General features: G+C 68.5%; 52 protein-coding genes and 1 pseudogene. 23 read left to right on the forward strand and 30 right to left on the reverse strand.

What is annotated here, in order from left to right:
* Positions 1 to 266: 266 nt before the first annotated feature.
* Positions 267 to 1,547: a DUF5666 domain-containing protein gene (locus tag DFR50_RS27710; protein WP_113892946.1), complete on the reverse strand. Its 1,281-nt coding sequence runs from the start codon at positions 1,545 to 1,547 to the stop codon at positions 267 to 269.
* Positions 1,544 to 2,428 carry a DUF6502 family protein gene (locus DFR50_RS27715; RefSeq protein ID WP_113892948.1) on the reverse strand — a complete coding sequence of 295 codons (885 nt, stop codon included), beginning with the start codon at positions 2,426 to 2,428 and terminating at the stop codon, positions 1,544 to 1,546. Before DFR50_RS27715 ends, DFR50_RS27710 begins: the two co-directional genes overlap by 4 nt.
* 117 nt (positions 2,429 to 2,545) lie before the next feature.
* Here DFR50_RS27715 and DFR50_RS27720 point away from each other — a divergent pair, with 117 nt between their 5' ends.
* A complete protein-coding gene (locus tag DFR50_RS27720) occupies positions 2,546 to 2,809 on the forward strand; it encodes a hypothetical protein (protein ID WP_113892950.1) in 264 nt (87 codons plus the stop codon).
* 8 nt (positions 2,810 to 2,817) lie between these two features.
* Positions 2,818 to 4,335, forward strand: coding sequence for a hypothetical protein (locus tag DFR50_RS27725; RefSeq protein ID WP_113892952.1), 1,518 nt, complete (start codon positions 2,818 to 2,820; stop codon positions 4,333 to 4,335).
* Between the two features lie 191 nt (positions 4,336 to 4,526).
* Here DFR50_RS27725 and argC read toward each other — a convergent pair whose 3' ends face one another.
* Positions 4,527 to 5,441, reverse strand: coding sequence for an N-acetyl-gamma-glutamyl-phosphate reductase (gene argC / locus DFR50_RS27730; protein ID WP_113892955.1), 915 nt, complete (start codon positions 5,439 to 5,441; stop codon positions 4,527 to 4,529).
* Positions 5,442 to 5,543: 102 nt separating this feature from the next.
* Complete coding sequence (locus DFR50_RS27735) at positions 5,544 to 6,014, reverse strand: hypothetical protein (RefSeq protein ID WP_147262953.1); 471 nt, start codon at positions 6,012 to 6,014, stop codon at positions 5,544 to 5,546.
* A 103-nt stretch (positions 6,015 to 6,117) separates the two neighbouring features.
* Between DFR50_RS27735 and DFR50_RS27740 the strand changes: the two genes are divergently transcribed.
* From DFR50_RS27740 to DFR50_RS27750, 3 genes and pseudogenes are all read left to right on the forward strand, one after another.
* Positions 6,118 to 6,345: a ribbon-helix-helix protein, CopG family gene (locus DFR50_RS27740; protein ID WP_113892959.1), complete on the forward strand. Its 228-nt coding sequence runs from the start codon at positions 6,118 to 6,120 to the stop codon at positions 6,343 to 6,345.
* A 15-nt stretch (positions 6,346 to 6,360) separates the two neighbouring features.
* Positions 6,361 to 6,780 (forward strand): annotated as a pseudogene (locus tag DFR50_RS27745) (type II toxin-antitoxin system VapC family toxin); the annotation flags it as partial.
* Between the two features lie 108 nt (positions 6,781 to 6,888).
* Positions 6,889 to 7,734: a bile acid:sodium symporter family protein gene (locus DFR50_RS27750; protein ID WP_113892963.1), complete on the forward strand. Its 846-nt coding sequence runs from the start codon at positions 6,889 to 6,891 to the stop codon at positions 7,732 to 7,734.
* A gap of 289 nt (positions 7,735 to 8,023) precedes the next feature.
* Here the strand turns inward: DFR50_RS27750 and DFR50_RS27755 are convergent, their stop codons facing one another.
* The 4 genes from DFR50_RS27755 to DFR50_RS27770 form a co-directional block, all read right to left on the reverse strand.
* A complete protein-coding gene (locus DFR50_RS27755) occupies positions 8,024 to 8,260 on the reverse strand; it encodes a hypothetical protein (RefSeq protein ID WP_113892965.1) in 237 nt (78 codons plus the stop codon).
* A gap of 171 nt (positions 8,261 to 8,431) precedes the next feature.
* The gene (rpsI, locus tag DFR50_RS27760) at positions 8,432 to 8,914 is read right to left on the reverse strand and encodes a 30S ribosomal protein S9 (RefSeq protein WP_113892967.1); all 483 of its coding nucleotides are present in this window, start codon (positions 8,912 to 8,914) and stop codon (positions 8,432 to 8,434) included.
* Positions 8,915 to 8,917: 3 nt separating this feature from the next.
* Positions 8,918 to 9,391, reverse strand: coding sequence for a 50S ribosomal protein L13 (gene rplM, locus DFR50_RS27765; RefSeq protein WP_113892969.1), 474 nt, complete (start codon positions 9,389 to 9,391; stop codon positions 8,918 to 8,920).
* Positions 9,392 to 9,742: 351 nt separating this feature from the next.
* Positions 9,743 to 10,195 (reverse strand): PaaI family thioesterase, encoded by a 453-nt coding sequence (locus DFR50_RS27770; RefSeq protein ID WP_113892972.1) that lies wholly within the window; start codon positions 10,193 to 10,195, stop codon positions 9,743 to 9,745.
* A 424-nt stretch (positions 10,196 to 10,619) separates the two neighbouring features.
* Here DFR50_RS27770 and DFR50_RS27775 point away from each other — a divergent pair, with 424 nt between their 5' ends.
* Together DFR50_RS27775 and DFR50_RS27780 are read left to right on the forward strand one after the other, a co-directional pair.
* Positions 10,620 to 11,579, forward strand: a complete 960-nt coding sequence (locus tag DFR50_RS27775; protein ID WP_113892974.1) for a TAXI family TRAP transporter solute-binding subunit — start codon at positions 10,620 to 10,622, stop codon at positions 11,577 to 11,579.
* The gene (locus DFR50_RS27780) at positions 11,576 to 12,076 is read left to right on the forward strand and encodes a CinA family protein (protein ID WP_113892976.1); all 501 of its coding nucleotides are present in this window, start codon (positions 11,576 to 11,578) and stop codon (positions 12,074 to 12,076) included. Before DFR50_RS27775 ends, DFR50_RS27780 begins: the two co-directional genes overlap by 4 nt.
* 13 nt (positions 12,077 to 12,089) lie before the next feature.
* On the opposite strand, the gene DFR50_RS27785 is transcribed toward DFR50_RS27780, so the two are convergent.
* The 3 genes from DFR50_RS27785 to tpiA form a co-directional block, all read right to left on the reverse strand.
* A complete protein-coding gene (locus tag DFR50_RS27785) occupies positions 12,090 to 12,545 on the reverse strand; it encodes a type II toxin-antitoxin system RatA family toxin (protein WP_113892978.1) in 456 nt (151 codons plus the stop codon).
* A gap of 33 nt (positions 12,546 to 12,578) precedes the next feature.
* Positions 12,579 to 12,965, reverse strand: a complete 387-nt coding sequence (gene secG, locus DFR50_RS27790) for a preprotein translocase subunit SecG (RefSeq protein ID WP_113892980.1) — start codon at positions 12,963 to 12,965, stop codon at positions 12,579 to 12,581.
* Between the two features lie 115 nt (positions 12,966 to 13,080).
* A complete protein-coding gene (tpiA, locus tag DFR50_RS27795) occupies positions 13,081 to 13,839 on the reverse strand; it encodes a triose-phosphate isomerase (RefSeq protein WP_113892982.1) in 759 nt (252 codons plus the stop codon).
* A gap of 122 nt (positions 13,840 to 13,961) precedes the next feature.
* On the opposite strand from tpiA, the gene DFR50_RS27800 reads away from it, so the two are divergent.
* From DFR50_RS27800 to DFR50_RS27825, 6 genes are all read left to right on the forward strand, one after another.
* Positions 13,962 to 15,857 (forward strand): peptidylprolyl isomerase, encoded by a 1,896-nt coding sequence (locus DFR50_RS27800; protein ID WP_113892984.1) that lies wholly within the window; start codon positions 13,962 to 13,964, stop codon positions 15,855 to 15,857.
* A gap of 3 nt (positions 15,858 to 15,860) precedes the next feature.
* The gene (gene trpE, locus DFR50_RS27805) at positions 15,861 to 17,384 is read left to right on the forward strand and encodes an anthranilate synthase component I (protein ID WP_113892986.1); all 1,524 of its coding nucleotides are present in this window, start codon (positions 15,861 to 15,863) and stop codon (positions 17,382 to 17,384) included.
* Positions 17,385 to 17,558: 174 nt separating this feature from the next.
* On the forward strand, positions 17,559 to 18,068 hold the full coding sequence (locus tag DFR50_RS27810) for a MarR family winged helix-turn-helix transcriptional regulator (protein ID WP_113892988.1): 510 nt from the start codon (positions 17,559 to 17,561) through the stop codon (positions 18,066 to 18,068).
* A 66-nt stretch (positions 18,069 to 18,134) separates the two neighbouring features.
* Positions 18,135 to 19,169: a LysM peptidoglycan-binding domain-containing protein gene (locus tag DFR50_RS27815; RefSeq protein WP_113892990.1), complete on the forward strand. Its 1,035-nt coding sequence runs from the start codon at positions 18,135 to 18,137 to the stop codon at positions 19,167 to 19,169.
* Between the two features lie 210 nt (positions 19,170 to 19,379).
* Positions 19,380 to 20,699, forward strand: a complete 1,320-nt coding sequence (locus DFR50_RS27820; protein WP_245428186.1) for an adenylate/guanylate cyclase domain-containing protein — start codon at positions 19,380 to 19,382, stop codon at positions 20,697 to 20,699.
* Between the two features lie 120 nt (positions 20,700 to 20,819).
* Positions 20,820 to 21,611, forward strand: coding sequence for a thioesterase family protein (locus DFR50_RS27825; RefSeq protein ID WP_210209058.1), 792 nt, complete (start codon positions 20,820 to 20,822; stop codon positions 21,609 to 21,611).
* A 9-nt stretch (positions 21,612 to 21,620) separates the two neighbouring features.
* Here the strand turns inward: DFR50_RS27825 and DFR50_RS27830 are convergent, their stop codons facing one another.
* The 6 genes from DFR50_RS27830 to tkt form a co-directional block, all read right to left on the reverse strand.
* Entirely contained in the window at positions 21,621 to 22,025 is a 405-nt protein-coding gene (locus DFR50_RS27830; RefSeq protein WP_170153423.1) for a type II toxin-antitoxin system VapC family toxin, read from the reverse strand.
* Complete coding sequence (locus DFR50_RS27835) at positions 22,022 to 22,249, reverse strand: FitA-like ribbon-helix-helix domain-containing protein (RefSeq protein WP_113893042.1); 228 nt, start codon at positions 22,247 to 22,249, stop codon at positions 22,022 to 22,024. The genes DFR50_RS27830 and DFR50_RS27835 overlap by 4 nt, the downstream gene beginning before the upstream one ends.
* A 173-nt stretch (positions 22,250 to 22,422) precedes the next feature.
* Positions 22,423 to 23,490, reverse strand: coding sequence for a class II fructose-bisphosphate aldolase (gene fba / locus DFR50_RS27840; RefSeq protein WP_113892999.1), 1,068 nt, complete (start codon positions 23,488 to 23,490; stop codon positions 22,423 to 22,425).
* A gap of 41 nt (positions 23,491 to 23,531) precedes the next feature.
* Positions 23,532 to 24,731 carry a phosphoglycerate kinase gene (locus tag DFR50_RS27845; RefSeq protein WP_113893001.1) on the reverse strand — a complete coding sequence of 400 codons (1,200 nt, stop codon included), beginning with the start codon at positions 24,729 to 24,731 and terminating at the stop codon, positions 23,532 to 23,534.
* A 105-nt stretch (positions 24,732 to 24,836) separates the two neighbouring features.
* On the reverse strand, positions 24,837 to 25,847 hold the full coding sequence (gap, locus tag DFR50_RS27850; protein ID WP_113893003.1) for a type I glyceraldehyde-3-phosphate dehydrogenase: 1,011 nt from the start codon (positions 25,845 to 25,847) through the stop codon (positions 24,837 to 24,839).
* A 179-nt stretch (positions 25,848 to 26,026) separates the two neighbouring features.
* Positions 26,027 to 28,021, reverse strand: coding sequence for a transketolase (gene tkt, locus DFR50_RS27855; RefSeq protein WP_113893005.1), 1,995 nt, complete (start codon positions 28,019 to 28,021; stop codon positions 26,027 to 26,029).
* Positions 28,022 to 28,190: 169 nt separating this feature from the next.
* Here tkt and DFR50_RS27860 point away from each other — a divergent pair, with 169 nt between their 5' ends.
* Together DFR50_RS27860 and DFR50_RS27865 are read left to right on the forward strand one after the other, a co-directional pair.
* Positions 28,191 to 28,493, forward strand: a complete 303-nt coding sequence (locus tag DFR50_RS27860; protein WP_113893007.1) for a DUF4164 family protein — start codon at positions 28,191 to 28,193, stop codon at positions 28,491 to 28,493.
* A gap of 33 nt (positions 28,494 to 28,526) precedes the next feature.
* Positions 28,527 to 28,862 (forward strand): cell division protein ZapA, encoded by a 336-nt coding sequence (locus DFR50_RS27865; RefSeq protein WP_113893009.1) that lies wholly within the window; start codon positions 28,527 to 28,529, stop codon positions 28,860 to 28,862.
* Between the two features lie 14 nt (positions 28,863 to 28,876).
* Here the strand turns inward: DFR50_RS27865 and DFR50_RS27870 are convergent, their stop codons facing one another.
* A complete protein-coding gene (locus DFR50_RS27870; RefSeq protein ID WP_113893011.1) occupies positions 28,877 to 29,329 on the reverse strand; it encodes a response regulator in 453 nt (150 codons plus the stop codon).
* Between the two features lie 86 nt (positions 29,330 to 29,415).
* On the opposite strand from DFR50_RS27870, the gene DFR50_RS27875 reads away from it, so the two are divergent.
* On the forward strand, positions 29,416 to 30,528 hold the full coding sequence (locus DFR50_RS27875) for a sensor histidine kinase (RefSeq protein ID WP_113893013.1): 1,113 nt from the start codon (positions 29,416 to 29,418) through the stop codon (positions 30,526 to 30,528).
* Positions 30,529 to 30,577: 49 nt separating this feature from the next.
* On the opposite strand, the gene DFR50_RS27880 is transcribed toward DFR50_RS27875, so the two are convergent.
* Entirely contained in the window at positions 30,578 to 32,278 is a 1,701-nt protein-coding gene (locus tag DFR50_RS27880; protein ID WP_170153424.1) for a cache domain-containing sensor histidine kinase, read from the reverse strand.
* Between the two features lie 136 nt (positions 32,279 to 32,414).
* Positions 32,415 to 33,266, reverse strand: a complete 852-nt coding sequence (locus DFR50_RS27885; RefSeq protein ID WP_113893017.1) for an SDR family NAD(P)-dependent oxidoreductase — start codon at positions 33,264 to 33,266, stop codon at positions 32,415 to 32,417.
* Between the two features lie 156 nt (positions 33,267 to 33,422).
* Here DFR50_RS27885 and DFR50_RS27890 point away from each other — a divergent pair, with 156 nt between their 5' ends.
* A complete protein-coding gene (locus DFR50_RS27890; RefSeq protein ID WP_113893019.1) occupies positions 33,423 to 34,091 on the forward strand; it encodes a L,D-transpeptidase in 669 nt (222 codons plus the stop codon).
* A gap of 62 nt (positions 34,092 to 34,153) precedes the next feature.
* Here the strand turns inward: DFR50_RS27890 and DFR50_RS27895 are convergent, their stop codons facing one another.
* Both DFR50_RS27895 and leuA read right to left on the reverse strand, forming a co-directional pair.
* On the reverse strand, positions 34,154 to 34,342 hold the full coding sequence (locus DFR50_RS27895; RefSeq protein ID WP_113893021.1) for a hypothetical protein: 189 nt from the start codon (positions 34,340 to 34,342) through the stop codon (positions 34,154 to 34,156).
* 423 nt (positions 34,343 to 34,765) lie between these two features.
* Positions 34,766 to 36,448: a 2-isopropylmalate synthase gene (gene leuA / locus DFR50_RS27900; protein ID WP_210209059.1), complete on the reverse strand. Its 1,683-nt coding sequence runs from the start codon at positions 36,446 to 36,448 to the stop codon at positions 34,766 to 34,768.
* 569 nt (positions 36,449 to 37,017) lie between these two features.
* Between leuA and DFR50_RS27905 the strand changes: the two genes are divergently transcribed.
* Positions 37,018 to 37,581: a PEP-CTERM sorting domain-containing protein gene (locus DFR50_RS27905; protein ID WP_147262956.1), complete on the forward strand. Its 564-nt coding sequence runs from the start codon at positions 37,018 to 37,020 to the stop codon at positions 37,579 to 37,581.
* A 226-nt stretch (positions 37,582 to 37,807) separates the two neighbouring features.
* Here DFR50_RS27905 and DFR50_RS31740 read toward each other — a convergent pair whose 3' ends face one another.
* A complete protein-coding gene (locus tag DFR50_RS31740) occupies positions 37,808 to 38,125 on the reverse strand; it encodes a hypothetical protein (protein ID WP_147262957.1) in 318 nt (105 codons plus the stop codon).
* 529 nt (positions 38,126 to 38,654) lie between these two features.
* Between DFR50_RS31740 and DFR50_RS27910 the strand changes: the two genes are divergently transcribed.
* The 5 genes from DFR50_RS27910 (at position 38,655) to DFR50_RS31750 (ending at position 42,916) form a co-directional block, all read left to right on the forward strand.
* On the forward strand, positions 38,655 to 40,280 hold the full coding sequence (locus DFR50_RS27910) for a fucose isomerase (protein WP_113893025.1): 1,626 nt from the start codon (positions 38,655 to 38,657) through the stop codon (positions 40,278 to 40,280).
* Between the two features lie 703 nt (positions 40,281 to 40,983).
* The gene (locus tag DFR50_RS31745) at positions 40,984 to 41,211 is read left to right on the forward strand and encodes a hypothetical protein (protein WP_147262958.1); all 228 of its coding nucleotides are present in this window, start codon (positions 40,984 to 40,986) and stop codon (positions 41,209 to 41,211) included.
* Between the two features lie 336 nt (positions 41,212 to 41,547).
* Entirely contained in the window at positions 41,548 to 41,868 is a 321-nt protein-coding gene (locus tag DFR50_RS33680; RefSeq protein ID WP_113893027.1) for a mannose-binding lectin, read from the forward strand.
* Complete coding sequence (locus tag DFR50_RS27920) at positions 41,843 to 42,382, forward strand: hypothetical protein (RefSeq protein WP_210209060.1); 540 nt, start codon at positions 41,843 to 41,845, stop codon at positions 42,380 to 42,382. The genes DFR50_RS33680 and DFR50_RS27920 overlap by 26 nt, the downstream gene beginning before the upstream one ends.
* A gap of 39 nt (positions 42,383 to 42,421) precedes the next feature.
* Positions 42,422 to 42,916 (forward strand): hypothetical protein, encoded by a 495-nt coding sequence (locus DFR50_RS31750; RefSeq protein WP_147262959.1) that lies wholly within the window; start codon positions 42,422 to 42,424, stop codon positions 42,914 to 42,916.
* A 250-nt stretch (positions 42,917 to 43,166) separates the two neighbouring features.
* On the opposite strand, the gene DFR50_RS27925 is transcribed toward DFR50_RS31750, so the two are convergent.
* From DFR50_RS27925 to relB, 7 genes are all read right to left on the reverse strand, one after another.
* A complete protein-coding gene (locus DFR50_RS27925; RefSeq protein ID WP_113893031.1) occupies positions 43,167 to 45,164 on the reverse strand; it encodes an oxidoreductase in 1,998 nt (665 codons plus the stop codon).
* A 196-nt stretch (positions 45,165 to 45,360) separates the two neighbouring features.
* Positions 45,361 to 45,891: a DUF1697 domain-containing protein gene (locus DFR50_RS27930; protein ID WP_113893033.1), complete on the reverse strand. Its 531-nt coding sequence runs from the start codon at positions 45,889 to 45,891 to the stop codon at positions 45,361 to 45,363.
* Positions 45,892 to 45,895: 4 nt separating this feature from the next.
* Complete coding sequence (gene mazG, locus DFR50_RS27935) at positions 45,896 to 46,732, reverse strand: nucleoside triphosphate pyrophosphohydrolase (protein WP_113893045.1); 837 nt, start codon at positions 46,730 to 46,732, stop codon at positions 45,896 to 45,898.
* A gap of 75 nt (positions 46,733 to 46,807) precedes the next feature.
* A complete protein-coding gene (locus DFR50_RS27940) occupies positions 46,808 to 47,485 on the reverse strand; it encodes a cold-shock protein (RefSeq protein ID WP_113893035.1) in 678 nt (225 codons plus the stop codon).
* Positions 47,486 to 47,894: 409 nt separating this feature from the next.
* Positions 47,895 to 49,925, reverse strand: a complete 2,031-nt coding sequence (parE, locus tag DFR50_RS27945) for a DNA topoisomerase IV subunit B (RefSeq protein ID WP_113893037.1) — start codon at positions 49,923 to 49,925, stop codon at positions 47,895 to 47,897.
* 97 nt (positions 49,926 to 50,022) lie between these two features.
* Entirely contained in the window at positions 50,023 to 50,427 is a 405-nt protein-coding gene (locus DFR50_RS27950) for a PIN domain-containing protein (protein WP_113893039.1), read from the reverse strand.
* Between the two features lie 15 nt (positions 50,428 to 50,442).
* Positions 50,443 to 51,153, reverse strand: a complete 711-nt coding sequence (relB, locus tag DFR50_RS33685; RefSeq protein WP_113893040.1) for a type II toxin-antitoxin system RelB family antitoxin — start codon at positions 51,151 to 51,153, stop codon at positions 50,443 to 50,445.
* Positions 51,154 to 51,414: the final 261 nt, after the last annotated feature.

Below are 51,414 nucleotides of genomic sequence, written 5' to 3' on the forward strand. Positions count from 1 at the left end.
GGGCGACCTCTCTGAATAGGGTCAAGTCGTTCTCGCAAAACAACTTTTGCCTGATTCGGACGCCCGATGCACCCATCCTGTGTGAGAAATCCGGGTTAGCGCCGTACTCCAATATGCTACCGCATATACAACCTGCGGCGCAAGCCGATCCGCGGCCAGACGTCGCCGGCGGCGGCTTCCCGCGTCGGAAACGGCGCAGTTCGGGCGTCCGGGCGGCGACGCCTCCCGCCCGTTCCGCGAAGTCCGGTGAGGTCAGCTCAATCCGCTCAGCGCACCGGCCCGCCGAATCCGCCGGGACCGAACCCGCCGCCGCCGAACCCGCCCGGCCCGAACCCGCCGGGACCGCCGGGACCGCCGAACCCGCCCGGCGCGCTCAAACCGCCTGGCGCGCCAATGCCGCCGACGCCCCCGCCCAAGCCCGGAACGGGGCCGCTTCCCGGGGCGAACGGCCGGGCGGCGCCCGGCGCCATGGACCCGGCGGGACTCATCGGACCGGCGCGGCCCAACGGGCCTCCGCCGCCGATGGCGCCCTGCCTTGGAGCGCCTCCCGATCCGCCCGGATGGACGCCGCCGCCGGGCCCCTGCCCGCCGCCCGGGCCGCCGCCGCCCCCTCCCCGCCAGCCGCCGGACGGCCGGAAGCCGCCGCGGCCGTCGGGAACGCTGACCCCGCGCGCGACCAGCGCGCCGTTCGCCGCGAGTTCGCCGCGAATCACCACCGGATGATTGGCGGGGCGGAGGCCGGCCGCGTCCTCGACCGGCACGCCGCCGGCGGTGACCAGGGTCCCGTCGCGCTCCGCGACGAAGGTCTCGACCGACACGGCCGTCACGGGCCCGAGCGCGCCGACCGCGTCGAGGGTCATCGTGCGGACGGCGAACACGCCGTTCTCGATCGCGCCGCGCGCCAGGACGCGCTTGCCCACCGCGCCGGGATCGGCGCCGATCAGCGTCGCGTCGCCGATCCGGAACGCGCCCGAGGCGTCGCGGCCGAGCAGGCCGGCGATCTGGTCGGGCCCGGACGCGCGCTTCTCCACCCAGCTCGCGACGATGGTCTGGTCCGGCCGTCGCAGGCCGCTGACGGCCACCCGGTCGCCGACCGCCAGCCCGCGCCCCATCTTCGCATCGGCGAGGTCGACGCTCTGGCCGAGAATTGTGAGGCGCCGCCCGTCGATCCGGGCGATGGTCCCGACGACCTCGCTGGTGATGACGATCGCGTTGGTCGTCCAGTGTCCGTCCTTCGGCTCGGCGACGCAGCGCGCCACCTCGCCGATCCGCATCCGGCTCGCAGGCGCGGCCTCGCCGTCGATCCGGATCAGCACGCCGGACGGGTAAGCGATCCGCTCGCCGTTGACCCAGACGCTGCCGAACTTGCGGATCGTGCCGATGAAGCCGGTGCCGCCGATGCCGTTGTCGCCGGGCTTGAACCCCGTGCCGCCGATGCCATTGTCGCCCAGGGTCTTCGGCTTCTCGCCGGCGAGCGCCGGCCCGGCCGCGAGCAGGGCGACGAGGCGCAGGACCTGACGGCGGCTGAAAAGGCTGTTGGCGCTCACGCGGCCGCCCCCCCATTCGGGTCCGGGGGCGGCGGATCTTGTCCAGCGTCGGGCGGCCGGCTCGACCCCTCCTCCTCCTCCCGATAGAGGTACAGACCAAAGTTCCAGCGCCACGTCCCGCCCGGGTCGCGGGCGTAGGCCGCCTGCGCCTCGCGATTGACGGTCTGGAGCGCCTCCCGGGCGACGCGGCGCGACAGCGCCAGCATCGCCTCCGCCATCTCGCGCGAGACGCCCTCGTAATGCACGGCGCGCTCGAAGAACGGCGGCTCGGCGGCGAGGATGTTCGCAACCGCGGCCGCGACATGGTCGTGCAGGTTGCGGCCGAAATAATAGAGCTGGCGGTCGTCGCCGGAGCGCGGGGCGAAGGCCGCCTCCTCGAGGCGAATGCGCCCGTCGCCGTCGACGGCGACCATGCCGCGATCGAGCCATTCGTCCAGCACGGCGCGTGGGCGCACGTCGCGCGTCACCGATTCGACCAGGTCCTCGTAGGTCGGGCCGTCGCCGGGATCGCCGGCGCGCCTGAGCGCGCGCGGCGCGCCGGCGGCGTCGGTGAATTCGGGCGCCGCGATCCAGCGCGCGAGGATCATGCTGGAGCGCGACACGCTGGCCGGCGCGAGCCGCACCGGCGCCCCCGCCCCGCGCAGCCGGCGAACCTCCTTGCGGTGAATGCCGGTCAGAAGGCTGACCCGGCTGTCCGTCTGCTCCTTGGCGGCGAGGGCGAAGTCGTACTCGGCCACGTTGACATAGAGCTCGCGCAACAGGTCGCACAGCGCCGGAAACGTCAGGCCGCTGCGAATGAACAGCCGCACCAGCGGCCTCAGCAGACGCGCGATCGGCGACTGAAGGCGCGCGGCGTCGGGCGGAGAAGCGGCGTCGGTCATCGCCCGTCCTATAGCGCGGTTCGTCGTGGGATTAAATCCCACACTTTGCGCCGAACCGTTGACGTGGGAAATTTTCCCACGTAATAGGGAAACACGCAACGCTCCTGGAGTCGCGCCATGCCCCTGATCGCCGTACTCGCCTCGACGTCCCCGTTCTCCGCCCGCGCCCACCTTCAGGCGCTCGGCCGCTCCGCCGCGGTAGCGGTCGTGGGCGTGTCCGTGTGGATCGCCCTGGTCTGCTCGGCGTCGTCTCACGCCGGCGCCGACGGGAGGGATCCAGTCAATGCGCCCGCCTGGACTCTCGGCGCGTCGACCAGCTTCGACGCGGGGCCCGCCTTCCGCTCGGGCGCGATGTCGTCTTGCGCCGCGACTTACGAATAGGCCCGCGAATGCTCAGGACATTCAGTCCGGACAGCGCGGCCTTCAGGCTGGCGCTGGCGGCGTCGCTGTTTCTCATCCTCGTGGGAACGCGCGCCGCGCTGATCGGCTTCGCCGGCGGCGCTACCCCCTATATGGACGAATGGGACGGAGACTGGGGCGGCCTGATCAAGCCCTGGCTCGACGGGCGCCTGACGGTCGACGCGCTCGTCGCGCCGTTCAACGAGCATCGCATCCTGTTCACGAGGCTGCTGGTCCTCGCCCTCTTCAATCTGTCGGGCGCCTGGGACGTCGTGCTGCAAATGATCGTCAACGCGATCGTGGGCTCGGCCGTCGTCGTCGTCGTCGCCCTCGCGCTCGCGCGCGTGCTCGATGGCGCGTGGGCGGCGTCGGCGATCGTCGCGATCGCGCTCGTCAACGTCGTCCCGATGGCGTTCGACAACATCCTGCTCGGCTTCAACAGCCATTTCTATCTGCTTCCTCTCCTGTCGCTGTTCGGCCTCCGGCTCGCCGTCTCCGCCCCGGCCTGGTCGGGACGATGGGCGGCCGGCGCGCTGATCGGCGCGGCCTCGTACTTCTGCATGGCGTCGGGGGCGCTGACGCTCGCCGCGCTCGCGGCGACGCACGCGATCCAAATGGCGTGCGGACGACGCCGGGGAGCGGCCGAAGCGCTCGGAATCGTCGCGCTCGGCGGCGCGACCCTCGTCATGATCGCCTTCGTGCCGCACGTTCCGGAGTCCGACGCGTTCCGCGCCCGGTCGCCGGGCGAATTCCTGTCGGCGGCCCTCGCGCTCGTGGAATGGCCGGGCGGCTGGGTCTTCGGCTTGCTCCTGCCGCTGCCCTCGCTGCTGTTCTGCCTTCGCGTCTCGGCTGATCGGCCCGACCGCCGCGATCCGCGCTGGTTCAACGTCGCCGCGCTCGCGTGGGTAGCCGGACAGATCACGGCGATCGCCGTCGGGCGCGCGCAGGGGGTCTTGATGAGCCGCTACTTCGACACGCTCGCGCTGGGGCTCGCAATCCACTTCGTGTCGGCGTTGTGGCTCCTGCAGACGCAAGCCGACGGGCAAAGGCGGCGAAAGGCGGCGCGCCTCGCGTTCGCCGCATGGGTCGCGGTCTTCGGCGTCGGCCTCATCCACGCCGAGCGGCATCTGCCGCGCAAGATCGAGGCGTGGCGGGAGGACGTCGAGACGGGGGGTGAAAACATCCGCTTCTATCTCGCCACCGGCGACGCGTCCTTCATCTCCGGACGCCCTGGGTCGTCGATCCCCTTTCCGTCGCCGGATCGCTTGCGCGCCTATCTCGATGCCCCCGAGGCGCGCGTCGGCCTGCCGCCTGAACTCCTGTCGAGGCAGCCGCATCCGACCCGCGTCGGAGCGATCAAGCGGGACTTCGTGCGCTTCGCCCCGGCCTCGGTCGGACTCGGCGCCGTCGCGCTCGTCGCGCTCCTCTGGCGATGGTCCAGCGGTTCGCGCGCCCGTGCGGGCGCCAACGGCGCGATCGACCGGGCGTTCCGGGAGGCGTCCGCCTGACCAACTACGCCGTGGCCTTTTTCCGGATCGGCGGCGCGCGCCGGATTCCGCCGAGGCGCGAGAGCGGGATCAGGGGGCGCGGACACCCTTTGCGCCGACGACGCCGCGTCGGCTCAGGCTTCTGCGATCGCATCTGGCCGGGCGACGGCTCGGCAGCCGTCTCCCTTCCGGCCGGCGCCGCCGGCCTTCCCTTAGCGCCCGAGCATCAGCATCAGATTCTGCACCGCCGCGCCCGACGCGCCCTTGCCGAGGTTGTCGAACTTCGCGACCACGACCGCGTGCCGGCGGCTTTCGTTGGCGAACACGTGGATCTCGATATCGTTGGTGCCGTTGAGCGATTCCGGCTCTATCCGGGCGTTCCCCGCGTCAGCGAACGCCTTGAAATGCGCCTGCCCGCGGTAGTGGCCGTCGTACGCCGCCTTGATGTCGGCGAGGGTGGGCTTGCCCGGCAGCGCCTCGAGATGCAACGGAATGCTGACCAGCATCCCCTGGCGGAAATTGCCGACCGAGGGGACGAAGATCGGCCGCTCGCTCAGGCCCGAATAGAGCTCGATTTCGGGCAGATGCTTGTGTTCGAGGCCGAGGGCGTAGAGCTCGAACGCCGGCGCCTTGCCGCTCTCATAGGCCTCGATCATCGACTTGCCGCCGCCGGAATAGCCGCTGACCGAGCCGATCGACACCCGCGCGTTCGCCGGCAGCAGGCCCGCTTGCGTGAGCGGCCGCAGGAGCGCGATCGCGCCGGTGGCGTGGCAGCCCGGATTGGTGACCTTGCGCGCCTTCGCGACGGCCTCGCCCTGCCCGGCTGCGAGCTCGGGGAAGCCGTAAGTCCAGCCCGGGGCGACCCGGTGGGCGGAGGAGGCGTCGATGACGCGCGGGGCGCGGTCGCCGAGCGCATCGACCAGTTTCGCCGCCTCCTTGGCCGCTTCGTCCGGCAGGCAGAGAATGACGACGTCCACGTCCTCGTAGACCTTGCGCTTGGCGGCGGGGTCCTTTCGCGCTTCGGCCGAGATGCTGACGAGTTCGATCCCGCTTCTTCCCTCGAGCTTCTCGCGGATCTGCAGGCCCGTGGTGCCGGCCTCGCCGTCGATGAAGATGGTCGCCGCCATTGCCGCCGCTCCACGAAAATCCTGCGCGCGGTGTTTGGTGCAAACCCCCGTCATGGTCAAGGCGGCGCGTTTCGCCTCGTGGCGTTCGCGCTCGCGCGGCGGTTACGGCCGCGCCCCGCGCAACTCGGCGAGCAGCCGCTCGACCGTCGCGAGGCGAAGCTGCAACTCGGCGTTCTCCGCCTGAACCGTGTTGACGTCGGCGTGCAGCGCCTCGATCTCGCCGGCCGTGACGTTGGCGCCGGCGAAGTCGTTGAAGGCGGCGCGCAGCGCCCGGGTTTCCTGATGCAGCACGGTCAGCGAGCGGCAGATCAGCGGCAGACCGTCGAGTTGGGCGCGCATCGGCGCCAGCTTGGCGTCCAGACCCGAGATCTGACCCTCCAGCCCGGCTGCCCTCGCGTCCAGACCGGAGACCGCGGCGTCGAGGCCGAAGACCTTGGCGTCCAGCCCGGCTGCCCGCGTGTCCAGGCCGGAGACCTTGGCGTCCAGAAGGGCGATTTTGGCGTCCAGGTTCGCGAGCTGGACGCCGAGCGGCGCCAGTTCAGAACGCAGGGCTTCGAGCGTGAGATCGGTCATCGGCTCGACTTGTATCACATTGTTGGCATGACAACGCCAGACGATCGTCATTCTAGCCTAGCTGGTCTGGACATATTGCCATATCCCTCCCATTGTCTTCCGAATGAAGACGACGCTCAATATCGACGACACCGTCATGGCCGAACTCAAGCGAGAGGCTGCGCGTCAGGGACGCACGATGTCCGAATTGGTGGAGACCGCCCTGCGCAACCTGCTTCGGTCTCAGAAGGCGCCGGCGCGGCTCGAGCCGCTTCCGACCTTCAAAGGCGGAGGCTGTCTTGTCGACGTCGCGGACCGGGACGCCTTGTATCAGGCGTTGGAAGGGCGCTAGCGGACGCTCGTCGTCGACACGAACATTCTCGTCTACGCGGCGGACGAGGAGTCTCCTTGGCACGGCGAGTCGTCCCAGTGGCTCGAGCGGCGGCGCGGACAACCTGACGCCTGGTACGTGACGTGGTCCATTCTGTACGAATTCATGCGCGTGACGACGCATCCTCGCGTCATGCGCAAGCCCTGGACAGCGCCGCAGGCGATGGCGTTCGTCTCGGCGCTCCTCCAGTCCCCGGGCCTGGGCGTTCTTGTCGCGACGGATCGCCACGTCCGCGTCGCGGCGCAAGTCGTTTCCGAGCTTCCCTGGATCAGCGGAAATCGCGTTCACGACGCGCATACCGCCATCCTCATGCGCGAGCACGGAGTCCGCCGGATCTGCACGCGGGATAGCGATTTCCGCCGCTTTCCGTTCGTCGAGGTCGTGGACCCGCTCTGACCGGCGTCCGACTTCATGCGACAGGGGGGCCGGCAGAACCCGGAAGACGAGGCGCATGTGGGGGCGCCCGCGCTTCCCGCCGCGGCGTCCATCGGCTAACCGGACCCCATGACCGCGCAAAGCCTGATTCTTCTGGCGCTGAAGGCCAGCATCGTCCTCGCCGTGTTCGCCATCGGCCTCGCCTCCCGGGTCGACGACACGCTGTTCCTGCTGCGCCGGCCGGGGCTGCTGCTGCGCTCGATCCTGGCGATCAACGTCGTCATGCCGCTGGTCGCGGCGGCGATGGCGTGGGTGTTCGATCTGCCCGAGGCGGTCGAGGTGGCGCTGGTGGCGCTGGCGGTGTCGCCGGTCCCGCCGCTGCTGCCGAAGAAGCAGGTCAAGGCGCGCGGCCAGCCGTCCTATGCGATCGGGCTTCTGGTCGCGGCCGCGCTGGTGGCGATCGTGTTCGTTCCGCTCGCGGTCGAACTGCTCGGCGTCGTGTTCCAACTACCGATCCACATGAATCCGTGGCCGATCGCGACGCTGGTGTTCGCGACCGTGCTCGCCCCGCTGCTCGCCGGCGTCGCCGTCCGGCGGCTCGCGCCGGATCTGGCGGCGGGACTGTCGCGGCCGATCGGCCTCGTCGCGACCGTCGTGCTGACGCTCGCCTTCCTCGCCGTCCTCGTCACCGCATGGGCCTCGATCGCCGCCCTGTTCGGAACGGGCGCCTTCTGGGCGGTCGCCGCCTTCGTCGGCGTCGGCCTCGCGGTCGGACACGGCCTCGGCGGCCCCGACCCGCACGACCGCACGGTGCTGGCGCTCGCCGCAGCGACCCGGCATCCCGGCGTCGCCATGGCGATCGTGTCGGCCAATTTTCCCGCCGACAGGCAGGTCCTGCCGGCCTTCCTGCTCTACATCGCGTTCGGGGCCGTGCTGGCGATCCCCTACGTGATGTGGCGCAAGCGCGTGACGTGAGGGCCGCCGCGGCCCAAAACAAAAGGGCGGCCGAAACCGCCCTTTCGGATGCGCAGTCGGAAACCGCTCAGCGCTTCGAGACCTGGAAGGTGCGGCGGGCCTTGGCGTGGCCGTACTTCTTGCGCCGTCGATGAAGATGATCGCCGCGACGAGCCCCGCTCAGTCGTCACCAGGCGCCCGTTCCGCGCCCGTCCTTCGGGCCTGTCACGGTCCAGCCGGCCGGGTCTCCCGCCCCGTCCCGGGGCGCAACGCTATGCCGGCAGAAGCGGACGCCGACGACGCACGACGGTCAGGAGATCTTGAATTCGGCGGTAAAGCGCCTTCCTCCGATCTGCCCTTCGCCGAAGCCGCGCTGACCCGAGGCGCGCCAGACGAAGATGCCGGTTTGTCCGTTCGCGCAGCTGACGGCGCCGGTTCCGGTCCCCGCGCTCGTGAAGGTCACGGGCCCCGAGCACGAAAGGCCCTTGCCGACGAAGGTGATCGTACCGTCGACGAACGTCCCGGCCAGTTTCGACCCGTCCTCCATCTGACCCTCGACATGAAGAGCCGGAGCAGCGCAGCCGGCGAGAGCCGCAACCAAGCCAAACAGGCAGACGACGCGGGTTTCTTCGCCCCTCGCGCGACACGCGAAGACAGCTCCAAAACAGAAAGGGCGGCCGAAGCCGCCCTTTCGCAATGCGCAGGATAGGGAAAACGCTCAGCGCTTCGAGAACTGGAAGCTGCGACGGGCCTTGGCGTGGCCGTACTTCTTGCGCTCGACCACGCGCGAGTCGCGGGTCAGGAAGCCTTCCTTCTTGAGCGCCGGGCGGAGGTCGGGCTCGTAATAGGTCAGCGCCTTGGCGATGCCGTGGCGCACCGCGCCGGCCTGACCGGAGAGGCCGCCGCCGGTGACGGTGACGGTGAGATCGTAGGACGTGGCGCGGTCGGCGACCACCAGCGGCTGGCGCAGGATCATGCGCAGCACCGGCCGGGCGAAATAGACGTCGAGCGCCTTGCCGTTGATCGTCGCCACGCCCTTGCCGGGCTTGATCCAGACGCGGGCGACGGCGTTCTTGCGCTTGCCGGTGGCGTAGGCGCGGCCGAGCTTGTCGATCTTCTGGACGTGGATCGGGCCCTCGACGGACGGCGGGGCGAGGGTCGAGGTCTGCAGTTCGGCCAGGGAGGAGAGTGTTTCAGCCATGGATCAAGCCGCCCGGTGGGTGTTCTTGGGATTCATCGACGCGACGTCGAGCACGACCGGCTGCTGGGCCGCGTGCGGATGCTCGGGGCCCTTGTAGACGCGCAGATTGCCGAGTTGCTTGCGCCCCAAGGGTCCGCGCGGGAGCATGCGCTCGACCGCCTTCTCGACGATCCGCTCCGGGTGCTTGCCCTCGAGGATCGAGCGGGCGGAGCGCTCCTTGATGCCGCCGATATAGCCCGTGTAGTGGTAGTAATTCTTGTCCTCGCGCTTCTTGCCGGTGAGGACGATCTTTTCCGCATTGATGACGATCACGTTGTCGCCGTCGTCGATATGGGGCGTGAAACTGGGCTTGTGCTTGCCGCGCAGGCGCATCGCGATGATGGTCGCGAGCCGCCCGACGATCAGGCCCTTGGCGTCGATGAGAAGCCACTTCTTCTCGACGTCGGCCGTCTTGGTCGAATGGGTCTTGCCGAACATGGGGTTTCCGTGAGGTTTCAAGTCGCGTGCTTTTGCCGGGACCAGCGGGGATTGTCAACACGCAGGCGCCGCGAAAGGCCAGAAAAACCGGCGGTTTCGAGCGTGCGGTATTATGATACCATATAGCGTGGCGGGCCTCTGCGGCGTTCGGCGGCCCTTGGCGCCGGCGCCGCGGGCCGGCTGGACGATGCGACGAGACCGAAGGGCGACGGGACGATCCAGAAGCCACCCGTGCGAACGGCCGAACCGCGGCGCCGCCGACCCAGCCCCACCGATCGGCCCCGCCCGCTGGATCGCCGCGTCGCCTTCGGCTCCTCGCGATGACGAAAAAGGGCCCTTCGGCAGCCGGCGTCAGCCCTCGGCGTCCCCCTTCGCCGGAATCGAATAGGTGCCGGTCGCGTGCGCCACCATCTCGTCCGAGCCTTCGGAGGTGAGCGCCACCTCCCCGACCGCGAGGCGCTTGCCGAGCTTCATCAGCCGCACCCTGGCGATCAGATCCCTCGGCTCGGGCTTGCGCAGGAAGTTGATGGTCAGGCTGGTGGTCACCGCGAGCTTGACCCGGCCGATCTCGTGCAAGATCGCGACATAGAGCGCGAGGTCGCTGAGCGTGAACATCGCCGGCCCCGAGATCGTCCCGCCGGGCCTCAGGTGGTCGGGATGGTAGACCAGCCGCACGGTGGCGCTCATCGGCCCCACCGCCTCGATCGCATAGTCGCCGCGCGCCCAGACCTGGGGAAAGACCTCCGCCAGATAGGCGCGCAGTTCGTCGAGGGTGAAGGGGCGGGCTTTGGCGTGGTGCGGCATCGGCGTCTCGCTGTTTCGGCTGAGTTCGTAACCGCCGGGGCGGCGGGGCGGCAAGGCTTTCCGCCGTCATCGCGACGAGCCCGAGGCGACGCGGCCATCAAGGGTCGCCCGGGAAAACGGTGAAGAGCGGCGCCGCCCGCATTCGGCGGACATCGGCCCGCCCCCTGGATCGCCGCGTTGCGTCGCTCGTTGCGATGACGGCGGAATCGCGCCGCCCTCGGGAGAAACAAAGTTCCATCCCCGACCGCGCCAGGCTTGAACAGCTCCCGCGCGGCCGGGGCGGAAGCATGCGCAAACGGGCCCAGCCCCCACCCGGGATCGCTGATCCGGCGCTGTAGCCGAAATGTCATGAAAACTCGCGAAAGATGCGCCGGGGTTCGGCGTCTCAGGCCCTGAGAGCTTGCGGGCCAGTTCGGGAGAGTTCATGTCCACGCCACTGCGTCTCGCGATCGCCGGCCTTCTGGCCCTGGCGGCCGCCACCCCGGCCTCGCCCGAATCCCTGTCCGAGCGCCGCGCCGCCAAGGACAAGACGGAGACCGTCGAGGTCGAGGTCGCCTGCGGCAAGCTCGACAAGGAGAACTGCGCGGTCGTCATACCCGAGATCAACGCCAAGACCGTCGCCCAGAATGTCCGGCTGAAGCCGCTCGCCTCGAAGGGCAGCGTCGAGTCGGTGGACGGGCTGTGCGACGGCGACGTGCAGGTGGCGGTGGTTCAGGCCGACGTGCTCGCGGCGCGCTCGGCGCGGCCCGATTGCGCCGGCAAGGTCGTCGCCCTCGGCCGCCCGCTCTATCCGTACGAAGGCTTCATGGTGGTGCGCGCCGATCAGCGGGAGAGCAAATTCGGCGACATGGTGGCCGGGCTCGCGTCGGGAACCGTGCTCCGGGTCGCGGCCGGCGGGTCGGGCTCCGGCGGCGATCTCACCCTGCGCAACATCCTCGCCAGCGCGCCGGACTGGAAACAGCTCGTCGACATTTCGCCCGACGGATCGGAGACGGCGCTCAACAAGCTGCGCGACCGCCAGCTCGACGCGTTCTTCGTCATGGACGGGCCGCAGTCGCCGCTGCTTCAGGACGTCCGCGACACGGTCGACCCCAAGACCAAGCAGCGTGTGTTCAAGTTCGTCGACCTGCGTCCGGGCGACAAGCTGCTCGCCATCCCCTTCAACGGTCGCAGCCTTTATGCGACGGTGACGCTCGAATCGGGCTGGTTCAGCGCGATCAAGTCGATCTCGACGCCGGCGGTGATTGCGGTGCGCGACGACTTCTACCAAAAGTATCCCGATGTCACGGCCAAGATCCGGCAGGGCGGCGAGGACGCCTTGCCCGCGATCGCCGCCAAGGCCGGCGCGAGGCCCGACTGGGCGAAGGATTTCGAGCGACGATGACGGCAGGCCTGTTTCCGCAAGCCTATGCGGCGCGCGCCGCGGCGCTGCTCGACCGCTGCGGCCGCGCGGGCCTCAGGGTCGCGACCGCGGAATCCTGCACCGGCGGCCTGATCGCGGGCCTGCTGACCGAGATCCCCGGCTCGTCGGCGGTGGTCGAGCGCGGCTTCGTCGTCTATTCCAACGACGCCAAGGTCGACCTGCTCGGCGTGTCTCCCGCCACGCTCGCCGCCCACGGCGCGGTGAGCGAGGCGACCGCCCGGGCGATGGCAGAAGGGGCGCTCGCGGCCTCGCGCGCCGACATCGCCGTCAGCGTCACCGGCGTGGCCGGACCGGACGGCGGCTCGGCCGAGAAGCCGGTCGGGCTGGTCTGGTTCGGATGCGCGCGACGCGGCGCGCCGACGGTCACGCGGGAACAGCGCTTCGGCGACATCGGCCGCGGCGCGGTGCGGCTCGCATCGGTCGCGACGGCGCTCGCGCTTCTGGAAGCGGCCCTTTGAGCGGAGCGCCGCGTCAGGTCCGGTAGAGTTCATCCGCGCGCTGCTCGAACGCGTCGGCGAACTTGCGAAAGGCGGCGTCGAACATCGTGCCCATCAACGCCCCGAGCGTCCGGCTGCGGAACTCGTAATCGATGAAGAAGGTGACCAGCGACCGCTCCGGCGCCGGCTCGTCGCGAAAGGTCCAGATGTTTTCCAGATGGCTGAACGGCCCGTCGATATATTCGACCAGCACCCGGCGCCGGGGCTTGTCGAGCACGACCCGGCTCGTGAACTTCTCGCGGATCATCTTGTAGCCGACCGACATGTCGGCGATCAGCGTCTCGCGCCCCTGCGCGTCCGGCCGCCGGCTGCGCACGCGCAGGCCGGTGCACAGCGGAACGAATTCCGGGTAGCGCTCCACGTCGGCGACCAGATCGAACATCTGGTCGGAGCGATGGCGGACGCGGCGCTCGTTGCGGAAGGACGGCACGCCTCAGGCCTCCGACGCGCCGCGAGGCGACGGCTAGGGCTTCTGGCCGGGCGCGGGCGCGGCCGGGGCGGCCGGGGCGTTCGACTGGCCCTGCAGCTGCTTCAACTGGTCGAGAATGTTGGCCGGGACGACCGGCTGGGGCGCCTGCTGGCTCGCCGGCGCGACCGGGCCGCGCATCAGGATCGAATGCGGCGTCTTGCTCCAGCCGGCGATGATCGACATCAGGATCGAGGTGACGAAGAACAGCGTGCCGAGGATGGCGGTCGCCCGCGACAGCGCGTTGGCCTGACCGCGCCCGGTCATGAAACTGCTCGAGCCGCCGCCCGCCCCCAGGACGCCGCCCTCGGAGCGCTGGAGCAGCACGACCGCGATCAGCGCGACCACGATCAGAATGTGAATGACGATCAGGACCGATTGCATGTGCGGGAGCTTCTCAACGACGAAAGCGCCGGCCGCGAAGGCCGGCGCATGAAATTTGGCGCGCTCGTATCACGGAGCAAGGGGCGCGTCCATCGCGCCGCGTCGAAACCGGTCGTCAGCGATAGGCGGCGGCGATGGCGAGAAAATCGCTGGCCTTGAGGCTCGCGCCGCCGACGAGGGCGCCGTCGACATTGTCGATGCCGAGCAGCTCCTTGGCGTTGGCCGGCTTCACCGAGCCGCCGTAGAGAATACGCACCGTCGCCCCGCCCGCGCCGTAGATTTCGCCGAGCAGCGCCCGGATCGCCTTGTGCACCTCGGCGACGTCGGCCGCGGTGGGGGTCAGGCCGGTGCCGATCGCCCACACCGGTTCGTACGCGACGACGACGGTGTCGGGCGCGCCGTCGGGAGGGGTCGAGCCGCGCACCTGGCGCGACACGATGGCGATCGCCTCGCCCGCCTCGCGCTCGGCGCGGGTCTCGCCGACGCAGACGATCGCGACGAGCCCGGCCTTCAGCGCCGCTTCCGCCTTGGCGCGGACGTCGGCGTCGGTCTCGCGGTGATAGGTGCGGCGCTCGGAATGGCCGACGATGGCGTAGGTCGCGCCGAGGTCCTTGAGCATGACGGCCGAGGTGTCGCCGGTATAGGCGCCGCTGGCGTGGGGGCTGCAATCCTGTCCGCCGAAGGTGACCGGTCCGCCCTCGAGTCTGGCGGCGGCCGCGGCGATCAGCGTGAACGGCGGGCAGACCGCGAGTTCGGCGGCGCCGGCCTCGCCGGCCTCGACCGCCTTGCGCATCGCCTCGATCTCGGCGAGCGACGCCTTGAGTCCGTTCATTTTCCAGTTGCCTGCGACGAGCGGGCGCACTCCGGGGGTCATGGGCGTCGTCTCCTGGGGGTGGTTCGGACGGTAGTTATCATCGGCCTGAACCCTATGCAAAGCGGCCCGCTGCGGCTAATAGGCGCGGTTTGAGGCGGGGACCGAACGAGGCGAAGCGACGAATGCTCGAATCCATGCGCAACGCGGCCCAGGGCGTGGTCGGCAAGGCGATCATGACCGTCGTCATGGGGCTCATCATCGTGAGCTTCGTCATCTGGGGCGTCGGCGACATGCTGCGCGGCTTCTCCGCCTCCAACGTCGCGTCCGTCGGGCCCGCCAGGATCTCGGCGCAGGATTACCGCTACGAGTACCAGCGCACCCTGCAGCAGTACCAGCGCCGCCTCAGGCAGCCCTTCACCAACGAGCAGGCGCGCGCGATCGGGCTCGACCGCCAGGTCCTGCAGCGCATGATCAGCGAGGCGGCGATCGACGCGGAGACGAGCAAGCTCGGCCTCGACGTCTCCGACGACGCGCTGCGCGCCATGATTGTCGGGAACCCGGATTTCCAGGACAAGTCCGGCGCGTTCGACCCGCAGAAGTTCGCCGGGCTGTTGCGCGACAACGACCTGAACGAGCGCTTCTACGTCGCCGAGATGAAGAAGAACGCGCTGCGCCAGTTCATCCTCGCGGCGCTCGCCAGCGGACTGACGGCGCCGAAGGCGATGGCCAGCGCCGAGGCGGCCTACGACGGCCAGACCCGGTCCGCCGACACCTTCGTGCTGCCCGCCTCCGCGGCGGGCGACATTCCTGCCCCGTCCGACGACACGCTCAAGGCTTATTACAACGACCGCAAGTCGAGCTACCGCGCGCCCGAATACCGCTCCTTCGACGCCGTGGCGCTCGAGCCGGAAACGCTCGCCGACGCCGGCGAGGTCAGCGACGCGGACGCGAAGGCGGCCTACGCCAGGGTGGCCGGCAAGGACCCCAAATACGGCGCGCCGGAAAAGCGCGACCTCGATCAGATCCTGTTCCCGAGCCAGGCCGAGGCCGCCGAAGCGGACGCGAAGATCAAGGCCGGCGCGAGCTTCGACGACATCGTCAAGGCGCGCAACCTCAAGCCCGACGACATCGCGCTCGGCCCGACCGCGCGGGACGCGATCATCGACCCGGCCGAAGCCGAGGCGGTGTTCGCCTTGCCCGCGGGCGGCGTCAGCGGCGTGCTGTCGAGCCAGTTCGGACCGGTCATCGTACGGGTGAAAAGCATAACGCCCTCGACCGTCAAGCCGTTCGCCGAGGTCGCCGACGACGTCAAGCGCCAGATCTCGGCGGGCCGCGCCGGCGACAAGATCCAGGCGCTGCACGACAAAATCGAGGACCTCAGGGTGTCGGGCAAGCCGCTCGCCGAGGCGGCCCGGGACGAGGGGCTGAAGACGATCTCGGTCGCGGCCGTCGACGCCTCCGGCAAGGATCCGAGCGGCGCCGAAGTCGCCCTGCCCGCCCGCGCGGAGCTTCTGAAAGCCGTGTTCGCCTCCGACGTCGGGCTCGACGAGGCGCCGCTCCCGACCCGGGACCGCGGCTTCGTCTGGTTCGCCGTGTCCAAGGTCGAGCCCTCGCACGAGCGCTCCTTCGCCGAGGCGAAGCCGCAGGTCGAGGCGCAATGGCGGGCGGAGCAGGTCGACAAGGCGCTGGCCAGCAAGGCCGACGACCTGGTCAAGGACCTGCGGTCGGGCGCGAGCGTCGCCGACGTCGCCAAGAGCGTCGGCGCCCCCGTCAGGAGCGTGACCGACATCCGCCGCGGCGACAAGGCGAGCCTGCCCGAATCGGTGGTCGCGGCGATTTTCCGCGAGCCGGCCGACGGCGTCGGCTCGGCCGCGGTCCCGGGCGGGCGCGCCGTGTTCAAGATCACCGCGGACAAGACGCCGCCGGTCGCCGCGATCGATCCGGCGGTGAAGGCGACCGCCCAGCAGCTCGACGAGGCGGTGCGGGAGAGCGTGATCGATCAGTACATCGCCTCGCTCCGCCGCTCGCTCGGCGTGACCGTCAACCAGACCGTGCTGCAATCCGCCGAGGGGGGCTGACGCATGACCATGATCCCCGATTACGACGCCCTCGAGCGCGCCTATCGGACCGGCGCCGCGACCGTCGCGGTGACCACGCTCGTCGCCGACCTCGAGACGCCGGTTTCGGCCTACCTCAAGCTCGCGCGCGGTCGCGCCGGCAACATGTTCCTGCTCGAATCGGTCGAGGGCGGCGCGCAGCGCGGGCGCTATTCGATGATCGGCCTCGATCCCGACCTCGTTTTCCGGGCGACCGGCGAGCGGGCCGAGATCAACCGCCAGGCGCTGCGCGACCCCGAGGCGTTCGTCCCCGCGACCGGCGATCCGCTGGCGGCGCTGCGGGCGCTGCTGCGCGAATCGCGCATCGACCTGCCGCAGGGCCTGCCGCCGATGTCGGCCGGCGTGTTCGGCTATCTCGGCTACGACATGGTGCGGCGGATGGAGCGGCTGGCGCCGGCCAAGCCCGACCCGATCGGCGTCCCGGAGATGCTGCTGATCCGCCCGACCGTGATGGTGGTGTTCGACGCGGCGCGTGACGAGATGGCGATCGTGACGCCGATCCGCCCGGCCGAGGGCGTCTCGGCCCGGGCCGCGCACGAGGCGGCGCAGGCGCGGCTCGACGCGGTGGTCGCCGCGCTCGAGGCGCCGCTCGACCATGCGCCGGGCGAGCCGGCCGACCCGCTGGTCACCGCGGGCGAGCCGGTCTCCAACACCACCGCGGCGGAATACGAGGCGATGGTCGGCGGCGCGAAGGACTACATCGCCGCCGGCGACGCCTTCCAGATCGTGCTGTCGCAACGCTTCGAGAGCCGGTTCGATCTGCCGGCCTTCTCGCTCTACCGAGCGCTGCGACGGGTGAACCCGTCGCCCTACCTGTGCTTTCTCGACTTCGGCGGCTTCCAGATCGTGGTGTCGAGCCCGGAGATCCTGGTGCGGGTGCGCGACGGCAAGGTCGTCATCCGGCCGATCGCCGGCACAAGGCCGCGGGGCAAGAGCCCGGGCGAGGACGCCGCGCTCGAAGCCGAGCTCATCGCCGACCCGAAGGAGCGCGCCGAACATCTGATGCTGCTCGACCTCGGCCGCAACGACGTCGGCCGGGTCGCGGCCATCGGCTCGGTTCGGGTCACCGACAGCTTCTTCATCGAGCGCTACAGCCACGTCATGCACATCGTCTCGAACGTCGAAGGCGCGCTGAGGGGCGACGTCGACGTTGTCGACGCTCTCGCCGCGGGCTTCCCCGCCGGCACCGTGTCGGGCGCGCCAAAAGTGCGGGCGATGGAGATCATCGACGAACTCGAGAAGGACAAGCGCGGCATCTACGCCGGCTGCATCGGCTATTTCGGCGCCGGCGGCGAGATGGACACCTGCATCGTGCTGCGCGCCTCGGTGGTGAAGGACGGCAAAATGCACGTGCAGGCGGGCGCCGGCATCGTCTACGATTCCTCCCCCGCCGCCGAGCAGCAGGAATGCGTCAACAAGGCGAGCGCGCTGTTCCGCGCGGCCGAGGAGGCGGTGCGGTTCGCGGCGCGCGGCAAGCGCGGGCAGTAGCGGCGGCGGTCGGGCGCGGGGCCGCGCCCGCTTGATGCGCGGCCCCGAGACAGGCGGCCGGCGCCGCGGGAGCGCGGGCTCGTTCAGGGTCAGGCCCCGGGGGCGAGCGAAAAGCCGCGCTGTCGTGAAATCGTCGTATAAGGCGAGGGTCCGCCGCCCACGGGATTCGCAAGAATGACAATGCCCTCTCTTCAGACAGTCCCGGAGTCGGAAGCCGAAGACGACCGGCGCTCGGCGCTGGCGATCGACATGGACGCGTTCATTCCGGCCGCGCTGACCAATCTGGCGCAAAAGATCACGGCGACGGCGTCGGCGACCTACCGGCCGCGCTTCGGCGTCGGCATCACCGACTGGCGGGTCATCGCGCTCCTCGCAGCCGAACCCTGGATCGCGCCGGTGCAGATCTGCGAATCGACCGGCCTCGACAAGGCCGCGGTCAGCCGGGCGCTGCGCGATCTCCTGGCGGAGGGATTGATCGAGGCGCGCGCCGGAGACAGCAACCGGCGGCGCGTGCCGGTGGCGCTGACGGCGAAGGGCCTCGCCGTTCACGACCGGATCGTCGGCCTCGCGCTCGAGCGGCAGGAACGCCTGCTCGAGGGGTTTTCGGCGGAGGAGCGCGCCCAGTTGAGGGATTTCATCGTCCGCATGCGGCGGCGGGTGGAAACCATCAAGGCGTCGGACTGAAGCCCCGGCGCCCGACTGTCCCCGCGCGCGGCGCTGGGGTATGATCGTCCCCGAAAGCGAGCGAACATGACGTCGCAGACAACGCTGATCTGGGCGGGAGCGACCGGCGCCGCGGTTGCGGCCGTGGCGGCGGCGGCGATCGTCCTGACCCATTCCTTCGCGCCGAACCCGGCGCCGGCGTTCGTCGCGGCGCCGGCGGCGAACGGGCCGGCCCGCTCCGCTCCGGAGGCGACAATCGCCGCGGCGCCGCCCGAGGCCGCCGCCGCGGCTGCGACCAAGCCCGCCTTCGACGTCGTCAGCGTCGAGCCGGGCGGCGAGACCGTGGTCGCCGGACGCGCCGCGCCCAACGTCCGGGTCGCGCTGCTCGACGGCGCCCGGACGCTCGGCGAGGCGACGGCCGACGCGCGCGGGCAGTTCGTCATCATTCCCGATCCGCTGGCCCCCGGCGATCACAGCCTCGTGCTCGCGACCGGCTCGGCGCCGGCGGAGCGCTCGAACCCGGCGCCGGTGTCGGTCGCGGCCCCCCCGCCTCCGGCGGCCGCCGGCCCGGCGCCGCGGTCCCCGCCGCCGGCGCCCCCGGCGGGTTCGCCCGCCCTCGCGATCCGATCGGTCGAAGCCGACGCGCAGGGGCGGCTGGCGGCGATCGGCGCCGCCGCGCCGAACGCCACCGTCCGGCTCTACGTCAGCGGCGGTTTCGTCGGCGACGCGAAGGCCGCCGGGGACGGGCATTGGTCGCTGACGATCGAGCGCGGCATGCTTCCGGGCCCCTACGTCATCCGCGCCGACCAGATCGGCTCGGCGGATGCGAAAGTGGTCGCGCGCGCGGAAGCGCCGTTCAGCGTCCCGGCGCTGGCGCCGACGCAGACGCCGCCCGCCGCCCCGGCGCCCGCGTCCCGCTCGCCCGCCGACGTCGTGGTCGATTCGGTGCAGACCCATCACGTCGAGCGCGGCCACACGCTCTGGGGAATCAGCCAGAAGTTCTACGGCGACGGCTCGCGCTACGCCGTCATCTTCTCGGCCAATGCGGGCCAGATCCGCGACCCCAACCTGATCTATCCCGGCCAGACCTTTCTCGTGCCCTCGCGCGCGCCGGCGCCGTGACCGGCCGGGCGGCGCCGGCCCGCCTCCGCCCGTCCGCGCCCACCGGCTGGCCGTTGGCGCGGCGCGCGCCCCTCCGATACTGTTGCGCCGCCTGTTCCGCGCCTGAGCCGGCGCCCCCTCGCCTCCTTGGCGCCGAACGCCGCGATCGCGTACACTGCCGCGCGGGGGCTCGCGAACGACGCGGATCTCAGCGGGAGCGGAATCTTGGCGATGAGCCTTCCGGCGGGCGAGGCGACCTTCGCCATCGCCGACCTCGACAGCACGCTCGCCCAGAGAATCGTCGACGTCCATATCTGGGCGGTGAAGGCGGGGCTTCGCGGCGCCGACGCGCCCGAATTGTTCGACGGCTACTGCCAGCGCCTGGTGATCAACGGAACGCCGCTGTGGCGGGCGCATTCGGCGATGGAGACGCTTCATCCGCAGTGGCGGGGCTACGGCGTCACCTGGCGGCGCGACCTCAACGCCATCGCGCCGGAGAGCTATCCGCATGGCGACGACGACGATCCGGGGTGGGTCCGGAGCCCGTTCAACGCCCTGATCGAACGGGCGCGCGCGGGCGAAGCCAACCCGACCATGCGCCGCCGTCTTGCCGCCGGCCCCGCCGAACGGGATTTCCCGGCGCTCGAGGAGTTCTTCGCCGCCGGCGCCGCCGATTACGCCGCCTATCTGTTCGTGTACGGCGATCCCGCCGCCATGGGCGCGGCGCAGGCCGACCGCTCGCACGGCGGGGGCGTCGTCTATTCCTTCGCCACCGACCGCAAATCGGGCTTTGCCGACGACGATCTTGCGCTGGTGGAGGCGACCCTGCCCGCGCTGGCGCTGGCGATGAAGGCGCACGCCGGGCACGCGATCGCCTCGGGGCTCCTGCGCGCCTATCTCGGCTGGGACGCCGGCGGGCGGGTTCACGCCGGCGCGGTGACGCGCGGGTCGATGGAGCGGCTGACCGCGGCGATCCTGTTCGCCGACATCCGCGGCTTCACCCCCTTGAGCGATTCGGCCCCGGGACCGGCGGTCATCGACCTCTTGAACGACGCGTTCGAGGCGATGGCGGCGCCGTTGCGCGAGCGCGGCGGACAGGTTCTCAAGTTCATCGGCGACGCCATGCTCGCGACCTTTTCGTTCGACGAGGAGGGCCGCGCCGCGACCTGCGCCCGGGCGCTCGACGCCGCGGTCGAGGCGCGCGGCAATCTCGAGGCCATGAACCGCGTCCGCGCCGAGGCCGGCGCGCCGGTGGCCGAGGTCGATTTCGCGCTGCACGCAGGCGAAGTGCTCTACGGCAATGTCGGGGCGGCCGACCGGCTCGACTTCACCGCCATCGGGCCGGCGATCAACGAGGCGGTGCGGATCGAGGCGCTGTGCCAGCCGCTCGGGCGGGCGATCCTCGTCTCGGCCGAGTTCGCCGCGATCCTGCGCGACGCCGGCCGGCCTCTCCCCTCGCTCGGGCTGCACGCGCTGCGCGGGGTCAGGGCGCCGAAAGAGCTGTTCGCGCTCGACGACGACGGGGCGGCGACGGCGCCCGGATCGGCGTAGCGGGAGCGCCGACGATCTGGACTCGATCGGCGGCGGCGGCTCGGGCATCATGGCGAGACCGACGGCGGCGCCGCACCGCTCCCGCCTCGGCCAGAAGCCCGAAAGCCCGTGGAGCCTCGCTTGGACGCCGCTTATGTCGAAACCGCCGAGGGCGTCTTTCTCGCCAGCCCCTTGACCCGAGGCCCGTGGCATCCGGACCACCAGCACGCCGGGCCGCCGTCGGCGCTGATCTGCCGCGCCGTCGAGCGCGCCGCCGCGGCGGACGGCTTCGGCCATCTCGGGCGCCTCACCGTCAATCTGCTGCGCCCGGCGCCGATCGGCGCATGCCGCGTCGAGGCGGCGCACGACTACGTCGGCCGCACCGCCGGCCATTATTCCGGACGATTGATCGCGCAGGGCAAGGAGATCGCCCGCTTCACCGCGCTGGCGCAGCGCGAGGAGGCCGTGCCGATCCCCGAGGGCACGCCCGGCCACCCGCCGCCGCAGGCGCCGAAACCGTGGCGGCAGAGCCCGGCCGCCACGATGGCGGTGATCAGCACGCATGCTTTCGGCTACGCCGAGCTGGTCGAGAACCGCGTCGCCGAAGGGACGATGTTCAGGGGCCCGTCGGCGGTCTGGTTCCGCATGGCCCATCCGCTGGTCGCGGGCGAAACGCCGAGCCCCTACCAGCGGGTCGCGGTCGCAGCCGATTCCGGCAACGGAATCAGCGCCTCGCTCGGCTTCGACCGCTTCATGTTCGTCAACTGCGACCTGACGATCAACCTCTTCCGCCGCCCCGTGGGAGAATGGATCTGCCTCGAGGCGCGCAGTCTGTTCGGCGGCAACGGCTGCGGGCTGGCCGAATCGGCGCTCTTCGACGAGGAAGGCGTGATCGGCCAGGCGACGCAGTCGCTGGCGGTGCGGGCGCGGTAGCGGCGGGGCTCACAGGGCGACAAGGCCGAGATGGGTCTCCATCGGCGCGAAATCACGGTCGTCGTGCAGCAGGGCGCACCTCACGAGCGGGACGCCCTCGCGCATCGCGAGCGCCAGATAGACGCAATCATAGAGCGGGTGGTCGAGTTCGGCGGCGAGCCGCGCGGCGGTCATGAGCAGGTCGGCAACGGAGGTGAGCGCGATCGGCGCCGCTTGCAGCGCGGCGATCGCATCGAGGTCATCCGCGCTGGTGAGCACGCCCCTGCGCTGATGCTTCCACAACGCGTTGCCGACCTCGACGAGAATGAGATCGGGCGCGGTCAAGGCTTCGCTGCGAAGCGCCGCCGCGCAGTCGGCGCCGGGTTCGTCGATGAACCATTTCACCACGACGCTGGCGTCGATGACCAGCTTCAACGGTCCCTGTCCTCGCGGATCAGATCGGCGCTGGTCCCGTCCCAGCGCGTTCGGCTACGGATGGCGTCGGCGCGGCTCCAAAAGTCCTTGCGCCCGGGCGTCAGCGCCTCCCGCAGCGCCTCGCGATGCTCCGCCTCCATCGAGCGGCCATGCTCAGCGGCGCGACGCTTGAGCGCGGCGACCAGCGCAGGATCGAGCCCACGCACCGTCAACTGCAGCGGCATCGACGCCTCCATTGCCTGCTTTTCAGGGCGCAGGCAATGTAGGCGGCCGATCGGCGGGCTTCAAGCTGGCGGCGCTTTCGCGTCTTTGAAGACGAAAAAAGGCGGCCGCTTCTCGCGGCCGCCTCGAAAGTCCCGTTACTCTGCGCCGCGACCTTCGCGGGCCGCGCAGAGGCTCACGCGAACTTCGGATCGAGCTCGCCGCTGGCGTAGCGCTTGGCCATCTCGCTGAGCGGATAGACCTTCTTGATCTTCGGCGCCTGCCCGGCGGTGTTGAACTCCTCGAAGCGCAGCTTGCAGATCTTGATCATCGCGTCCTGCGCCGGCTTCAGATACTTGCGCGGGTCGAACTCCTCCGGGTGCTCCTGGAACACCTTTCGGATCTGGCCGGTGATCGCCATGCGGTTGTCGGTGTCGATGTTGATCTTGCGCACGCCGTTCTTGATGCCCTTCTGGATCTCCTCGATCGGCACGCCGTAGGTCTGCGGCATCTTGCCGCCGAACTTGTTGATGATGTCCTGCAGGTCCTGCGGCACCGAGGACGAGCCGTGCATCACGAGGTGAGTGTTGGGCAGTTTCTTGTGGATCTCCTCGATCACGCTCATGGCGAGGATGTCGCCGGTGGGCTTGCGCGAGAACTTGTAGGCGCCGTGCGAGGTGCCCATGGCGATGGCGAGCGCGTCGACCTTGGTCTCGCGCACGAACTTGACCGCCTCGTCCGGATTGGTCAGCAACTGGTCGTGGCTGAGCTTGCCCTCGGCGCCGTGGCCGTCTTCCTTGTCGCCGGTTCCCGTCTCGAGCGAGCCGAGCACGCCGAGTTCGCCCTCGACCGAGACGCCGCCGAGATGGGCCATGTCGGCCACCTGCTTGGTGACGCCGACGTTGTAGGTCCAGTCGGCCGGGGTCTTGCCGTCCGACTTCAGCGAGCCGTCCATCATCACCGAGGTGAAGCCGGCCTGCATCGCGGTGACGCAGGTCGCCGGGCCGTTGCCGTGGTCGAGATGCACGCAGATCGGAATCTGCGGGTACATTTCCGTCAGCGCCGCCATCATGTGGTTGAGCATGATGTCGTTGGCGTAGGAGCGCGCGCCGCGCGAAGCCTGGATGATCACCGGGGCTTCGAGTTCGGCCGCCGCCGCGCCGATCGCCAGCGCCTGCTCCATGTTGTTGATGTTGAACGCCGGGACGCCGTAGTCGTTCTCGGCGGCGTGATCCAGAAGTTGTCGCAACGTTACGCGGGACATGTGTGCTCCCTTGCCCTTTGATGGCTGAAAACGATGACCTGTTACTTCGCCCGGAGCGCCTCGACGCCCGGAAGCGCCTTGCCTTCCATCCATTCGAGGAAGGCGCCGCCGGCGGCGGACACGTAGGTGAACTGCCCGGCGACGCCGGCGTCGTTCAGCGCCGCGACCGTGTCGCCGCCGCCCGCGATCGCCTTGAGCTTGCCGTCGCGGGTCAGGAACCCGACGGTCCTGGCGATGGCGAAGGTCGCCGCCTCGAACGGCGGCGTCTCGAAGGCGCCGAACGGACCGTTCCACACCAGCGTCTTGATGCCGCCGAGCAGGCCCTCGATCTCGACCACCGACTTCGGCCCGATGTCGAGGATCATCTCGTCCTCGGCGACATGGTCAACGTCGACCACCCGCGAGGGCGCGTGCGCCTTGAACTCCTTGGCGACCACCGCGTCGATCGGCAGCACGATGCGGCACTTGGCCGCCCCGGCGTCCGCCATGATCTTGCGCGCGGTGTCGGCCATCTCCTTCTCGGCGAGCGACTTGCCGATGGCCTTGCCCTGCGCGAACAGGAAGGTGTTGGCCATGCCGCCGCCGATGATCAGCACGTCGACCTTGTTGATCAGGTTGCCGAGCAGCTCGAGCTTGGTCGAGACTTTCGCGCCGCCGACGATCGCGGCGACCGGGCGCTCGGGATTGCCGAGCGCGATGGTCAGCGCCTCGAGCTCGGCCTGCATGGCGCGGCCGGCGAAGGCCGGCAGCTTGTGGGCGACGCCCTCGGTCGAGGCGTGCGCGCGGTGGGCGGCGGAAAAGGCGTCGTTGACGTAGAGGTCGCCGAGCTTGGCCAGCCCCGCGACGATCTCCGGGTCGTTCTTTTCCTCGCCCTTGTAGAAGCGGGTGTTCTCGAGCAGCAGGATGTCGCCGTTCTTCATGGCGGCGATCGCCGCCTCGGCGACCGCGCCGATGCAGTCGGCGCCGAAGCCGACCGGGCGGCCGATCACCTCGGCGACGGCGTCGGCGACCGGCCGCAGCGAGTTCTTCTCGTCCGGGCCGCCCTTGGGACGGCCGAAGTGGGCGAGCAGAATCACCTTGCCGCCCTTGTCGGCGATCTCGGCGATCGTCGACTTGACGCGTTCGATGCGCGTCGTGTCGGTGACTTTTCCGTTCTCGGTGGGAACGTTCAGATCGACGCGAAGAAGCACGCGCTTGCCGGCGACGTCGGCGTCGTCGAGCGTGCGGAATGGTTTGCTCATGTTCGTTCCCCTTCGAATGGAAATCGTTGGGATCAGTTTGGCCTTCAGCGTCCGCCGGAGCCAGGAGCTCCGGCGGCGCGACGTTTCACACCTGCGGCTTTGCCGTCAGATCGTCTTGGCGAGCGCGATGGCGGTGTCGGCCATGCGGTTCGAGAAGCCCCACTCGTTGTCGTACCAGCTCAGGATGCGCACGAAGGTGCCGTCGATGACCTTGGTCTGGTCCATGTGGAAGATCGACGACCGGGCGTCATGGTTGAAGTCGATCGAGACGTTGGGCTTGTCGGTGTAGCCGAGGATGCCCTTGAGCGGGCCGGCTTCCGCAGCCTTCTTGATCGCCTCGTTGATCTCTTCCTTGGTGGTGGCGCGCTTGGCGACGAACTTGAGGTCGACCACCGAGACGTTCGGGGTGGTGACGCGGATCGCCGAGCCGTCGAGCTTGCCCTTGAGTTCCGGCAGGACGAGGCCGACCGCCTTGGCCGCGCCGGTCGTGGTCGGGATCATCGACAGCGCCGCGGCGCGGGCCCGGTACAGGTCCTTGTGCAGCGTGTCGAGGGTCGGCTGGTCGCCGGTGTAGGAATGGATGGTGGTCATGAAGCCGTGCTCGATGCCGATGGCGTCGTTGAGCACCTTGGCCACCGGGGCGAGGCAGTTCGTCGTGCACGAGGCGTTCGAGAGCACGAGGTGCTCCTTGGCGATCTTGTCGTGGTTCACGCCGTAGACCACGGTGAGATCGGCGCCGTCCGACGGGGCCGAGACGAGCACGCGCTTGGCGCCGGCCGCGAGGTGGATGGCGGCCTTGTCGCGCGCGGTGAAGATGCCGGTGCACTCGAACGCGATGTCGACGCCGAGCTCCTTGTGCGGCAGTTCGGCCGGGTTCTTGATCGCAGTGCACTTGATCTTGTGCCCGCCGACGTGGATCACGTCGCCCTCGACCACCACCTCGTGCGGGAACCGCCCGTGCACGCTGTCGAAACGCAGAAGATGCGCGTTGGTCTCCACCGGACCGAGGTCGTTGATCGAGACGACCTCGATGTCCTTGCGGCCTGATTCAACCAACGCGCGCAGCACGAGGCGCCCGATGCGTCCAAAGCCGTTGATCGCTACCTTCGTGACCATCGATGTTTCTCCTGGGGTCCCGCCCGTTGTTCGCGGCCCACGGCGGCCCCGCTGATTGATACGACCGCTTGATTTAGAGCGCCGGTTCCATGCGCTCCGCTTGATCTAAAGTCTACAGCCTCGCCCCCGTATGCGACAATTCGCCTTAAGGATCGCGTCCCCGAACGCGAGGCTGCGGCTCACGCCCCGAGCCTCGCCTCGGCGGCCTCGGCCACGGCCTCCGGCGTGATGCCGAAAAATTCGTAGACGGCCTTGTAGGGCCCGCTTTCGCCGAACCCGCTCATGCCCACGAACGGGCCGTCGCCGATGATCGCGTCCCAGCCGAAGCGCACCGCGGCCTCGACCCCGACCTTCACGCGCGCGCCGCCGATCACCGACCGGCGGTAGTCCTCGGGCTGGTCGAAGAAGGCGTCCATGCAGGGCACCGACACCACGCGCGCCGCGACGCCCTTGCCTTTCAGAATCTGCTGCGCGGCGATCGCGAGCGAGACTTCGGAGCCGGAGGCGAAGATCGACACCGCGGCCTCCCCTTCCGCCGGGGCGATCTCGTAGGCGCCGCGCGCGCACAGATTCTCGGCGACGTGAGTCTTGCGCAAGGCCGGCAGGTTCTGCCGCGTCAACGCCAGGATCGACGGCGAATGGGCGCGTTCCAGCGCCGCCTGCCAGCACTCGACCGTCTCGACGCTGTCGGCGGGCCGCCACAGGTACATGTTCGGCATGGCGCGCAGCGACGCGATCTGCTCCACCGGCTGGTGCGTCGGGCCGTCCTCGCCCAGACCGATCGAGTCGTGGGTGAAGACGTGCACGACCCGGATCTTCATCAGCGCGGCGAGGCGGAGCGCCGGACGGGCGTAGTCGGTGAAGCAGAGGAACGACGCCCCCGACGGGATGAAGCCGCCATGCACGGCCATGCCGTTGCAGGCCGCGGCCATGCCGTGCTCGCGGATGCCCCAATGGATGTAGCGGCCAGAGAAGTCGTCGGGCGTGATCTCCTTGGTGGCCGCGACCTTGGTGTTGTTGGAGGGGGTGAGGTCGGCCGAGCCGGTCACCAGTTCCGGCACGGCGGGCGCGATCACGGCGAGCGCCGCCTCGCCCGCCTTGCGGGTGGCGATGGTCGGCGCCTTGTCCGCCAGCTCGCGCTTGTAGGCGTCGATGACGCCGTCGAGCCCCGCGGGCAGTTCGCCGCCCACCCGGCGCTCGAATTCCGCGCGCCGCGCCGGATCGAGCTCGGCGAGCCGCTTTCGCCAGGCCTCGTGGTCCGGGGCGCCGCGCGCGCCCACCTCCCGCCAGGCGGACAGAACGTCGGCCGGGATCTCGAACGGCGGGTACGGCCAGTTCAGGTTCTTGCGCGCGCCCTCGATCTCGGCCGCGCCGGCCGCCTCGCCGTGCGCCTTGCTCGTTCCCTCCCTGGTCGGGAGGCCGAAGCCGATCGTCGTCCGGCAGGCGATCAGGGTCGGCCGGTCCGAGGCCTGCGCGGCGCGCACCGCGCTCAAGATCGCCGCGGCGTCGCGCCCGTCGACGTGGCTCGCGTTCCACCCGGCGGCCTGGAAGCGCGCCACCTGATCGACGTTGTCGTTGAGGACGGAGACCTTGCCGTCGATCGAAACGTCGTTGTTGTCCCAGAACACGATCAGCCGGGACAGCCGGTAATGGCCGGCGATGGCGATCGCCTCGTGGCTGAGGCCTTCCATCAGGTCGCCGTCGGAAGCGAGCACGTAGGTGCGGTGGTCGACGACGCTCGGGAAATGGGCGGCCAGCATGCGCTCGGCGAGCGCCATGCCGACGGCGGTCGCGATCCCCTGCCCGAGCGGCCCGGTGGTCGTCTCGACGCCGGGCGTATGGCCGTATTCGGGATGCCCGGGCGTCCTCGAGCCGACCTGGCGGAAGGCTTTCAGATCGTCCAGCGTCAGGCCGTCGGCGCCGCCGGTCCCGGTTAGGTACAGGAGCGCATAGAGCAACATCGAACCGTGACCGGCCGAGAGCACGAAGCGGTCGCGGTCCGGCCAGTGCGGGTCGGCGGCGTCGAACTTCAGGACGTCGCGGAACAGGACCGTCGCGAGGTCGGCTGCGCCCATCGGCAGGCCGGGATGGCCGCTGTTGGCTTTTTCCACAGCGTCGACGGCGAGGAATCGTATCGCATTGGCCAGGGAATCATGGGTTGGGCTCGTCGCCATCGGGGCTCTCCTCAGTCCTTGGTCGTTCGGGAATTGCCTTGATCGCTCGCGGGATTCACGCCTTCGCGCGCGGGGCGGTCCGTCTCAGGATCACTAGCCCGTCAACGCGACGATCGCAATTCGGTTCGCGTTGCGACTCGTTCGAGCATCGCGTAAGCCAAGCGTCGCAATGGATGGAAGCAAAACCTCCCCGGATGGTCTCGATCGCTCGCTGAGCCGGCTCGCCGCGGCGGTGGGTCTCCTGGAGCGGGCCGCCGAGCGGCGGATGCGCCACGACGAGGCGCGCGCCAACGCCGAGGAGGAGTTCGCGCTGATGCAGGACGATCGCTCGCGCCTCGCCGTCGAGCTCGACGCCGCGCTCGACCGCGCCCGCGCGCTCGAGGCCGCCAACGCCGAAGCCGAGGACCGGCTCGCGCGCGCCGCCGAGACGATCGCGCTGGTCATCGAACGCATGGAGCCGCCCGCGGACTAGACCCGCGAGCCGGCGGCAGGGAAGGTTTTCGCCATGGCGCAGGTTTCCGTGACCATCGACGGGAAGAAGTATCGTCTCGCCTGCAACGAGGGCGAGGAGGCGCGCCTCGAACATCTGGCCGGCATGGTCGACGACAAGATCGGCGAATTGCGCCGCGCTTTCGGCGAGATCGGCGATCAACGGCTGGTGGTGATGGCGGCGCTCACCTTCGCCGACGAACTCGCCGAGGCGCGGGACGTCGCAGAGGCCGGCCGCGAGCGCGCCGAAGCCGAAGCCGCCCGGTCGGGGTCGCTGGCCGCCGCCCTCGACGGGCTCGGGGCGCGGATCGAGGCGCTCGCCGCCCGCCTCGGCGGCGGCGCGGAAAGCTGACCGGGGTCCGGGCGCTAGCTGCGCGGCTGTCCGTAGACGACGCCGCGATCGATGATCTCGGCTGCGATCTCGAGCAGGGCGTCGGCGCTGTCCGGCTTGACGAACACAGCGTCGGCGCCGGCCGCGAGCGCCTCGTCGTGCACCGGCTTCGCCGTCGACGTGGTCAGGACGACGACCGGCAGACTCTTGACCTGGAACGTTTGGCGCAGCGCGTGCAGGAACTTCACGCCGTCGAGCCGCGGCATGTTGAGATCGAGCACCACGATGTCCGGCAGCCGGCTCATCAGATCCTCGACGGAAATCTGGTAGCTCGCGTCGAGGCCGTCGCCCGCCACTTCGAGAACGACTTCGCGCCCGATTCCCGCCTTCACCCGGTCCAAAGCGCGCTGGAAAAGATAGACGTCGTCAGGATCGTCCTCGATCAGCATGATCCGGCACGGCTTCAAGGCGGGCGTGGCTTTCGGCATGAGGAACCGGACACCTTTCTTCGAGACTGTGGGCAGGGCGCCGGCCCGCCGCTTACGGCGGCGGCCCTGAGCGACCGGGGGCGACGATGACGCGCGGCTCCGACAAGCGCTTCCGGCTCGCGGTCGAGGCGTCGCCCGCATCCATGATCATGGTCGACGCCGACGGGACGATCGCGTTCGCCAACGCCGAAACCGGCCGCATGTTCGGATATCCGGTCGACGATCTCGTCGGGCGTTCGATCGACATCCTGGTTCCCCGCCGGGCGCGCGCGGGGCACGCCGGTTTGCGCCAGGGCTTCTTCGCCGCGCCCAGCAAGCGGCCGATGGGCGCCGGCCGCGATCTGTACGGAACGCGACAGGACGGCACCGAGTTCCCGGTCGAGATCGGCCTCACGCCGATCGACGCCGCGGACGGCGCCATCGTGCTCGCGACGATTGTCGACATTACGGCGCGGCGGAAGGCGGACCTCGACCTCGCGCAACGCGCGAGCGATCTCGAACTCGCCAACGCGCGGCTGACCCAGTTCGCTTACGTCGCCTCGCACGATCTGCAGGAGCCGTTGCGCAAGATCGCGGTCTACGCGGGGCTGCTCGACGAGGCCATCAAGGCGGGGGACGCCGCCGCCGCCGCGCGCGCGACCGCCATCATCTCGGGCTCCGCCCAGCGCGCCCGCCGGATGGTCGACAATCTGCTCGCCTTCTCGCGCGTCGGCGGCGCGGAAACCCAGACCCGGCCGCTCGACCTGCGCGCCGCGATCGAACTGGCGCTGACCGACCTCTCGGCGTCGATCGAGGAGACCGGCGCCGCCATCCGCCTCGAGGTCGAGCCGGTCGTTGCGCCGGCCGACCCCGCCCAGCTCGGCCGGCTGATCCAGAACATCGTCTCGAACGCAATCAAGTACCGCAAGCCCGGCGCCGCGCCGTCGATCACGATCCGGACGGAGCGCATCGGCGAGACGAGGGTGCGGCTCTCGATCGCCGATGACGGCGTCGGCTTCGATCAGAAGTTCGCGACCGAGATCTTCCTGCCGTTCAAGCGCCTTCATGCGCTCGCGGACTATCCCGGCTCGGGCATCGGGCTGGCGATCTGCAAGGCGATCGCCGACCGCTACGGCTGGGCGCTGGCCGCGCGCTCGCGTCCGGGCCAGGGCTCGACGTTCGAAGTGATTCTGCCGGTCGAGGGCCGGCCCGATCCGTGAAGCGGGCGGCGGCGCTCGTTTGAGCGCGGAACGCGGACGACGGCCGGGTCTACGGGGCGCGGCCGGCCAGAGGGATCCGGATCGTCAGCGTCGTGCCCCCGCCCGGCCGGGACTCGATGTCCAGACTGCCGTGACTCACCGCCAGTCGTTCCCGCATGCCGCGCAGTCCCAGGCGCGGCGAGGCGCGGCTCACTTCGTCGACGTCGAATCCGACCCCGTCGTCCTCGACGGTCATCACCACGTCGTTCGGCGACGTCGTCAGCGTGACGCCGACGGCGCTGGCCGCGGCGTGCTTGACGACGTTGGTGACGCTCTCCTGCAACACCCGGTAGAGGGTGGTCTCGACCTCGGGCGGCAGTCTGCGACCCTTCAGCGCCAGATGAAGGTCGAAGCGCAGCCCGGAGCGCTGAACCCATTCCTCGATGAAATGCCGGACCGCCGACTCGAGACCGATGTCGTCGAGCGCGACCGGCCGCAGCTCCCATGCGATGCGGCCGACCTCGCTTCCCACCGCCCCCGTCAGATCTTTCAGGTCCGAGAGCCCGGACTTCAGCAAGGCGACGTCGGGCCCGCACCGCTCCAGCGCCCCAAGCTTGAGGTTCATCGCCGCAAGGTATTGCCCGAGCCTGTCGTGCAATTCGCGGGCGATCCGGCGGCGGTCCGATTCCTGGCGAGTCACGACGCTGTCCAGCACCGCCGACAGCTCCTGCGCGCTGTCCTCGAGTTCCCGGGTCCGGTCGGCGATGCGCTGCTTGAGAAGGCTCCTCTCCCGGCGGAGGGTCACGGCCGACGCGTGCAGCCGACGCGCGCTCCAGAGCCCCGCGAGGGTCACGCCGAGGCAGAGCAATCCGAGTTCGGACGCGAGCCTCCGCCAGGACCGGTCGACGCTCGCCGTCGACTGCCCGACCAGGAGATAGAAGGGCGCATGGCTCAGCTTCTGATAGGCCAGCAACCGGTCGATGTGGTCGAGCGGGGAAGCGGCCTGGTAGAGGGTCTGACCCTCGCGCCCTTGGAACAGCGCCGGCGACGCCGGCGCGGCCATCATCGCCACTTCCGACACGCCGACCCCGCCGGGATCGGCCGGATCGGCGGGATCGGCGGAGTGAACGGCGATGCGGGCGCCGTTCGTGGTCCGGAAGACGATGTCGCCGTGGGGATCGAGTTCGTCGCGCGCGATTCGCGTCTGAAAGTACGCCACCGGGATGCTGCCCGCGACGACGCCGAGGAAACCTCCCTTGCCGTCCTCGAGGCGTCGCGCCAGCACGATCACCTGCTCGTCGCCGAACTTGGCCCTGTGGGGACCCTCGAACATCAATCCCTGCTCTCCGGCCTTCGAGCGGGCAAAGTAGTCGCGGTCCGCGACGCTGACGCCGGTCGTCGCATATTGGACAGCGGCGCCGCCGCCCAGCACCAACCGACCGTAGGAATCGGCGATGAACACCCGCGACGAAAAGGGAATATTCGCGAGCTCTTCTTGCAGACGCTGGATCAGCCGTGGTTTTTCTTCCGATCCGCTCTCGACGCCGTCGACGTATTGCCGGGCGATCGACTTCAGCAGCGCGTCGAACTGCTCGAACGTGTTGTCGAAATCGCCGGCGACGCCCTTGGCCGTGGTGAGCACGGACCTGCCGGCGGAGGCGTAGTCGGCCGACCGGACCTGCCAGACGAGCAGCGCCGCCAGCAGCGCAGGCAGCAGCGCGGCCGACAGCGCCGCTGCATAGTACCTCCAGGCCAGAGGCTCGTCATTCATCGCTTCGCCCGCCCCGGACGAAATCGTCCGGTCTGTCATCGGGAACGGGATTTTTGCGCGGCGCCGCCGAGTCCCGCACGTTGGCGCCGTCCCCTCATCGGGCGCGGCGGCGCCGCGCCGTTTCGCGAGCCGGCGTCTAGCCCTTCGCGAACGCCGCGAACGCGGCCTGGTAGTCCGGATGCCAGCGCGACAGCGGCGGCCGGTTCTCGACGATGTCCATCGCCGCCCACAGGATGCGTTTGGCGTCGATCTCATGCGTCACGTCGTTGTCCGGGCACAGGACATAGAAGTCGCCAGCGGACATGCGCTCGATCAGGAACGCGACCACCTGATCGGGCGTCCACGCCCCCGCCGGCTTCTCCCCGCCGCCGCCCGGCCGGGTCATGGCGGTGAAGGTGAAGCCGGGGATCAGCAGATGGGCGCTGACCCGACAGCCCGCGATGGCGCGCAGGTCGTGGGCCAGCGCCTCGGTCACGACCTTCACGCCGGCCTTCGACACGTTGTAGGCGGTGTCGCCCGGCGGACAGGTGATCCCCTGCTTGGACCCGGTGTTGATGATCGCCGCGGGCCCGCCCTGCGCGATCATCGCCGGCGCGAACGTGTTGACGCCGTGGATGACGCCCCACAAATTCACGTCGATGACCCGGCGCCAGGCGTCGAGGTCGCCCAGGACGCCGCCCCCGCCGCCGACGCCGGCGTTGTTCATCAGGATCGCGACCTCGCCGAAGGCCTCGTAGGCCACGTCCTTCAGGCGCACGAGGTCGCGCGGATCGCCGACGTCGACGACGCACAGGCGCACGTCGTTGCGATCGGCGACGATCCCGGCGAGACGCGCGTCGGCGGCCGCGAGCGCCGCGGCGTCGCGGTCGGCCAGGACGACCTTCATCCCCAGACGGGCGAACGCCGTCGCCGCGGCGAGCCCGATGCCGCTGGCGGCGCCGGTGACGACCGCGGCGCGGCCGGACTGAAGTGCGGGATGCAGCGACATGACCAATCCTCTTTGCGGTTCCCCGCCGAGGCTGGGTGGCCGCGGCCATGGCGATCAAACGACGGTCGGGCCGCCGCACGCAAGCCCGGACTTGTCAAATCGCCGTCGTCGTTATCAAGTTCATTCGATCGACGGCATCGAGTGGAAGTTCACGTCATGGGTCCAGTGCGCGCGTTTTTTGTCGGCTCTCTCGCCGCGTGTGTCGCCGTTGCGCACGGAGGGGGCGCGCTCGCCCAGAACTTCTGGCCGTTCGGGCAACCGCCAGCGCCGGCGACGCCGCAGTCCGGCGTCCCCGGCCCCGCGGGCCTTCTGCCGCCCGACGCCGATCCGGCCTATTCAACCCCGGTCGACCTCGACGTCAAGGTCGACCGGGCGCGCCCGACGCGACGCGAAATCGCCGACCCGACCGGAGAGCCGGCGGGAACGGTCACCATCAACACCAAGCTGCGCAAGCTCTATCTGTCGCTCGGCGACGGCCGCGCCGTCGAATACGGCATCGGCGTCGGCCGCCAGGGTTTCGCCTGGAAGGGCGAGGCCGAGATCGGGCGCAAGGCCTACTGGCCGGGCTGGACGCCGCCGCCCGAGATGCTGGCGCGCAGTCCGGAACTGCCGGCCCATCTCGACGGCAGCCTGAGCAACCCGCTCGGCGCGCGCGCCCTCTACCTGTTCCAGGACAAGAAGGACACGCTGTTCCGCATCCACGGCACCAACGATCCGGCCTCGATCGGCCACGCCGTCTCGTCGGGCTGCATCCGCATGCTCAACGTCGACGTGATCGACCTTTACGGACGCGTGGCGAAGGGCACGAAGGTGGTGGTGCTGTAAGGGCGGAAGGCGACGGGTCAGCCGCAGCGTCGCCGACCAGCCGCCCGCCCGCCCTGTCGCCGCTATTCGGACAGTTCCTCGATCCGGCAATGGATCGGCTCGTCGAACGGATCGATCTCGTGCTGCCGCACGAGCTGCATGAGTTTGCTGCGCGCGTCCGCTCCGCCGTCGCCATGGAGGATGTCGCGCGCGAGTTCCTGTCCGTTTCGCTCAATGATCACGGCAAAGGTCTTTCTCGAACTTGTCGTCATTGACGGCTCCTGTTTTTGCTCTCGTCCGGGAAACAGACTGAAAATTCTGACAGTTGCTTGACTATTCGCCACTCTCCATTCGCAGGGGGCCGCAATGGGCGCTTGCGCCGACGCCTCTTGTGCGCTGCAACATAGACATTCCCGTGACGCGCGGAGGGGCCGGCGACGCTTTGCCGGGACCTGTTGCACGACAGCAACAATCGGCTGTGGATCTCTTGCCGAGCGCGGGTTGAAGGAGGCGGCCTTTTCAGGGGCGGCCGAAGCGCCTCGACGAGGTCAGTCGGAGCGCGCCCGTCTCGGGCGCCCAACGCCTGTCGAAAGGCGGCCGTCCTTCCGGACGGGCCCGCGGGGGCTGCGAGAGACGGCCGTCCTTGCGGACGGCCGGTGGGGGGCGGCGAGACGCCGCCCCCCCACCATGCTCGGCTAGATCTTCCCTTCGCGGCGCATCAGCCGGAGCACGGCGCCGAGCGTCGCCTTGAGCGAGGCCATGACGATGTTCGGGTCGATGCCGACGCCGTGCAGCGGCCGGTCGTCGCCGTCGTGGATCTCGACGTAGCTCGCGGCGGTGGCGTTGGCGCCGCGACCGACCGCGTGTTCGGAATAGTCGATGAACGAGAACTCGACCCCGAACGCCTTCTTCAGCGCGTCGACGAAGGCGTCGATCGGGCCGTTGCCCTCGCCCTCGATGGCGAAGGTCGTCCCGTCGGCCCGGCGCAGCGTCGCGACCAGCTCGCGGCTGTCCGGGCTCGTCGGCGCCGTCTGCTGCTTGACCAGCGTCAGCGGCGCGTCGTCGAGCAGGAACGAGCGGCGGAACAGCGCCCACAGCTCCGGCGAGGTCAATTCCTTGCCCTCGGAATCCATCAGCTCCTGGGCGATCTTCGAGAACTCGACCTGCAGCGTGCGCGGCAGGTCGAGCCCGTAGTCGGCCTTGATGATGTAGGCCATGCCGCCCTTGCCCGACTGGCTGTTGATGCGGATGACCGCCTCGTAGTCGCGGCCGACGTCCTTCGGGTCGATCGGCAGGTAGGGCACGAGGAACAGCGGGTCGTTGCGGGTCGCCTGCGCCTCGAAACCCTTCTTGATCGCGTCCTGATGCGAGCCCGAAAAGGCGGTGTAGACGAGGTCGCCCACGTAGGGGTGGCGCTGGTGGACCGGCAGCTGGTTGCAGTACTCGACGATCTCCTTGATCCGGTTGACGTCGCGCAGGTCGAGCTTCGGGTCGACCCCCTGGGTGAACAGGTTCAGCGCCATGGTGACGATGTCGACGTTGCCGGTGCGCTCGCCGTTGCCGAACAGGGTCCCTTCGACCCGGTCGGCCCCGGCCATCAGCGCCAGTTCGGCGGCGGCGACCGCGGTGCCGCGGTCGTTGTGCGGGTGGACGGAGAGCAGCACGCTGTCGCGGTCGGAAATGTGGCGGCCGAACCACTCGAACTGGTCGGCGTAGGTGTTCGGGGTCGCCATCTCGACGGTCGCCGGCAGGTTGAGAATGAGCTTGTTGGCGGGCGTCGGGCGGATCACGTCCTTGACCGCCTCGCAGATTTCCAGCGCGAATTCGAGCTCGGTGCCGGTGAAGCTCTCGGGCGAGTATTCGAACTGGAACGCGGTCTCGGGATTGGCGGCGGCCAGCTCCCGGACCTGCCGGGCGGCCGCGACCGCGATGTCGGTCACGCCCTTGCGGTCGGTGCGGAACACCACCTCGCGCTGCAGCGTCGAGGTCGAGTTGTAGAAGTGCAGGATGACCTTCTTCGCCCCCTTCACCGCTTCGAACGTGCGCGCGATCAGCTCCGGCCGGCACTGGGTCAGCACCTGGATCGCGACGCCGTCGGGAATGGCGCCGCTGTCGATGATCGAGCGGACGAAATCGAAATCGGTCTGCGAGGCGGAGGGAAAGGCGACCTCGATCTCCTGGAAGCCCATGTCGGCGAGCAGCCGGAACATGCGGTTTTTGCGCTCGACGCCCATCGGCTCGATCAGCGCCTGGTTGCCGTCGCGCAGATCGACCGAGCACCAGATCGGCGCCGCATTGACGACGCGCGAGGGCCATTGCCGGTCGGGCAGGACGATCGGCTGGTAGGAGCGGTATTTGGAAATGTTCATCACGGTCATGACGACCCCTGAGGACTTTGCGGCGGCCCGGCGAAAACCGCCGGCCGCCTCGACCCGTTGAAGGAGATGTTTTGAAGCGAAGGAGCGCGTCCCGGCGCTGTCAGAGCGCCGGGCGAGTAAGTCGCAGGGTCGTCGGCTGCGTTCGCATGAGCCGCTATCAATCAGAGACGGGCGCAAAAATCAACCGGCTCGGCGCCGAAACGGCGCGGCCTCGGGTCACACCACGCCCCGGACGACCGGCCTGCCCTCCCGCCACGCCCGCAGGGCGTCCCGGAGATACTCCAACCGTCCGCGACCGCCTCCAGGATTGCGATCGCCCTCTCCGTGTCGAGCGCGAGACGGGCGGTTGCCGCTCGCGCCGCACGACCGGGTTCGGCTCGTCGAGCAGCGGAAGCAGGCGACCGAGCCGGCCGCCGCCTTCGCTCTTCTTTTCGCCTCGTCGCGGAGCCCGTCGGCCCGGCCGCGCCGCCGCGAACCCGCCGGCGATGTTCACACCGATATGTTCACACTTGACACGGTCGCGAAGACCGAGCAGATTGCCCGCTTTAATACGGTCAGGAATTGCAATTATGAGGATTTTCATCACGACTCTTGCGGCAGGGGCGGCTCTGCTGGGGGCGGCGGCGGCGTCGGCGACAACCTACGACGTATCCTTCACGTCGAAGCAAGCTGCCGGACCCTACGGGGATCACGGCAAGATCACGGGAACGATGGTGGTGAACAGCGCCGGGGTCGTGACCGCCTTCACCGGCACGGCCAGCGACTTTCTCGACGGCTGGCCGGGCGGTTCGGTCTGGGACGGGCCGGTGACCCTGGGTCAGGGATCCAAGAGTCCCATCTTCACGCCGCTCGACGACACGTTCTCGACCACGTCTCCCTATTTCACGGGGGAAGGGATCGGGCTGGTGGGGACCGGAACCCGGAACGCCGGTTACAATTACCGGCTCTACAACGACTATGGCCCACAGATGACCTGGTTCGGCGACAGCGGCCTCAATGCGATCGCTGTCCAATACACGGTCGAAGCGACGGCCGTTCCCGAGGCGTCGACCTGGGCGATGATGGCGATCGGCTTCGCCGTCTTCGGAGTGGCGGCGGTCGGCGCTCGTCGCCGGTCGGCCGCGCTCGCCTGAGACTGATCGCTCGGGCGCCGCCGCCGAAGACGTTTCGCCGCTTCCGGCCAGCAGCGCCGCGAGGGACGGGCCGGGCGCCGAATCGAAAACCCGAAGCCTCCCGATCAGGCGGCGATCCGTAGCGGAAGCCGCGAAACGCCGTCGAGTTTCCGTAACGCGCCTCGCGATTTCATGCGCCTCCGGCGCGATGCGCGCGTCGAGGCGGGCCGCGCGGGCATGGTCGCGCTCATGCGCGATCGGCTTCGCCTCGGGTCACACCACGCCCCAGATCACCGTCTGCCCTGCGCGCCACCTTTCCAAGGCGCGGGTCGCAGCCCACGCTTCCGGGGGAGCGCGAAACCTCTCCGGGCCCTCCGCCGTGGCCTCGAGAATTGCGATCGCCTTCTCGGTGTCGAGCGCGAGGCAGGCCGTCGCGGAAAATTCCGGCAGCGATTTCTTTCACATTGATCTTCATCGGATTTCCCATTTGCCGGGCGTCGGCTTTGAAGCGCTCGATGAGTTGCGCGTTGGTCGAAGCCTGGATTTCCCCGGCATGCGCGCTCATTTCCGGACTCCGGCGTCTCGCAAGGCTTGCAGACCGAACGCCCGCCGGGATTCGCTCGCGCGCACTCCCCTCTGCGATCGACAGCAGCATTAGAACATAACAAGAACATACAATCAAGCCCCGCGTCCCCTTTCTGGCGCCCGAGCGTTGCGCGAGGCGATCGCGCGTCGACAGCCGCCGGCGCGCGCCGGGCGCTGCGAGCGTTCGCCCCGCGGGACCGAGCGCCGCGCCGACGCGTTTGCAGCAATCGCACCACGCGCCCCGGATGACCGGCCCGCCCGCCGGCCACGCCCGCAAGGCGTCCAGGGACCCACGCAAGGGCCGCCGCGTCCGGCAGGATTTGCGCCGCGTCAATTCCCGGCGGCGGCGACGCGCTAAGGCTGTCGGCGAAATGAGGCGCGCCTCGCCGCCGGGTGGTGCAATCCGGAACACTGACATGCTAGTCTCCCCGAGGGGACGAAGCGGCCCCCCGGGTGAAGACCGCGACAAGGCGTCCGCCCGGGACTGTAGCGACTGAGGAGGGTTTTCCATGGCTCCGCGCAAAGTGCTGATGGCGGCGAGCGGCGATCTGCGCCAGAGCGCCAACGAGACCTGTTGGCCGGCGCAGGCGGCGATGGAAGCCCAGGTGACGGAAGCGCTGGCGGCGTTCGGCGTCGAAGTCGAGCGCGCCCACCCCTACGACCCCGCCCGCCGGCACGGCTTCATCGCCAGCCAGAAGGAAGGCCTCGAGATTTTTTCGCGGATCGATTCCGCAACGCCGATCATCGTCGCCGAGGCGGTGTGGCAATACTCCAACCACGTCCTGCCCGGCCTGATCGGCCATCGCGCGCCGATCCTCACCGTCGCCAACTGGTCCGGTCAGTGGCCCGGCCTCGTCGGCATGCTGAACCTGAACGGCTCGCTGACCAAGGCCGGCGTCCCCTACTCCACCCTGTGGAGCGAAACCTTTTCGGACGACGCCTTCAAGACCCGACTGCACGAATGGCTGGAGACCGGCCGCGTCACCCACGACCTCTCGCATGTCCATCCCTTCGATCCCGCCGCGGCGCCGGCAAAGGCCCGCGCGGCGGCGAGCGAGGTGGCGCAGGATCTCCGCCGACGCAAGGCGATCATGGGCGTCTTCGACGAGGGCTGCATGGGGATGTACAACGCCATCATCCCGGACGAGCTCCTGTTCCCCCTCGGCGTGTTCAAGGAGCGGCTGTCGCAGTCCGCCCTCTACGCCGCCGCGCGCGAGGTGTCCGACCGCGAGGCGCACGGGGTGTACGACTGGCTCGTGGCCAGGGGTATGACCTTCCACTTCGGCAATGACCCGGAGACGGATCTCACCCTCGACCAGGTGCTCGACCAGTGCCGCATGTACATCGCCGCCGCCCGGATGGCGGAGACGTTTGGCTGCGACATGATCGGCATCCAGTACCAGCAGGGCCTGAAGGACCTGACGCCGGCCTCCGACCTCGCCGAGGGGATGCTCAACAACGACGACCGCCCGCCGGTCGCGACCGCCGACGGCCGCGTCATTCGCGACGGCCGGGCGATTGTCCACTTCAACGAGGTCGACGAATGCGCCGGCCTCGACGCCCTGTTCACCAACCGCATCCACCGCGCGCTCGGCCAGCCGGTCGAGACGACGCTGCACGACATCCGCTGGGGCGACGCCGACCGCAGCGGCTCGACCGACGACTACGTCTGGGTGTTCGAGATTTCCGGCGCCGCGCCCCCCGCCCACCACATCGGTGGATGGGCGGGCACCGACAGCCTGCGCCAGCCGCCGATGTATTTTCGGCTCGGCGGCGGCACCGTGCGCGGGATCGCCAAGCCCGGCCCGATCGTCTGGTCGCGCGTCTATGTCGAGGACGGCCGGCTGAAAATGGACCTCGGCCGCGCCCATGTCGCCGAACTGCCCCGGGCGGAGACGGAGCGGCGCTGGACCAGCACCACGCCGCAATGGCCGATCATGCACGCGGTGCTGCACGGCGTGTCGCGCGACCAGCTGATGGCGCGCCACAAGGCCAACCACGTCCAGGTCGCCTACGCCAATTCGGACGCCGAGGCCGACCTGGCCATGGCGGCGAAGGCCTCGCTCGCCGCCGAACTCGGCCTCGAGGTGGCGCTGTGCGGCGCGAAGCCGGACGGGACGCCGCTGTTGCACTGACGGCCGGGGCGACGCACAGAACCGATCGCGTGTTGGAGCCGCGGTCGATGACCGCGGTCCCCGCTCAACCAGCGCGTGTACGCCCCCGTATTGCTGACGGCCACGATGACCGACCGCGACGCCGCCCTCCCCCTCTTGCGGCACGCTGGCGGGTGAAACTCCGACGTTCCTGCGCCGACGACCGGAATCGACGGAAGGTCGCCATGGCAAGATCGCCGCCGCCAACGGCGCAAGTCCGCAGGTAAGCAGGCATTGGCTCCAGGGGCGGTCTCCCCTTTGTGATCCAGATAACAGCGTTACGAACCGGGGCCCGTATAAACCGCCTCTCATGAGTTGGACGGCTGTCCTTATTCGCTCCTGCAAACGCAATACGATAATTTTACAAACCACGATCTAACACCGGATACCAAATCATGTTGGATGGCGCCGCGGCGACTGCGCATGAATGTCTACGATTATCGCGGCTTATGGACTTATCGGTGCTGCCCATCGGCTGGTCGGCATCTTTCGATAGTCGGATTATGCTTCAGGACGCCTCAGTAAATATACGTAATAGTACGTATATACCGGACAAAACATACCGAGCACTGTGCTCATCAAGCACGGAAGTATTCGCTTGTTATGATCGCTTGGCAATTACCAATCGCGATCATTTGCAACGGCGGCCGCTATTTGGTTCGAGCGACAGAAAGAGAGGTCGTTCATGAATGTGAAACATACATACGAAGGGGAATCGGGCAACGAGAGCTTACAAGAGGCTATTGAGGCGGCCCTCCGGATGCTCGCAGCAGACCTTAACCAAGGCGGCGTCAGGGATGCTTCTGCGTCCTGGGCCATCAGCGAGATATCCGGCACGCATGGCGGATTGGCAGGTTCCCGCAGCATCAAGGTGACGATCGCTTCAGAACGCACCCCGCCCTGGGGCGCCTAGCTGAAGCGGCTTGCACCGCTCCCTCGCTCTTCCGAAACACGGGATTGAAACGGAGCCATGGTCGAGCCGCTAAGGCGGCGCCAGACGAAAGGGGCGACCGATCGATAGGCTTGGCTTAACGCGCCACTGCTGCTCGTCAACAGGCCAATGTCACGATGGATTTCGCAGCCGACACCAACAATTGCTTTACGCTTCTCTGCCACACGCCCCATCAGGCTGATCCGATATTACGGCGGCAGGCATTGCGACTTATCACATTATATCTGGTCGATCGCATCCCTGCAATACGCAATCCGCCTCGGGGGCGGGCACGACACATTGTAAGGAGTCTTCCTTATGGGCGATTTTTCGCATTCGTGCCAACATCCTCAATACGATCCTCAATCCACTGAACTTCACGCTGAGTGCCGAACCTATGGCTTCTTTGGAACGTATCAGCCAACAACACTCCTTCTAGATCAGTATATCGGTAATATAAATGGACGTCTGATGTTCGTTTCTTATCGTTTCTCTGCAACCTGCAAAAATTGTCGCCTTGGTGGCGAAGGTAACATATTACAATGTTATTGCGAGACAGAAAATGGTGATTGGATTTCAACAGAACTAGCCTTAGACGAGAGGATCGAGAACAATGACGGACACCTCAAATTTAAGTAGACGCGCCGAGCCACGGAGCGCGTCGGCCCCGATATCAGCTGCAACCGCCTCGCCGCCGATCCAGGCGCGAGATGTTCTCGCCAGTTTAACACGCTTGCAATCTGGACTTGTAATGAGCGTTATTGTAACGTCTGCCTTTATTTTTGTTCCTCCTCCCGCTAAAGCGACAACGGCAATTAGCGGATGTGACAACCAATCGCTTGCAACTGTATTGGTCGTTAATAGAGAACACACTGCCGACAGCGCGTACGTATCACCACGAACGTATGCCAAAAATTGTTATATGTGGATATCGCAGCATAAAGACAAGCCTGTGAGCGTGCAGACCGGGCGAGGAAACTGCATCATTTGGGACAGTAACTATAAACTCATGGGCCAGTGGGACGATGGTTCAGCGGAGTTCAAAATTAACGACGCGAGCGATGGCAAAGATTATAGACTAATCATAGAGAGTACTGGAAACATTCGTTTTGAACAATGCAAGGGGACTGGGCAGGGAAAATGTGACGAGTGATTGCGCCGTGGCAGACGTTGATATCGGGAGGAAATCCTCATGCCTCATTCATCGACACCAAAATATTGGCTTTTGCTAAGTATTTTTGTAATTTTAGGTTCAAATCTTATTGTTCATTCCGCAAAAGCGCAGCAGGATGGTGATTGCTCTATGCATGCAATTGGTTATCTTGTTGGGATACCGCCAGAAGAAGTTGCTGCTAGAACTGGATATATGCAAGGACCCTCCCATAATGAGAGTGATATAACCGATATGATGGCGCGGCTCAATATCGGCAACGGGATGCATCCTCATTTCACTTCACGGCAAGCCGCCTACGACTACATGAATGCTCGTAACGATGGTCGTGACACATACTATATCATTGCTTATATTCCTCCCGGAGAAGGGGTCGGTCATGTCATTGATGCAAGATCAAGTGTTGCGGGGTCAAGTCGCCGCCTGACTTTTATTGATTGTCAGCAACTGAACAATAACGAACCCCCTGATAACTGTCCTCTTTATATCGTCTGGTTCGGGCGGTTCCTTCCCTGAGGGTTTTCAGACAACGGCCCTTTGAGGCAGTGAACTGTTCGGCATTTCGGAGCGACTCCTCCGGCTCGATACGGCGAGTCGCAGCGGCGGCCTCGCTGCGCCGAGGCCCCTCGGGAAAGCGAATCGCCAACCCCCTCACCCGCGCTATTTGGCGCCCATACCGCCACGGGCGCCCGAGGTCGCCGACCTCCTCGACGATCCCGCCTGCGACCGTTGAAAACGTCGCCCGAGCCGCGCTCGGCAACCGCCGCTACAGCGCCCGCGCGACCTCGTAGGCGTCCCAGATCGCGTACATGATGTTCTGCACCCGGCGGGCGTCGCCGAACACGTAGACCTCGGGCGCGGCGTTGCGCACCTTGTCGTAAAGGCGCCGCTCCGGCTCGTAGCCGATCGCCAGAATGGCCGAATCCGCCGCGACGAAGGTCTCCGTGTCGCCGGTCCTGACCAGGAATCCGCCCTCGGTCCAATGCTCGACCGTGCTCGACGTCATCAGCCCGACCTTGCGGAACCGCAGCAGCTCCTTCAGCATCTCGGCGTTGGCGTGGCAGAGCGGCCCGGCGCGGGCGAGGATCTTCGGCTCGACCTCGACCAGCGTGGTCGCCTTGCCCTTTTCGCTCAGCCACAGCGCCAGTTCGCAGCCGACCAGCCCCGCCCCGACGATGACGGTGGCGTCGTCGGCGGGCTTGTCGCCGTTCAGCACCTCCTCCGCGGTATAGACGTGCGGCTCGTTGGCGAGCGGAAGCAGCTTCGGCTTCGCCCCCGTCGCCACGATCAGCACGTCCGGCGCCGCGCGCGCCACCAGGTCCTCGGTCACCTCGGTGTTGAAGGTCATGGGAATCTTCAGCGCGCGCAGCTCTCGCTCGTACCAGCGAATGAGCGCGTGATCGTCGGCCTTGAAGTCGGGAACTCCGCCGGGAATCACCACCCCGCCGAGGCGGTCCGACTTCTCGTAGAGCGCGACCACGTGGCCGCGCAGCGCCGCCACCCGCGCCGCTTCGAGGCCGGCGACGCCGCCGCCGACCACCATGACGTGCTTGCGCTCGAGCGCCGGCGTCAAGCCGTACTCGGCCTCCCGCCCGCAGGCGGGGTTGACCGCGCACGACACCTGGCCGAAGGCGGCGAGGCGGCCCATGCAACCTTCCTGGCAGGAGAGGCACGGCCGGATGCGGTCGGTCTTGCCGGCCCGGACCTTCTGCGGCAGGTAGGGATCGGCGAGCAGCGGCCGGGCGAGGCCGACGAGGTCGGTCTTCCCCGACCGGATCGCCTCGGCCGCGAGGTCCGGATCGTCCATGCGCCCGGCGGTGATGACGGGGACGCTCACCGCCTGCTTCAGGATCGCATTGTACGGCAGGTAGAGGCCCTTGGCCTGGTACATCGGCGGATGGCTCCAGTACCAGCTGTCATAGGAACCGACGTCGCCGTTGAACGCGTCGTAGCCGGCCTGTTCCAGAATCTTCGCCGCCTCGATCCCTTCCGGGATGTCGCGCCCCTTTTCCTCGAACGCTTCGCCCGGCAGGCCGCCCTTCAGCCAGTCCTTGATGAAGCTCTTGAGCGAATAGCGAAGCGAGACCGGGTAGTCCGCGCCGCAACGCGCCTTGATCGCCTGCACGATCTCGGTCGCGAAGCGAAGCCGGTTCTCCAGATTGCCGCCGTATTCGTCCCGGCGCTGGTTGAACATGGCGATGGCGAACTGGTCGAGCAGATAGCCCTCGTGGACGGCGTGGATCTCGACGCCGTCGAAGCCCGCCGTGCGCGCGATCTCGGCCGAATCCGCGAACTTGCGGACCAGGGTCTTGATCTCGACGTGGGTCAGTTCGCGGCACACCACGCCCGGAAGCCAGCGGTGCGGGATCGGCGACGGGCCGACCGCCGTCGAGCCGACCACCGAGGGGACGCTGACCCGGCCGAAGCCGGCGGAAAGCTGCAGGAACATGCGCGTGTCATAGGCGTGCACGCGCTCGGTCAGCACCTTTCCGGTCTTGACGAAATTGAGCGGGTTGAGGGTCGGGCACGGCATCGACGGCAGCGCGCACCGTTCGATTTCGTTCTCGACCATCGTGACGCCGGTGATGATCAGGCCTGCCCCGCCCCGCGCCCGCTCGACGTAATAATTGACGCCGCGCGCGTTGAAGGTCCCGTCGGCGTCGCACAGCCCCCCGGGGCCGATCGGCTCCATCACGTAGCGGTTCTTGATCCCGAGTCTGCCGATCCGGGTCGGAGAAAACAGGATGTCGTGCGAGTTTTTCATGGCGGAGGTCCACGCCCGCGAGCCTCGGCTCGGGATTCGGCGGCGCCGCGGCGCGGTCGACGAGGGCCGTCGCGCCCCGCCGCTCCGGCCGGCCCGCGAAGCGAGACGCCGTCGCCGTGGGTCCCGCTAACATGCCGGCGCGGCGGCGGCGATGCGGCATAACGTCCGCAGACGCCGGCTCGAACGGCCGGTTCGCTCACGCCTCGAGGCGTTGCAGCAGCTTCACCGCCGTGCGCCAGTTGCGCAGGGTCGAGACGGCGGCGAACGCCCTGTCGAGGCGCGCGTTGGTGAGCCTGGCCCCCGACACGCCGTTGGGCAGGCGGAGATAGACGTCGGCCCCGGCGACGACGAAGGCGTCCGGCGCGAACGCGTCCGGCGCAAGCGCCGCCGAGCGTTCGGGCCCGGGCGCCGCAGCGAGGCTCGCGACGTGCAGGACGTCGACGGCCTGTCCGTCGACGAGGAACGGGTTCGCCTCGACCATCCGCCGCCATGCCGTGGCGGACCGCAGGATCATCGCCGGGCGGAAGCCGACCTCCGATTCGATCGCCCCGGCGGCCGCGATCGCCGCCGCTTCGGGATCGTCGGCCTCGAAGACGACGTTGCCGCTCTGGATCACCGTCTCGACGGCGTGCGCGCCCAAGGTCCGGAAAGCGCGTTCCAGCGCCGCCATCGGCAGCTTGCGCGCGCCGCCGACGTTGACGCCCCGGAGAAGCGCCAGGGTTCGCATGGGGTCAGCGACGGCCCGGTTCGAGGCCCTTCGCCTCCCGCCAGAGCGCTTCCATCTCGTCGAGATGGGCGGCTTCGGGGCTGCGGCCTGTTTCGGCCAGACGGCGCTCGATATGGGCGAAGCGCCGCTCGAACTTGGCGTTGGCGGCGCGCAGCGCGGCCTCCGGATCGACGTCGACGAAGCGCGCGACATTGACCGCGGCGAACAGCAGGTCGCCGACCTCGGCCGCGATGGTTTCGCGGGACTCCGCGGCGATCTCGGCTTCCGTCTCGGCGATCTCCTCCCTGAGCTTGGCCAGCACGCCGCGCACGTCCTCCCAGTCGAATCCGACTCTGGCCGCCTTCTCCTGCAATTTCAGGGCGCGGGTCAGCGCCGGCATGGACGAGGGAACGCCGGCGAGCGCGCCGTGCTGCGCCGTCTCGGGGCTCAGGCCGGCGCGCTGGCGCGCCTCGGCCCGCTCGCGCTTCTCCTTCGCCTTGATCAGGGCCCACAGCGCCTTGACCGCGTCGGGGTCCAGGTCGCGGGCGTCGCCGAAAACGTGCGGGTGCCGGCGGATGAGCTTGGTCGTGATCGACTCGACCACGCCGCCGAAGTCGAACAGGCCCGCCTCCTCCGCCATCCTGGCGTGGAACACCACCTGCAGCAGGAGGTCGCCGAGCTCGTCGCGCAGATCCCCGGTTTCGCCGCGTTCGATCGCGTCCGCGACCTCGTAGGCTTCCTCGATGGTGAAGGGGGCGATCGAGGCGAAGGTCTGCTCGAGGTCCCACGGACAGCCGCCTTGCGGGTCGCGCAGCGCGGCCATGATCTCGATCAGGCGGTGGATGTCGCGGGACGGCTGCATGGCCCTCTCGTGCGTCACAAACAAAAAGAGCGCGGCGTCGGCCGCGCTCATAAGGTCCCGGAGGTCCGGTTCCTGTCAGAGCGACAGGGAAATCGCCTCGCGTCCCTTGGGCGTGTCGACGACGCGCATGTTGACCTGCTGGCCCTCGGCGAGGGTCGAGAGGCCCGCCGGGCCGAGCACGGAGATGTGGACGAACACGTCCTTGCCGCCGTCCTGGCTGGCGACGAAGCCGAAGCCCTTGGTCTCGTCGAACCACTTGACCTTGCCGGTGACGCTGACCGCCGTCGACGGGTCGGGGGCGACGCGACGCGGACGCGGACTGTCTCCGAATCCGCCGCCGGCGGGACGCGCCGGCCGCTCGACCGCGGTCGAGGTGTCGACCTCCATCACGCGCGTGACCTGGGCGCCCTTCGCGCCCGCGCCGACCTGGACGCGCAGCTTCGCGCCGGCCGGAACCGATTCGTGCCCCGCGTTGCGGAGCGCGTTGGCGTGCAGGAAGGCGTCGCCCTGGCCGTCGGCCAGTTCGACGAAGCCGTAGCCCTTGTCCGCCTTGAACCACTTGACCGTGGCGTCGACCGCCGGGGCGCTCGACGGCGCCCCGCCGCTCGGGGACATGCCCGCCGGCGGGCCGCCAAACCCAGCATCCGGCCCGCCGAAGACGCCCCGCGCCTGGCGGGGCTTCTGGTCATAGGACATCGGACCATCATCGTCGAACCCGCGCTTGCGAGGCCGAAAATCCTTACCCTTGCTCATGTTCGTCTAAAGTCTCCAACCAAACCCTGTTCCCGAGAGACGCAACGAACGTCCCTCCCCGATCGCCGTTTCAGCCGGCAAACCCATGCGTAAGAGCCGATATCCGCCGCTTCCGGCAGATAACGGGCAATAAGTTGATCGAAGTCTTCAAGAGCAAGGCCTTTCGGCGGCGGCGGACGAACGAACCCGTGCATCTCCGCCATGGGCGCACGCCGGCATCGCGTATCCTGCCGCCCGCGCCAATTCGAAATCAACCACCTGAATCATCGACAGCTCGCCCTCTCGTTCGCGACGCGCGAACGGAGCCCGCTCATTGTGTTCTACTGCATTTCCCGCCGCAATTCCAGACCATTTTTTGCGCGCTCACGCGGGATTGACGACGTAGGCTTTCCGGAGATCTCCGCACGGCTCACACGTCGAGGAGATCGGCCGCCTTCGGCGCGCGCTCCTGGATGAAGGCGAACCGCGCCTCCGGCTTCGATCCCATCAGGCGCTCCACGGCCTCGGCGGTGGCGACCCTGTCGTCGGCCACCACCGCCACCCGCAGGAGCGTGCGCCGCGCGGGGTCCATCGTGGTGTCCCGAAGGTCGCGCATCGGCATTTCGCCGAGGCCCTTGAACCGACTGACCTCGATCGCCCCCTTGCCGGGGAAACCCGACGTCATCAGCCGCTCCTTGTCGGCGTCGTCGCGCGCGTAGATCGACTTCGCCCCCTGGGTGAGCCGATAGAGCGGCGGAACGGCGAGATAGAGGTGGCCCTCGTCGATCAGCTTCGGCGTCTGGCGATAGAAGAAGGTGATCAGCAGCGAGGCGATATGCGCGCCGTCGACGTCGGCGTCGGTCATGATGATGATCTTGTCGTAGCGCAGGTCCTCGGACCGGTAATGCGTTCCCGATCCGGCGCCGAGCGCCTGCAGAAGGTCGCCGAGCTGCTGGTTCTGGGCGAGCTTGTCCCGCGTCGCCGAGGCGACGTTGAGGATCTTGCCGCGCAGCGGCAGCACGGCCTGGGTCGCCCGGTCGCGCGCCTGCTTGGCCGAGCCGCCGGCCGAATCGCCTTCGACGATAAACAGTTCGGAGCCTTGCGCGGAGGAATTGGAGCAGTCCGCGAGCTTGCCGGGCAGGCGCAGCTTGCGCACCGCGGTCTTGCGGGCGACGTCCTTTTCCATCCGCCGCCGCAGGCGCTCGTCGGCGCGCTCGATTCCCCAGTCGAGCAGCCGCGCGGCCTGGCTCGGCGCGGCGGCGAGCCAGTGGTCGAAAGCGTCCCGGACCGCGCCGTCGACGATCCGCGCCGCCTCGACGGTTTGCAGCCGGCCCTTGTTCTGGCCCTGGAATTCCGGCTCGCGGATGAACACCGAAATCAGCGCCGCGCAGCCCGCCATCACGTCGTCGGCAGTGAGCGCGCTCGCGCGCTTCGCCTGGCCGATGCGTTCGGCGTGATCCTTGAGCCCCCTGAGGATCGCGGTGCGCAGGCCCGCCTCGTGCGTGCCCCCGTCGGGCGTCGGAATGGTGTTGCAATAGGAGTGGACGAAGCCGTCGGCCCCGGCGAGCCAGGCGATCGCCCATTCGACCGTGCCGTGCTTGCCGTCCTTTTCGATCCGCCCGGTGAAGACCTGATCGGCGACCAGCGGCTCGCCCTCGATGTCGGCGGCGAGATAATCCTTGAGGCCGCCGGGAAAGTGGAACACGGCCTCGGCCGGAACCTTGCCCGAGTCGGCGATCAGCGAGGGCGCGCACCGCCAGCGAATCTCGACCCCGCCGAAGAGATAGGCCTTGGCGCGCGCCATCTTGAACACGCGCGCCGGATCGAAGCGGGCCGCCTCGCCGAAAATGATCGGGTCGGGCAGGAAGCGGACTTTTGTCCCGCGGCGGTTCGGCGCCTTGCCGACCACGGTCAGCCCGCAGGTCGGCGCGCCGCGTTCGAACGTCTGGCGGTAGAGCGTCTGGCCGCGCGCCACCTCGACCTCGAGCTTTTCCGACAGCGCGTTGACGACGGAGACGCCGACGCCGTGCAGGCCGCCCGAGGTCTCGTAGGCGCCGCTGTCGAACTTGCCGCCGGCGTGCAGCATGGTCATGATCACTTCGAGCGCCGACTTCTGCGGGAACTTCGGGTGCGGATCGACCGGCATGCCGCGGCCGTTGTCGGTGACGGCGAGCCAGCCGCCGTCTTCCAGCGACACCTCGATGAAGGTCGCGTGTCCGGCGACCGCCTCGTCCATGGCGTTGTCGATCACTTCGGCGAACAGGTGGTGGAGCGCGTTGGCGTCGGTGCCGCCGATATACATGCCGGGGCGCCGCCGGACCGGCTCGAGGCCTTCCAGCACCTCGATCGAGGACGCGTTGTAGTCGGCCTCGCCCGGCGTCCCGCGCGTCGGGGCGGGCCGGGCCTTGGGGGGAACGGGCTTGCCGCGCGGCGGCGGCTGGGCGCCGAAAAGGTCGTTCATGGGAGCGTCAATGGCTCAGCGAATCGGTGTCTGGCAAGCTAACACGCGCGGATGCCGAACCAAACGGGAACGGACGTGTCGGGAACGTGTCGGGTCGCTACTCCAGCCAATTCTCGACTTGAAGGCCGCTGACTCGACGGAAGGCGGAATCGGCGGTCACGAGCGGCATCCGCAGCGCAAGGGCGTGGGCGGCAATCAGGAGATCGTTCGCGCTGATTGGCGTACCGGCGTTCTCGAGCTGCGTGCGGATCGCGGCGTAGTCTGCGTCCGCGGGCATGTCGAGCGGCAGCACCGGGAGGCGCGCGAGGAGACCTTCAACCAGATCGCCTATACGGAATGATTTTCCCTTTGCCGCGCCATAACGCAACTCCGCAGCGACGATGATGCTTACGCACACCGTATCCGCGCCCGCCCTCTCAGTCCGCTGAGCCGCCTTGCCGAGCGGATTTCGGATGAGGTCCGAGACAATGTTGGTGTCCAACATGTAGAGAAGCCGAGACATTCTATTTTCGATCGTCTATAACGGAACCACAAGGCAATAAAAGTCGTGGTTGACGTCCCACGCGATGTCATCGTTCGCAAGTTTTTCCCCGAATCTCTTGCGGTATTCACCGACAGTCTTGTCGGCGCCGCTCAAAATAAATTCAATCCGTGCTCTCGATTTGGAACCTTGCTGTTTTCGACTATCTTTTTTACGCACGTGGAACAGCGTGCTGTCCGGCACGTCTATGTCATCTCCGAACAAGGTCGGCCTTCCATCCTTGACTGTGCCCGCTTCCCAACGGGCTATGACGGACGGACCGTGCGCCACGCGGCCTTTTGCGGCGATCTGCAAGACCCTAACGCCTCCGTTGGGCTGCAACTGAATATCATGCACCTCCTGACCGATATCGGGCTCATCGAGCGGAAGTAGACCGGCGTCCACGTCGGGAAATTCCTCGTCCAAAGGCTCAATCGATTTCAGCCATTCGATAAGGCCCGTCACCGCAGGCTTTTCCACAACCAGCCGGTCGCCCTCGCGGCGGATCACCGCTCCCGGCGCCCGCGAGCGCACGAGGCGCTCGACCTCGTCGAGGCTGAAAGTCCGGGTCGGACGCTGGGCCGCTTCGAGTTCGTCGATCTTTTCGACAATCGCTTCGCGCGCATAGGAGCTCATCGAGCGGCCGGTGCGCCGCGCGAGCTCGTCCAGCCGGCTTTCGATGTCTTCGGGCAATCGCAGGGCCAACATGGCTTCCTCCACATGGACTGCTATACATGTATAGCACCCTCGGCCGTCGCGCAAGAGCGTGAGCGGTCTGGGAACAAGACGGCCCAAGAGCCTGATATCACTGATGACTGGCTCGGGATCAGCAAATCCTCGTCACGGCCAACCGCGTCATTGCGAGGAGCAAAGCGACGAAGACTGTATGTCCTTGCGGAGGCGGGGCGGCCCGTCCTCGATGCGCCTTGCGAGGGTTGCTCGGATAGGCCGGGTAGAGCCTCACGCGAG

It is taken from the genome of Roseiarcus fermentans, from assembly GCF_003315135.1.
Lineage (GTDB): Bacteria > Pseudomonadota > Alphaproteobacteria > Rhizobiales > Beijerinckiaceae > Roseiarcus > Roseiarcus fermentans.

What these genes read in the sequence shown, in the direction of transcription:
- DFR50_RS27715 (WP_113892948.1), bottom strand. Translation starts at nt 2,428, where the DNA reads ATGACCGACGCCGCTTCTCCGCCCGACGCCGCGCGCCTTCAGTCGCCG.
- DFR50_RS27720 (WP_113892950.1), top strand. Translation starts at nt 2,546, where the DNA reads ATGCCCCTGATCGCCGTACTCGCCTCGACGTCCCCGTTCTCCGCCCGC.
- DFR50_RS27725 (WP_113892952.1), top strand. Translation starts at nt 2,818, where the DNA reads ATGCTCAGGACATTCAGTCCGGACAGCGCGGCCTTCAGGCTGGCGCTG.
- argC (WP_113892955.1), bottom strand. Translation starts at nt 5,441, where the DNA reads ATGGCGGCGACCATCTTCATCGACGGCGAGGCCGGCACCACGGGCCTG.
- DFR50_RS27735 (WP_147262953.1), bottom strand. Translation starts at nt 6,014, where the DNA reads ATGACCGATCTCACGCTCGAAGCCCTGCGTTCTGAACTGGCGCCGCTC.
- DFR50_RS27740 (WP_113892959.1), top strand. Translation starts at nt 6,118, where the DNA reads ATGAAGACGACGCTCAATATCGACGACACCGTCATGGCCGAACTCAAG.
- DFR50_RS27750 (WP_113892963.1), top strand. Translation starts at nt 6,889, where the DNA reads ATGACCGCGCAAAGCCTGATTCTTCTGGCGCTGAAGGCCAGCATCGTC.
- DFR50_RS27755 (WP_113892965.1), bottom strand. Translation starts at nt 8,260, where the DNA reads ATGGAGGACGGGTCGAAACTGGCCGGGACGTTCGTCGACGGTACGATC.
- rpsI (WP_113892967.1), bottom strand. Translation starts at nt 8,914, where the DNA reads ATGGCTGAAACACTCTCCTCCCTGGCCGAACTGCAGACCTCGACCCTC.
- rplM (WP_113892969.1), bottom strand. Translation starts at nt 9,391, where the DNA reads ATGTTCGGCAAGACCCATTCGACCAAGACGGCCGACGTCGAGAAGAAG.
- DFR50_RS27770 (WP_113892972.1), bottom strand. Translation starts at nt 10,195, where the DNA reads ATGCCGCACCACGCCAAAGCCCGCCCCTTCACCCTCGACGAACTGCGC.
- DFR50_RS27775 (WP_113892974.1), top strand. Translation starts at nt 10,620, where the DNA reads ATGTCCACGCCACTGCGTCTCGCGATCGCCGGCCTTCTGGCCCTGGCG.
- DFR50_RS27780 (WP_113892976.1), top strand. Translation starts at nt 11,576, where the DNA reads ATGACGGCAGGCCTGTTTCCGCAAGCCTATGCGGCGCGCGCCGCGGCG.
- secG (WP_113892980.1), bottom strand. Translation starts at nt 12,965, where the DNA reads ATGCAATCGGTCCTGATCGTCATTCACATTCTGATCGTGGTCGCGCTG.
- tpiA (WP_113892982.1), bottom strand. Translation starts at nt 13,839, where the DNA reads ATGACCCCCGGAGTGCGCCCGCTCGTCGCAGGCAACTGGAAAATGAAC.
- DFR50_RS27800 (WP_113892984.1), top strand. Translation starts at nt 13,962, where the DNA reads ATGCTCGAATCCATGCGCAACGCGGCCCAGGGCGTGGTCGGCAAGGCG.
- trpE (WP_113892986.1), top strand. Translation starts at nt 15,861, where the DNA reads ATGACCATGATCCCCGATTACGACGCCCTCGAGCGCGCCTATCGGACC.
- DFR50_RS27810 (WP_113892988.1), top strand. Translation starts at nt 17,559, where the DNA reads ATGACAATGCCCTCTCTTCAGACAGTCCCGGAGTCGGAAGCCGAAGAC.
- DFR50_RS27815 (WP_113892990.1), top strand. Translation starts at nt 18,135, where the DNA reads ATGACGTCGCAGACAACGCTGATCTGGGCGGGAGCGACCGGCGCCGCG.
- DFR50_RS27820 (WP_245428186.1), top strand. Translation starts at nt 19,380, where the DNA reads ATGAGCCTTCCGGCGGGCGAGGCGACCTTCGCCATCGCCGACCTCGAC.
- DFR50_RS27835 (WP_113893042.1), bottom strand. Translation starts at nt 22,249, where the DNA reads ATGCCGCTGCAGTTGACGGTGCGTGGGCTCGATCCTGCGCTGGTCGCC.
- fba (WP_113892999.1), bottom strand. Translation starts at nt 23,490, where the DNA reads ATGTCCCGCGTAACGTTGCGACAACTTCTGGATCACGCCGCCGAGAAC.
- DFR50_RS27845 (WP_113893001.1), bottom strand. Translation starts at nt 24,731, where the DNA reads ATGAGCAAACCATTCCGCACGCTCGACGACGCCGACGTCGCCGGCAAG.
- gap (WP_113893003.1), bottom strand. Translation starts at nt 25,847, where the DNA reads ATGGTCACGAAGGTAGCGATCAACGGCTTTGGACGCATCGGGCGCCTC.
- tkt (WP_113893005.1), bottom strand. Translation starts at nt 28,021, where the DNA reads ATGGCGACGAGCCCAACCCATGATTCCCTGGCCAATGCGATACGATTC.
- DFR50_RS27860 (WP_113893007.1), top strand. Translation starts at nt 28,191, where the DNA reads ATGGATGGAAGCAAAACCTCCCCGGATGGTCTCGATCGCTCGCTGAGC.
- DFR50_RS27865 (WP_113893009.1), top strand. Translation starts at nt 28,527, where the DNA reads ATGGCGCAGGTTTCCGTGACCATCGACGGGAAGAAGTATCGTCTCGCC.
- DFR50_RS27870 (WP_113893011.1), bottom strand. Translation starts at nt 29,329, where the DNA reads ATGCCGAAAGCCACGCCCGCCTTGAAGCCGTGCCGGATCATGCTGATC.
- DFR50_RS27875 (WP_113893013.1), top strand. Translation starts at nt 29,416, where the DNA reads ATGACGCGCGGCTCCGACAAGCGCTTCCGGCTCGCGGTCGAGGCGTCG.
- DFR50_RS27880 (WP_170153424.1), bottom strand. Translation starts at nt 32,278, where the DNA reads ATGAATGACGAGCCTCTGGCCTGGAGGTACTATGCAGCGGCGCTGTCG.
- DFR50_RS27885 (WP_113893017.1), bottom strand. Translation starts at nt 33,266, where the DNA reads ATGTCGCTGCATCCCGCACTTCAGTCCGGCCGCGCCGCGGTCGTCACC.
- DFR50_RS27890 (WP_113893019.1), top strand. Translation starts at nt 33,423, where the DNA reads ATGGGTCCAGTGCGCGCGTTTTTTGTCGGCTCTCTCGCCGCGTGTGTC.
- DFR50_RS27895 (WP_113893021.1), bottom strand. Translation starts at nt 34,342, where the DNA reads ATGACGACAAGTTCGAGAAAGACCTTTGCCGTGATCATTGAGCGAAAC.
- leuA (WP_210209059.1), bottom strand. Translation starts at nt 36,448, where the DNA reads ATGACCGTGATGAACATTTCCAAATACCGCTCCTACCAGCCGATCGTC.
- DFR50_RS27905 (WP_147262956.1), top strand. Translation starts at nt 37,018, where the DNA reads ATGAGGATTTTCATCACGACTCTTGCGGCAGGGGCGGCTCTGCTGGGG.
- DFR50_RS31740 (WP_147262957.1), bottom strand. Translation starts at nt 38,125, where the DNA reads ATGAGCGCGCATGCCGGGGAAATCCAGGCTTCGACCAACGCGCAACTC.
- DFR50_RS27910 (WP_113893025.1), top strand. Translation starts at nt 38,655, where the DNA reads ATGGCTCCGCGCAAAGTGCTGATGGCGGCGAGCGGCGATCTGCGCCAG.
- DFR50_RS31745 (WP_147262958.1), top strand. Translation starts at nt 40,984, where the DNA reads ATGAATGTGAAACATACATACGAAGGGGAATCGGGCAACGAGAGCTTA.
- DFR50_RS33680 (WP_113893027.1), top strand. Translation starts at nt 41,548, where the DNA reads ATGGGCGATTTTTCGCATTCGTGCCAACATCCTCAATACGATCCTCAA.
- DFR50_RS27920 (WP_210209060.1), top strand. Translation starts at nt 41,843, where the DNA reads ATGACGGACACCTCAAATTTAAGTAGACGCGCCGAGCCACGGAGCGCG.
- DFR50_RS31750 (WP_147262959.1), top strand. Translation starts at nt 42,422, where the DNA reads ATGCCTCATTCATCGACACCAAAATATTGGCTTTTGCTAAGTATTTTT.
- DFR50_RS27925 (WP_113893031.1), bottom strand. Translation starts at nt 45,164, where the DNA reads ATGAAAAACTCGCACGACATCCTGTTTTCTCCGACCCGGATCGGCAGA.
- DFR50_RS27930 (WP_113893033.1), bottom strand. Translation starts at nt 45,891, where the DNA reads ATGCGAACCCTGGCGCTTCTCCGGGGCGTCAACGTCGGCGGCGCGCGC.
- mazG (WP_113893045.1), bottom strand. Translation starts at nt 46,732, where the DNA reads ATGCAGCCGTCCCGCGACATCCACCGCCTGATCGAGATCATGGCCGCG.
- DFR50_RS27940 (WP_113893035.1), bottom strand. Translation starts at nt 47,485, where the DNA reads ATGAGCAAGGGTAAGGATTTTCGGCCTCGCAAGCGCGGGTTCGACGAT.
- parE (WP_113893037.1), bottom strand. Translation starts at nt 49,925, where the DNA reads ATGAACGACCTTTTCGGCGCCCAGCCGCCGCCGCGCGGCAAGCCCGTT.
- DFR50_RS27950 (WP_113893039.1), bottom strand. Translation starts at nt 50,427, where the DNA reads ATGTCTCGGCTTCTCTACATGTTGGACACCAACATTGTCTCGGACCTC.
- relB (WP_113893040.1), bottom strand. Translation starts at nt 51,153, where the DNA reads ATGTTGGCCCTGCGATTGCCCGAAGACATCGAAAGCCGGCTGGACGAG.